The following is a 53,866-nucleotide window of genomic DNA, read 5'->3' as shown; positions in this document are numbered from 1 at the left end:
CGGCGAGTTCACCGCGGAGGTTCCCACCTCCGCCACGGGCCAGTTCCGTTTCTACGCCGCCGAGGGCACCTGGACCGTTCGTGCCCTCGTCCCCGGCGCCAGCGCCGACCGCACGGTCGTCGCCCAGCAGGGCGGCCTCGCCGAGGTCGCGATCGCGGTCTGAGAATCCTCAGCCCCGCCAGAAGGGCCGCACCCCCCGGGTTGGACGCCTGGGGTGCGGCCCTTCGGCCTGTCCGGACCTACCCTGGATACATGTACGCACGGCGTCGGCATCTGTACTTCGCCATGATGGGGACCTGCGTCTTCCTCTTCGTCCTGGCGTGGGCCGTCGTGCGCATCTGGTCGGTTCCGGCGGCGGTCGGACTGTGCGTGGTGGCCATGCTCATCCCGCCAGTGGCGGCGATGGTCGCCAACAGGCGAGGCCCCGAGGACCGATGGTGGGACGACCCCTCCGGCGACCCCCAGTCCGACGAGTGGTGGGACGAACTGGACGGCAAGAAGAAACCCCCTACGAGGTAGCGACCCCGGTCCCTCCAGGGCCGCCTGCTGTCAACTGCCCCATTCCGCCGATGAGTCGGCGCAGGCAGCGGACCGCGAGGTCGGTCGGGGAGCCCGGTCCCGTCACGTCGGCGTCGGTGGCGGCCCAGGTCTCCAGGGCGATCCGGATGGAGTCGGTGGCGGCTGCGGCGATGAGCCGGACCTCCAGGGCGTCGGCGCGGTCGCCCGCGAGGCGCGTGATCACCGGGACGAGCCGTTCCTCGGAGTCCTGGTTCACCCGGTACCAGACCGCGCGCAGCGCGACGTCACCGGCGATGGCCCGCAGCAGCCCGCGCGTGCGCAGCAGGGCCTCCACGGACTCCTCGTCCGGCGCGGCCAGCGCCTGCCGCACCGCGCTCTCCAGCGCCGGGCCCAGCGCGGTGCCCGGCTCCGTCGCCTCCAGCAGCGCGCGCCAGCGGTCGCCGCCGACCGTGAGCAGCGGGCTGATCGCGTCCTGCTTGGAGCGGAAGTACCGGTAGAAGGTGCGCAGCGCGATGCCCGCCCGCTGGGCGATCTCCTCGGCGGTCGTGCCGTCCGGGCCCCGCGTGGCGAACAGCTCGGCCGCCGCGTGCGCGATGTCGAGCTGAGTGGCCGCCTTGCGGCGCTCGGTCAGTGACGGGGTCGACGGCTCGGTGCTCACCTCAGAAGCGTACGGCCTGCGACCGGCATACGGCACGCCGTGACGGGGTGGCAAACCGTGCCACCCAGGCGTAACGTGAAATTACGTCGAGGCGCCTGACGTGAGAGAAACCGGCGCCATACGGGCCGGGTCGAACAGCGACAGGCCGGGTTGGAGAAACACATGAACCGCTACGAAGGCCGTCGCGTCCTGGTCACCGGCGCCGGTTCCGGCATCGGCCAGGCCACCGTGCTGCGCATGCTCGGCGAGGGCGGCTCGGTCGTCGCCGTGGACGTCAGCGAGAAGGGCCTCGCCGACACCGTCGAGAAGGCCGCCGCGCACGCGGACCGCCTCACCACCCTGGTGGTCGACATCGCCGACGAGACCTCGGTGCGCGCCGGCGTCGCCGCCGCCGTCCAGGCGCTCGGCGGCCTCGACGTGCTGGTCAACGCGGCCGGCATCCTCCGCTCCTCGCACACCCACGAGACCGGCCTCGACGAGTTCAACCGCATCCTCCAGGTGAACCTCGTCGGCACGTTCCTGATGATCCGCGAGTCGATCCCCGCGCTGCTCGAAGGCAACGGCGCGGCGGTCGTCAACTTCAGCTCGACCTCCGCGATGTTCGCGCACCCCTACATGGCGGCCTACGCGGCGAGCAAGGGCGGCATCCAGTCCATGACCCACGCGCTGGCGGCCGAGTACGCGAAGAGCGGCATCCGCTTCACCGCCGTCCAGCCCGGCTCCATCTCCTCCGGCATGACCGACGGCAGCGGTGCCAGCGGCCAGAGCGTCGGCCCCGGCCTGCCCGAGGACGCCGACATGAGCCTGTTCATGAAGCTCGCCCCCGCCCTCGGCCAGGGCTTCGCCGGCCCGGAGACGGTGGCGTCGGTCGTCGCGATGCTCGCCTCGGACGACGGCAGGTTCATCACCGGCACCGAGGTCCGCATCGACGGCGGCACCCACTTCTGAGTGACCCGAGCAGCCTCAGCAGTCTCAGCAGTCCCGGCAGGAGCAAGAGGAGCACAGACATGCACGACCTGAGCGGCAGGACCGTCATCATCACCGGCGGCGCCCGCGGCCTCGGCGCGGAGGCCGCCCGTCAGGCGGTCGCCGCCGGAGCGAACGTGGTGATCACCGACGTCCTGGACGAGGAGGGCGAGGCCACCGCCGCCGAACTCGGCACGGCCGCCCGCTTCCAGCACCACGACGTCACCTCGGAGCAGGACTGGCAGCGGGTCGCCGACTTCGCCGTCGCCGAGTTCGGCTCCCTGCACGGCCTGGTGAACAACGCCGGCATCTCCACCGGCCAGTTCCTGGAGGCCGAGTCCGTCGAGCACTTCCGCAAGGTGCTCGACATCAACCTCACGGGCGTCTTCATCGGCATGAAGACCGTGATCCCCGCGCTGAAGGAGAACGGCGGCGGCTCGATCGTCAACATCTCCTCCGCCGCCGGACTGATGGGCCTCGCCCTCACCGCCGGATACGGCGCCTCCAAGTGGGGCGTGCGCGGGCTCACGAAGATCGGTGCCGTGGAGCTGGGCACGTCCCGCATCCGCGTCAACTCCGTGCACCCGGGGATGACGTACACCCCGATGACGGCGTCCGTCGGCATCGAGCGGGGCGAGGGCAAGTACCCGAACACGCCCATGGGCCGGGTCGGCGAGCCGCACGAGATCGCGGGCGCGGTCGTCTTCCTGCTCTCCGACGCCGCGTCCTACGTCACCGGCGCGGAACTGGCCGTGGACGGCGGCTGGACCACGGGCCCGACGATCCGGTACGTCATGGGTCAGTAAGGAGCGCTGTCAGTAGACGAGCGCCTGGGTCTCGTCCGCCATGGCCTCCTGGACGAAGACCTGGGCGCCCGCGATCCGCACGCCCTCGATGACGTCCTTCTCCGTGATCTCGCGGCGGGCCGCACACTGCGTGCACAGGGTGATGCGGCCCGCGGCGAGGATCGACTCGATCAGGTCCGGCAGCGGTGCCGCGTGCGGCAGTTCGAACTCGGCGGCCCGGCCCGGCAGCGCGAACCAGGACGACTCCCCGGTCAGCCACAGGGAGACCTCGACCCCGCTGGCGACGGCCACCGCCGCCACCGTGAACGCCTGCGAGCAGCGCTCGGGGGCGTCCGCCCCGGCCGTCACCTTGATCACGAGCTTCTTCGCCATGACCGAATCGTAATCCGTCGGCTTACGGGATCACGCGGATGGAGCGGAGGACGGACGTGCCGGGCCTCGCCACCGCGTCCGACGGGCGCTGGGACTACCCGGAACTGGTGAAGCCGCCGCTGCCGGCCGGCAGCCCGGGTCCCTTCGCCGCCGCCAACAAGGCCGGGGCGCACTACGCCGACCTGCGCGCTCTGCTGCTGCCCGCACCCGAGGGCGCCACCGTGGACCGGTCGCTGCGCGGCACCGACGGCTGGCTTCCGACGAAGGACTTCCTGGCGCAGTACGGCGAGGACGACCGCCAGGAACTGGGACAGAAGCTCACCGACGACGGTCTGCGGCACATCGCGGCCCGAGGGTGGACGACGCGGGACGGCACCCGTACCTGGATCTACCCGCTGCAGTTCGAGACGGCCACCGTCCCGGACGACCAGCTGAACGGCGAACTCACCGCGTACACCACTCCCGTCTACCCGGTGCGCGGCGCCGGCTCCTACGAAGTGGACGACGGCTTCCCGGGCGCGGCGCAGGGCGACGACGTCAAGGTCGTGCCGTACGTCGAGGCCAAGCCGTACGGCCGTGAACAGATACGGCAGGCCTACCTGGCCGCCGGTGACACGCTGGCGGTGATCACGCAGTCCCGCAGGCACCGCGAAGGCCGTTCCGTTCCAGCAGACGGTGACCCTGCGGAGCGAGCTGCTCGACTGAGGCCGACCTCGTCAGGAGGGCCGGGGCCGGGCCGCGTAAGCTGGGGCCCGGCTCTGTCGTATGCCCACCCTCGCTCAAGGAGCACCCGTGGAGATCTTCTTCGAAACCCTGCTGGTCCTGGTCTGCGTCGGCGTCATCGCCTTCGCCGGACTGACCGTGAAGAAGCTGTACCAGGGCCAGCGCTGACCCCCTTGAACGAACACACCAGGAACGGCCGCTCATGATCGAGATCCCGTCAGACCTGCACAAGGACCTCGTGCCCCTCGCCTTTCTGCTGGGCAACTGGGCCGGCGCGGGCGTCCACGACTTCCCCGGCGCGCAGAAGTGCAACTTCGGGCAGGAGGTCTCCTTCTCCCACGACGGCCGGGACTTCCTGGAGTACCACTCCCACACCTGGGTCCTGGACGAGGACGGCAACAAGGTCCGCCCGCTGGAGTCGGAGTCCGGTTTCTGGCGGATCCGCCCCGACCGCAAGATCGAGGTCACGACGACCCGCGACGACGGCACGGTGGAGATCTGGTACGGCGAGATGGCCGACCAGAAGCCGCAGATCGACCTGGCCACGGAGACGATGGCGCGCCTGCCCGACTCCCTCCCCTACAGCGGCGGCAAGCGGCTGTACGGCTACGTCAAGGGCGACCTGATGTGGGTCGGCGAGAAGCAGACCCCCGAGGTCGAGCTGCGCCCCTACATGTCCGCCCAGCTGAAGAAGGTCGTCACCCCCGAGGACGTCGAACGCTGGGCCAAGGCCCTCCCGGACGACATGCCGGACGACGGCATCGCCTTCTTCAAGTAAGCCGGGTTCCGAGAGGGCCGGCCGCCGGCAGCGGGTCAGCCCGTCGGGTACGACGTGATCGAGATCGCCGTGCCCGATCCGACGGGGCTCACCTGCAGGGTCACCCCGTCGTGGCCCTTCTTGGCGACGATGTTGGCGCTGCGGTCGCCCAGGTACTTGGAGACCGTCTGCCATCCCTCCCTGGCCAGGGCGTCCGCGTAGAACGGTCCCACCTTGTCGGGCGGATCATCGGTGGTGAGGATCGTCGTCGCGCCGAAGTGGCTCTTCTTCATGGCACCCGGATAGGCGGGCAGCGGGCCCGCCCGCGCCGTGGGCGACGCCGTCTGTGCCGGTGAGGCCGGGGAGGCTGGTGAGGCCGGGCTGGGGCTCGTCGCGGGTGCGGAGCCCGAGGTCTCGTGGGTGCACCCGCCGGGTGTCATGACGGCCGCGGCCGCACCCGCCGCGGCGACGCTTGGAATCCGCCTTCTCACGGCGCCTCCTCTGGGTCCGCTGGACGGTCGTCGGTCCCGGAGCCGTGGTTCCATCATCCCCGTCCCCCACCGCACGGCAATCGGACCGGCTCTCGCTCTCGGCAGGGCGTGCGCGCGCTCTCGGTAGGGCGGGCGTGGTTCTAGACTCGTGCGTGTGGTGAGCACCGACTGGAAGAGCGACCTCAGGCAGCGCGGCTATCGGCTGACGCCGCAGCGTCAACTCGTGCTCGAAGCCGTGGACGCGCTGGAGCACGCGACGCCCGACGCCATCCTGGTGGAAGTGCGGAAGACGGCGTCCGGGGTCAACATCTCCACCGTCTACCGGACGCTGGAGCTGCTGGAGGAACTGGGCCTGGTCAGCCACGCCCACCTCGGGCACGGTGCGCCCACCTATCACCTCGCCGACCGCCATCACCATCTGCACCTGGTGTGCCGGGACTGCGAGAACGTGATCGAGGCGGACGTCGAGGTGGCCGAGGACTTCATGGCCCAGCTGCGGCAGCAGTTCGGGTTCGACACCGACATGAAGCACTTCGCGATCTTCGGCCGGTGCGGGGACTGTTCGCTGAAGGATTCAACTACCACGTCGTAGGCTTGCTCGTATGAAGAGTCCCCTGCTGTCCCTGCCCGGCGCCGTCCCCGCCGAGGGCGTGGACGAAGGTGTCGCCGCCCACTACGGCGATCTGTTCCGCGAGCAGCGTGCCCTCGCCGACGGCACCGGATTCGTCGACCTCTCGCACCGCGGTGTCATCACCGTGACCGGCGCGGACCGGCTCGCCTGGCTGCACCTGCTGCTCACCCAGCACGTCAGCGAGCTGCCGGTCGGCGAGGCCACCGAGGCGCTGATCCTCTCCGCCCACGGGCACATCGAGCACGCCCTGTACCTCGTGGACGACGGCACGACCGTCTGGGCCCATGTGGAGCCCGGCACCCAGGAGGCGCTGATCGCGTACCTGGAGTCGATGAAGTTCTTCTACCGCGTCGAAGTCACCGACCGTACGGCCGACTTCGCGGTCGTCAGCCTGCCGGCCGGCTCGATCGCCGAGGTGCCGGACGGTGTCGTCGTCCGCGAGACGGCGTACGGCCGTGATCTGTTCCTGCCGCGCGCGGACCTGGAGTCCTTCGCGGCGGGCGCCGGTCCGGCGGCCGGGCTGCTGGCCCACGAGGCGCTGCGCGTCGAGCACCACCGGCCCCGGCTCGGCTTCGAGACGGACCACCGTACGATCCCGCACGAGCTGGGCTGGATCGGTACGGCGGTGCATCTGCAGAAGGGGTGCTACCGCGGTCAGGAGACGGTGGCCCGCGTCCAGAACCTGGGCAAGCCGCCGCGGCGGCTGGTCTTCCTGCACCTGGACGGCAGTGATGTGCATCTGCCGGTGCACGGGACCGAGATCCGGGTCGCGGAGGAGGGGGCCGACGGCCGGAAGATCGGGTTCGTGACGACGTCGGTGCGTCACCATGAGCTGGGTCCGATCGCGCTTGCGCTGGTGAAGCGGAACGTGCCCCTCGATGCGAGGCTCCTGGCCGGAGAGACGGCTGCCGCCCAGGAGGCAGTGGTCGTGCCTTAGCCCCGTGGCTTCGTGGCTGTTGCGCTGCGCGGGTCTCGCCGTGGGGGTTGCGGTGCGGTCCCGGCTGGGGGCGTGGGGGGCTGTGCGGGTCTCGCCGTGGGGGTTGCGGTGCGGTCCCGGCCGCGGGGTCGTCGTGGCTTGTCGCGCAGTTCCCCGCGCCCCTGGGGAACTGCAGTGCCGTCGGTCGTATGGCGGCCGTAGCCGTCCAGCCCCGCCGTACCCGGTGGCTAGATCTCCAGGAGGACGGTGAAGGGGCCGTCGTTGGTCAGGGAGACTCGCATCTGGGCGCCGAAGCGGCCTGTGGCGACGGTGGCGCCGAGGGTGCGGAGTTGGGTGACGACCTCGTCGACCAGGGGTTCGGCGACATCGCCGGGGGCGGCCGCGTTCCAGGTCGGCCGGCGGCCCTTGCGGGCGTCGCCGTACAGCGTGAACTGGCTGATGACGAGCAGCGGGGCATCGATGTCGCTGCACGACTTCTCGTCCTGCAGCATCCGGATCGACCAGAGCTTGCGCGCCAGTTGGGCCGCCTTCTCCTTCGTGTCGTCGTGCGTCACCCCGACCAGGACGCACAACCCCTCGCCCGAGATCGCCCCCACGGTCTCGCCATCCACGACCACATCGGCCCCGTCGACCCTCTGCACCACCGCACGCATGCGCCCCATCATGCCGGTCGCCCCGTCCGCCGTCGCGGGCGGCCTCATTATTGATCCTTAACCGTCCATCTGGGGCTGTTCGGGGGCACTCGGTCACATAGCGGCCACTTGGGGTGGCACGATGCTGTCACACGCCGGTCGAGGGGACGGTCACAGCACATGAGCACACCGAGCACCAGCGGGCGGCCGATCACGCACCGGCCGCCCGCGCAGCGCGGCGACACCGCGTCCGGACCGTCGCTGCCCGCGGAGCCGGTCCAGCCCGACCTGGCCCGGCTGAGCCTGCCCGAACTGCGTGTCCTGCGCCGCGACGCCCAGCGCGACGAGGCGGACCTCAGCTATGTACGGCGCCTGCTGCAAGGTCGTATCGACATCCTGCGCGCGGAACTGGCCCGGCGCGGCCGGGCGTCCGTGCCCGCCCCGGCGGACGCCTCCGTGGTGGAGCGGCTCTCGGAGATCCTCACCGACGCCCCGGCCCGGCAGCGTTCCTCGGCCCGTCACGTCACGCTCGGCACGCCGCACAACGAGGAGTACGGGCAGCTGGCCGCGGAGATGCTCGCCGAGGTCGAGCTCTCGGACCTCACGGCCCGCACCGATCTCGAACTCAGCACGGCCATGGGCCGCCTGGTCCGCTACGAGCAGGAGATCTCCCGGCGCCGTCAGCATCTGCAGCGCACCGCCGACGACTGCAGCGGGGAGATCGCCCGCCGCTACCGGGTGGGCGAGGCGCAGGTGGACGACCTGCTGACCTGAGCGTCCCGGCCGTGGGCGCAGGCCGGGGAAATACGGGCGACATGGCTCGTGCCGCCCGCCTACGGTGGCCCCATGACCGACGTACGAGCTGTCGCCGAGGCCGAGTTCGAGGACTGGCAGCGGGCGCTGAACACCGGGTTCCTGCGCGAACCGGTGCTGGAGCCCGAGCAACTGGAGGCCCGCCGCCGGCAGTTCGTGCCGGGCCGGCTGCTCGGCGCCTTCGACGGCGGCCGGTGCGTGGCCACGTTCCGTTCGTTCGCGCAGGAGATCACCGCGGTGGGCGGCGCGCCGGTCGCCGCCGACGCCATCTCCAACGTCACCGTCAGCCCCACCCACCGCCGGCGCGGTCTGCTCACGGGCATGATGGGCCGGGACCTGGCGGCGGCGAAGGAGCGCGGTGACGTCGTCGCCACCCTGATCGCGGCCGAGTACCCGATCTACGGCCGCTACGGCTTCGGCCCGGCGACCTGGACGACCGAGTGGACCGTCGAGGTCCCGCGCGCCGGTCTCGACCCGCGCTGGTCCGGCCCGGAGGACGGCGGCAGGATCGACCTCGTGGACGGCGCCGACGTCCGCAAGCTCGGCCCCGAGCTGCACCAGCGGATGCGGCGCGCGACGCCCGGCGCGGTCGACCGCAGCGAGCTGTGGTGGCAGACGAACACCGGTGCCGTCCGCTTCCACAAGGAGTGGACCGAGCCGTTTTACGGCGTGTACCGAGGCGCCTCGGGCGAGGTCGAGGGCCTGGTGTCGTACAAGGCCGACGACGTCTGGCACGGCAAGCAGCCGGACGACACCGCCGACGCCAGGGGGCTGCTCGCCGTGACCCCGGCGGCCGAGCGCGCGCTGTGGCGCTATCTGTGCTCGATCGACTGGATCACGAAGGTCAGGAGCGGCCCGCGCGGCCCGGACGACCTGCTGCCGTTCTACCTCCCGGACCCGCGCGCGGCCCGGGTCACCACGCACGCGGACTGGCTGTGGGTGCGGATCCTGGACGTCGTACGGGCCCTGGAGGCGCGGACGTACGAGGGGTCGGGGGAGCTGGTGTTCGAGGTCGTGGACCGGGCGGGGCTTGCCGGGGGCCGGTTCCGTCTCGATGCCTCGCCGGACGGGGTGTCCTGCACGCCCGCGGCCGGTGCCGCGGTCGATCTCACGCTGCCGGTGGACGAGTTGGCCACGGTCTGGCTCGGGGACGGGTCGCTGGCGCGGCTCGCGGCGCTCGGGCGGGTCGAGGAAGCACGAGAGGGCGCCGCCCGGAAGGCCGACGCCCTGTTCCGTACCGCCGGGCGACCGTGGTGCCCGGACCTCTTCTGATCCTTCCTTCTTCCCTCTCCCTTCTCCCGGTGACACTGACCGTTCATCCGTAGCGAGCTGTTCAGTTGTGCTGTTCAGTCGTGCTGTTGAGTCGTGCTGTTCAGTCGTGCCCCGTGTTCAGTTGTGGCTGTGCGCTGCCGTGTTCAGTTGTGACGGTGCGATGCCGGTGTTCAGTTGTGGCTGTGCGGGCTGGTGCGTCGTGGCTGTTGCGCTTCGGTGGCCGCCCCCTGTCCGGGCTCCCGGCTCCCCTCCGGAAGGGAGCCCGGTCGGCCAACCACTGAAAAGCTCGACCATGTTGTGCGAAGTTGGCGACCAACTCCACAGTACTTATTCCGCTTGGGCCCGTCTTATAACCACCTTCCCGCGAACTGCCAGAAGATGGCGGGAAGTTGTAGTGTTTCTGTGTGGACCCGGAACACGCCCCCGTGGAAGGGCAACAGAGGTCACAGCGATCACAGCGGTCACGCGCGTCACACCGCGAGGTGGCCGACGCCCTGCGCACCCGGATCAGGTCCGGTGCGCTGCGGCCGGGCCAGCGCCTGCCGACCCAGGCCAGGCTCGCCGACGAGTTCGGCGTCGAGCGCGGAGCCGTACGCGAGGCGCTGCGCATCCTGCAGTCCGAGCATCTGCTCGCCAACGTGTCCAAGGGCAGCCCCGCCACCGTGGCCGTGCCGCCGCTCCCGGGCCGGTTCCCGGCCGGCCCCGCCGCCGCCCCGCAGCCCACCATGGTGGGCCTCGCGCCCCGCGTCGCCGCGGCCTTCGCCGCCCCGCACGTCGAGATAGACGCGCTGTGCCTCACCTCGGTCTCGCTCACCCTGGCGATCGGCGAGCCACTGCGGCAGATCCACGCAGGATGGCTGAAACCGGCCAAGATCGACGTACGGCTGCTGCTGCCCAGCCGGGACATCGACCTCGCCTTCCCGGCCCCGGCGGACGGCGCCGACGGCGCGCTGCTGCACCGGCGCTGGCTGGCCCAGCGCAACGCCCAGGGCCAGGTGCTGCGCAACAACCTCCTGGCCCTGCGCACCACGCACGGCATCGACGTACACGTCTCGTTCCGTGCGCTGCCGTTCACCCCGCCGGTCAAGCTGTACCTGATCAACGGGGCCGAGGCGCTGTTCGCCTTCTACACGCTGACGCGCCGCGAGCGGGAGATCGAGCAGGAGCACCTGCAGCTGTACGACGCCGAGGGCACCCGGTCCATGCTGTTCCCCTTCCAGCAGGGCGCGGGCGCGGGCCTGCGGGACACCACCTTCGTGGAGCAGTCCCACCTGTGGTTCAACGCGCTGTGGGAGACGATCAGTTCGGACCTGGTGCTGACGCCCTGAAGGCTCGGTCCCGGCGCACCTTCACAGGACCGGCCCGGCGAGGAGCACCGCGAGCAGGACGGCGCCGGCGGAGCTGACCGCCGGGCTCTTGGCCTTGATGCCGACGGAGAACAGGAGCAGGCCGACGATGCCGGCCGCGCCGAACCTCAGCTGGACGAGCTGCTCGAAGCCGACGACGAAGAGTGCGCTGGCGAGGGCGAGGACAGGCATGTTGGTTCCCCCTTCCGGTCTGCCAACTCGACCAAGTTGGCAACCAACTCTGATTTAGTTGTCCCCACTTGGCCCCTACTTACAAACAGCTTTGGAACAACTCCCCGTAGATGGATAGAGGTTGTAGCGTTTGGTCGTGACCCAGGAGAACGTGGCTGTGAACGGCAGAAGGCTCACGCCCCAGGAGATCGCCGACACCCTGCGCGAGCGGATCCGCAGCGGCGACCTCGTGGCGGGCGAGCGCCTGCCCACCCAGGCCGAGCTGGCCGACGAGTTCGGCGTGGAACGCGGTGCCGTCCGCCAGGCCCTGCGCGCACTGCACGAGGACGGCCTGCTCAGCGACGTCAGCAAGGGCAGCCCGCCGCGGATCGCCGAACGCGCCCCCGCGCTGGACGAGCCCCAGCCGACGATGGTGGCCCTCGCCCCCCGGCTGACCGAGGCGTTCTGCGCGCCGCACGTCCGTATCGACGCCGTGTGCCTGACCGCGCAGAGCCTGATCCCCGCGCTCGGCGAACCGCTGCGCATGATCCACGAGGGCCGCATCCGCCCCGAGCGGATCGACGCCCGCATCCTGCTGCCGTCCCGGGACATCAACCTCGCCTTCCCGGTCTCGGTCGACTCCCGGCACGAGGACGACGACCTCGTGCACCAGCGCTGGCTGGCGATGCGCAACGCCCAGGGCCAGGTCCTGCAGTACAACCTCCAGGCCCTGCGCTCCACCCACGACATCGACGTACAGGTCACCTTCCGGGCCCTGCCGTTCACCCCGCCCGCCAAGCTGTACCTGCTCAACGGCGTGGAGGCGCTGTACGCGTACTACCTGGTCAGCCGGCGCGAGGAACCGACGGACGGCGGAACGCTGGAGATGTTCGACACCCTCGGCTCCGAATCCATGCTGTTCTCCTTCGAGATGCGGGCCGGGCGACGGGACGCGGCGTTCGTGCAGCAGTCCCAGAAGTGGTTCGACGCCCTCTGGGAAACCATCACCACGGACCTGACACTCTCCTAGTGACTTCTGAGACGACGAAGACGGGACCGGCGGGGGCCGGCGGCGCGCACGCGAGCGAGAGCCTCCTGGAACTGATCAGTCACGTCCGCGTGGTCCTGTGGGACTTCGACGGGCCGATCTGCCGTCTGTTCGCAGGACATTCGGCGGAACGGGTGGCGAACGAGCTGGTGGACTGGCTCGAAGGCCGAGGGCTGCACGGACTGCTCAGCGAGGAGGAACGGGAGTCGCTCGACCCGCACGTCGTGCTGCGCGCCGTCGACCGCAGACACCCCGGCAGCGACCTCGTGGCCGAGCTGGAGGAGCGCCTCACCCACGAGGAGCTGCGCGCCGCGACCTCCGCGATGCCCACCGCCTGGGCCGACCCCCTGATACGCACCTGGACGGCGGTCGGCTCCCGGCTCGCCATCGCCACCAACAACTCCCCGCGCGTGGTCCGCGCCTACCTCGAAGACCGCGGCCTGACGGGGTGCTTCACCCCCCACATCTACGGCCGCACCCAGGACCTGCACCACCTCAAACCGCACCCGCACTGCCTCAACCGCGCCCTCAACGCGATGGGCGCCGCCCCTACGGCCGCCCTGATGATCGGCGACACTCCCTCGGACCTCGAAGCCGCACGTGAGGCCCGCGTCCCCTTCCTCGGCTACGCGCGCAACGAACGCAAGGCCAAGCCCTTGCACGATGCCGGAGCCGAACACGTCGTACCGACCCTCGAACCACTGCTGCGGGCACTGCGCGGTCGGTGAGGCTGGTGTCGGCGGCATGTGGGTAGGTACGCCGTGTGACGGACAACCGGAAGGACGAGTCAGGCGGCGTCGAGTTCCGGCGGATCGCGGAGGAGTTGCGGGTGCGGATCGCCGACGGCGGCTATCCGCTCGGCACCTTCCTGCCGTCCCAGAACGAGCTCGCCACGGAGTTCGGCGTCTCCCGGGACACCGTCCAGCGGGTACTGCGGGAACTGCGCGGAGAAGGGTGGATCGAGTCCCGCCAGGGCCAGGGCTCACGCGTCGTCAAGAGCCGGCACATCCACTCCTCCACCCCGCGCGCCTCGCGCTCCCGTCATCCCATGACCCTGGGACCACTGATCGGGGAGGCGTTCGAGCAGAGCGAGGTGACGCTGGACATCTACACACTGACCTCCGAGAGTCTGGACATCCACATCCATGCCCAGGCGGAGCGGATCCGGGCCGGCGCCATCGCGCCGCAGCGGATCGCCCTGCGCATGGTGCTCCCGTCCGAGACCGGCTTCCTGCCCTATCCCCGGGGCGTGGACTCCAAGGACGACGAGGTCCTGCAGGAGCGGCTGCGGGAGATCACCGAGCGCCACACCGCCTCCCTCCACAAGGTCCTCGGCGAACTGCGCACCGAGAAGCTGGTGCCCTCCGTGGAGTACGAGTTCCGCCGCGCCCCGCTCACCCCGGCGTTCAAGCTGTACGTCATCAACGGCGCCGAGGTGCTGCACGGCCCCTACATACCGATCAGGCGCCCGGTGGTGCTGGACAGCGGCGAGGTGGTCGAGGCGGTGGACGTCCTGGGACTCGGTGCCACGCTCACCCACCACGTGCGCGACACCGGCCGCCCGGACTCGCCCGGCTCGACGTTCGTCGCGAGCATGACGGCGTGGTTCGAGGCGGTCTGGGAACTTCTCAGCGATGAGACGTAGCCCACAGGGGGTCCGTGATGACCGGGTACTCAGGCTTGATGTCGGCCAGTTTCTCCCAGAGATTGCGGTGGCATTCCATGTGATGTTCGGCTATCTGCCTGGTCGAAAGTGCCGTGGAACGCAGGTCCCAGCCGACGTAGCGGGCTCGACCGTAGAGCGGGGCATAGCCCTCGGCGTCCAGGATCTGGTGGGTTTTTTCCTTCCACTCGATTTCTCTGTGCTTGATGCCGTACGGCGTGGAGAAGACGGTCTCCTGGTTGAGGATGTAAAGCTTCCGCTCGGGTATTTGTGGTGACTCCCGGATCTCGCAGGAAATGATGATCCGTGGATTTCTTCGATGTACGGCTTCCAGCCACTCCCTCAACGTGTTCCAGTTCTCCGTGGTGAAGCGGTCCCGCATGCGCTCCCGGTTCTCCGGGCCGTCGCGGAAGTAATACATTCTGTGCCCGGACTCACTGCTTCCGGGGACCTCGGCGAGGCCGCCCGGAAGGCCCATCGGCAGGTTCGTATGAGCGATGATGATGTACAACTTCAGCTCGACGGTGTGCACTTCGTTGTCGGCCATCGTCTCCAGCGGTGCCCGGAGCGCGGCGAGCAGTGTCTGCATGGTGAAGCCGGAGAAGTCGATCCGCACGACGCGCGACGTGAACGCCTCACGGAACGCGGCATGCAGCTCGTCCTCCTTTGCGAAGACATGGACGCCCGACACCTCCTTGGGCTCGGACTCGCCGATGGCGTCGAAGAGGATGAGTGCCATCAGTGCGGCGAACGAGCCACCTAGTAGTTGCTGCCCCTTCAAGGCGTCGCCCAGCGGATCGATGACCTCGGCGGCGACGCCGAGCAGCGCGACCAGGCCGAGCAGCCACCGCACGATGCGCGGCTTCCACCCGCTCAGCGTGGTCCGGAGGAGTTCGAGTCTGTTGGGACCGTTGTCGCCCGGACTGCGAAATGACACACAAACCCCCGTGCGCGCCGTGGTGTGAGGGGGATGATGATGCCCCGCACGGGTCAGGTGCACACCAACAGGGGTGTGGAACTGGTCAGTTGAGGTTGTGCAGGGTCTGGGCGGCCTGGCGGAGCGGAGTGTGGGAGTCCACGACCCCGTCCGCGCCGCGGCGTGTCATCTCCTGGGCGTGGAGCACCGAGGGAGTGTGTCCGAGGAAGAGGGTCCCGGCCTCTCGGGCCGCTTGGAGGTCGGTGAGCTGGTCGCCGATGAGCAGGGTACGTTCGGCCGGCAGTTCCAGGTGTCGCAGGGCGCAGTGCACGGAGTACGGGTCCGGCTTCAGGTGCCGCAGTTCCTCTGGATCGCGCCCCACCACATGGTCGAACTTGGACGGCATCTGCCAGTTCTTGAGGAACTCCCAGACCGGACCGTCCGAGTTGTTGCTGACGATCACCAGCCGCAAGTCGAGTCGGAGCAGGGCGTCGATGAGGGGTACGAGGCCATGGACCGGCTTGGCGGCTTCGACGGCCTTGTACTCGTAACGGGTGACGATGGCCTCGGCCGTGCTGAGACCGCGGAGGTCGCGGTGGGCGATGGAGGGCCGGTCGAACATGTCTCTCAGGCGGCGGAGGACGCCGTGGGAGTCGTCGCACTCCTCGACGTCGGGGTCCAGCGGGCCCCATATCCTTCGGACAGCATCCTTGATCTCCTGGGCGACGGGTGCGGTCGACTCGTCCCGGAACAGATCGGTGACCGGCCCGTCGAAGTCGAACAGCACGGCATCCACTCCGCGCAGCAGGCGCTGGAGCATCGTGTGTTGGTCGTGGGCGCCACCCATGGGCCTCCTCCTGCCGTCACGAGTCAGTGTGGACCACAGCGGGCCGCGCTGCCAGCATCGCGGGCAAGGGCACGAGCCGACGCGGTCGCACGCGTGCGGGCACACGTGTGCGTTGGATCGCCGCCGGGAGCGACCGGCTTCGAGGAACCGGCGGCTCAGGTACGTCACACGCCTGTAAGGGGAGTACCGTGCTGCCACTTCAGTACCCCTCGCAAGGGTCCAAGGCGAGAGAAACGGGCAATGTCCCCCGAAGCATCTTCGATTGCTCGACTGTATGCGGTCGAGATGAGCGGCGACGAGAGTGCCGTCGAGGGCCCGCTCCACGGGTATCACCATGAGACGTACGTTTTTCCGCTGCCCGGTGAGGTGGGCCGGCGGCGCCCCGGACGGTGGAAGTGCCGCGAGCCGCGAGCCGATCTGCTGTGGTTCGACCGGCGCTGCTTCGAGTCGGAAGAGCACTTGCTGCGGGTTCTGGACGGCAGGATCCGCGGCATTCCGGAGATCGTCGAAGTCGACGGCCTGGGGCTGCAGCGTTTCATCGAGGGGCAGACGCTGGGGGACCTCCACAAGGCTGGCGAGGCCGTTCCGGAGGTGTTTTGCGACCAGATCATCGATGTGTTCAGGCAGTTGCTCGCCGTCGCTCCCGCCACGCTCACGGTCAAACGAAGGTGCGAGAGGCGGGACCGTCCGGATGACGGCGACACCGAGGGATTCCTGGAGAGGCTTGTTCATTTCACCGAGCACCGGGTGTACGAACACAACAGGGAGAGATTCGAGCGGTTCTTCCTCGAACTCGGAGTTGACCGAGGTTCGTTTGAGTACTTGCGCAAGCACCTCTCCGGGCTGAGCGAACGACCGTTCTGCCTCCTCCATGCGGATTTGCATCGCGAGAACTTCATCATCGACGCCGAACAGCGCCTGTGGACCATCGACTGGGAACTCGCGATGGTCGGCGACCCGTTGTATGACCTGGCCACTCATATCCACCTCATGCGTTACCCGGACCGGCAGGCCCGCATCATGGCTGAACGGTGGGGCAGGGCCGTCGAGAAGATCCGTCCCGGCAGCTCCCACGGCTGGCGACACGATCTGGGCCGGCTCATGGCCTACAAGAAGGCACAGTCCGTCTTCACCGATGGGATCCGGACCGCACTGCTGCTGGACACGGTTTCCGGCGCCGGACCCGAACAACTGGATTCGGCCGCGTTCAGGCTCCACGGGATCCTGTCCGACGCCGCGGTACCGCTGGGCCTCGGTCTTGTCCCCGGCCCGGACCGGATCGCGGCGGCACTGACGCGCTGGTGTCATGAGTACGGCACCGGACCGGGGGAATCGGACTGCTGATGAACGGGGCTCTGGTACACCTGTTGTAGCGGTCGGGGGCTCTCGTGTGGCGGCCGTATGGTGTCCGCCCGTCCTCAACGTGACACTGGAGCGGCCGATGGCTGCACTCTCTGTTCCACGCCCCCGGGGCGGGGACCGCAGTAGCAGCGCGCCGGGCGACGTCTGCCGCACATGGCCGTACGCCGTGTGGCGGGAGTTTGTTGAGCAGGCCACTCGGACAGGGGAGGCGAGCGGGGGTTTCCACAATCAGAACCACGTGCTCCCGCTGACCGAGCCGGTGGCCCGGCTGCTCGGGCTGGAGGCGGGCACTTCCGTGACCGTGCGGGTGCCGCGCCGTGGCGTGCTGCCCGTGGTGATCCGCACCTGGCAGAACGAGGCCGCCATCCTGCGGGCCCTCAAGGCGTCCTGTCGTATGTGCCCGAATGCCTGGCCGAGGGCGACGGGTTCGCCATCCACAGCTATGTGGAAGGCGTGCCGCTCTCCAGCGTCTGCGGCGACGGCAAACCCGTGGACGGCCTGCTGATAAGAGAACTCGCGGGCCTGCTCGCGGAGAGCGCCCAGGTGCGCGGTGACGCCGCGCTGCCGCCCCTGCCGTCCCTGTGGCCCCAGAACTACACCGACAGCCAGGGCTTCCTGCAGGCCCTCGCCCACATGGCCGACCTGCAGATCCGCAGGGCCAACCGGGCGTGCTTCGGCGGCCTGTTCGCCGCGCTCGGCATCCCCGAGGACGCCTTGGTCCGGCTGGCCGAACGGGTGCCGCCGATGTCCCGGCGCCCGTACAGCCTGCTCCACGGCGACCTGCACCGCGACAACCTGATCATGTCGTACGGCGGCGCCCCTCCCCTGATCTGCGTCGACTGGGAGCTGGCCACCTACGGCGACCCGCTGCACGACCTCGCCACCCACCTCGTGCGGATGCACTACCCGGACCACCAGTGGGACGAGGTCGTCGAGGCCTGGGTGCGCGCCATGCGCGAGGTCCGGCCCGCGGCCGTCAACGGCGTGGCCCGGGATCTGCGGCACTACGTCGCCTTCGAGCGGGCCCAGTCCGTGTACCCCGACGTGATGCGGGCCGCGCAGTCCCTGGAGGAGTACGTCGACGACGAGAGCCTGGGCGAGGCGACGGCCCGGGTCCGCGGTGCCCTGGAGGCGGGCGCGGAGCCACTGCGGCTCCCGCATGTGCCGGGGGAGCGGGAGATCGAGCGGATCCTGCTCCGCTGGGTCTCCGCACGGCCGGGTGCTCCGGAGCGGCACGGCGGCGGTGACCGGGGCGGTGCCGTGGATCGGTGCGGCAGCGGTGATTCGCGCGGTGGCGGTGACCGGCACGGCAGCGACGACCGGAGCGGCAGCGGTGACCAGCGCGGCAGCGGTGACAGGCGCGGCGGCGGCCGGCGTGTCCCGGGCGCCCGGGTGATCGACTGGAAGCCGGACGGACGCGTCCCGGAGCACCCCGAGTTCCCGCACGCCGCCGTCCGGGACGCGCTGCTGCTGGAGGGCGCGGCACCGGCCGACCGGGTGTTCAAGGGCACCGTGCACCTGAACTCGGTGCTCCAGGTGCCCGGTGTCGCCTTCCCCGTGGTGATCCGCCGCAAGGTCGCGGCGGTCCCCCGGCGCGAGCGCAGCTTCCTCAGCGAGCACGCCGTCCTCGCCGCGATCGAGCGGTCCGGTGCGGACGTGGCCGCGCCCCGGGTGCTGGCGCTCGGCGAGAGCCATTGACCCGCCTGGACGAGCCGGCCGAACTGGCCAGATGAGCCGGGCGGGTTGTCGTGGGGCTGTCGTGCGGTGCCCTGGCGGGGGTGGGGGCTACTTCCCGCTGTCCTCTGCCAGGGTGTGCGCGACGAGGGCGTTGGCGTGGCCGTGGCCCAGCCCGTGTTCGGCCTTGAGCCAGGCCACGAGCTCCATGTGCTTGGTCAGTTCCGAGGCGCGGACGAGGTCCTTCCACTCCGCGACGGGACGGCCGTACTTCTTCTCGATCGCGGGGAAGTAGCTGGCGGGGCCCTTCACGGGTGAGGTCATGCGGCGGTCTCCTGTGATCGCGGGAACTGATGGTGTGACGTCGGACTGGAACCAGACAGTACTCACGCCGCGCAGATGCCGGCGACCGTATCGGCGAAGGTCCGGGCGAGCGGAGCGAGGGCGTCCCAGCGGCGTACGGCCCAGCCGACCGGGAGCGGTGGCAGGTCGGGGACGGGGATGAGGCGGAGCGGGCTGTCGTCGCCGGGTACCGGCCGGCCGGGCAGGGCGGGGACGACGGCGTGGCCGAGGCCGAGTTCGGCCAGCAGGACGGCGGTGTCCCAGTCGGCCACGCTGGTGTCGGAGCTGCTGCGGACGCCCAGCCCGGCGAGGGCCGTGTCGAGGAGGGCGCCCGAGGTGGAGTTCTGCGGCAGCCGGATGAGGCTGATGCCGGCGAGGTCGGCCACGCCGACGCGGGTCCGGGCGGCGAGCGGGTCGTCGGCGCGGACGGCCAGCACCCAGGGCAGGTCGACGACGGTGCGCTGCTCGATGCCGCGCACGGGGCTGCCGATGGTGACCCAGGCGAGGTCCAGGTTGCCGGCGACGAGGGCGTCGAAGCAGCTCCGGCTGGAGGTCTCGGTCTGGAACTCCAGGTTCACCTTCGGATAGCGCTGCCGGAAGGCGACGACGCCCTCGGCCATGAAGTGCCGTACGGTCGTCCCGCCCGTGGTCACGCGCACCGAGCCGCTGTCGCCGCTGACCAGGTCTCCCAGGCGCCGCAGGGCCAGATCCAGACCGGCGATGCCGTCGGCGGCGGCGTCCCTGAGGACACGTCCCGCGTGGGTGGGTACGACGCCTCGGGCCCGGCGTTCCAGGAGGCTCACCCCGGTCTCCCGTTCCAGCCGCTTCACGTGCTGGCTGACCGCGGACTGGGTGCAGGCCAGCTCGCGGGCGACGGCGCTGAGGCTGCCGGCCCGGCACACGGCCACGAAGACACGGAGGTCGTCCAACGTCATAACTCCAAGCTATAGCTTGGGTGTTCCTAGGAATCCATAGGATTGACCGGGGTAGTCGCTCCTGGGGATGATCAGCGCAGGGCCCAGGGCGGCAACCCGTCCGGCGCCTCCGCGGGGTCCGGACCCGGGCGGAGGGACGGACGGGTGCCGACCCGAGCGACGGAAGGAACCGCCTTGTGTCCGCTCCCCCTCCCGCTGCTTCCCCTCCCGCTGCTTCCCGTCCCCCTGCTTCCCGTCCTCCGGCTTCCCCTCCCGCCGCCGGCCAGGCTGTCGCCCTCCTGCGCGAACTCGGCGCCGCGGACATCGCTCACCCGGGCGGCACCCTTCTCGTGCACCTCCAGCGCGTCCGGGAACAACTCGCCGCATGGGGCGCCCGCCCCACCCTCCAGCTCGCGGGCCTGTGCCACGCGGCCTACGGCACCGACGGCTTTCCCACCGCCCTGCTGCCCCTGGACCGCCACCCCGAACTCGCGGCGGTGATCGGCGCCGAGGCCGAAGCGATCGTGTACCTCTACGCCTCGTGCGACCGGAAGGCCACCTACCCGGCCCTCGCGGACCCTGCCGCGCCCTTCCACGACCGCTTCACCGCCCGCGCTCACGTCCCCGACCCGCACCTGCGCCGCGACTTCGCCGAACTCTCCGCCGCCAACGAACTCGACCTCGCCCGCGTCGACCCCGCCTTCCGCGCGACCTGGGGACCCGAACTCCTCACCCTCTTCACCCGCCTCCGCCCCCTGCTGAGCCCCCCGGCCTGGTCGGACTGCCGTACGGTGCTCACCCACGCACCGAGGAGCCGAGAGGAGACGAGTTGATCACGGAGCACCAGCAGAAGCTGCGGGAGCGCTACCTCGCCGCCACCGTCATACCGGCCCCCGAGCCCTGGCAGCCGGTGCTGGATCGCAGGCCCATCGGGGGCCTCCTCGGTATCGGATTCGCCGCCCACCCGGGCGACGGCCACGACCTCGTCATGGTCGTGTCCAGCGACGGCCACGGACTCTTCGACGCGGTCACCGGCGAGAAGATCGCCCGCGACCGGGACCCGGACCCCGACACGAGCACCCCCGACGCCCACCCGGACCTCACCTGCCCCGGCCTCGGCCCGATCGGGGGCACCCCGGTACGCATAGCGGGGCTCTTCGGCGGCGGCCTGCACAGCACCACACCGGACGGCTGGACCCTGGACGTCGTCACCCCCGAGTGGCCCCACGACCGCGTCATCCTCTCCACCGACGGCGGCTCCCACAAAGGCCCGGCGGGAGGGACGTGGTGGCACATCCTCCACTCCGAGCACTCAGAACTCCGCACAGCCGGCTTCTCCCCCTCCGGCCTGACCCTGGCCATCGCCACCAGCAGCGACCTCACCCTCTGGACCCGGCCTGAGCTCCACTTCACCGACTGAGCGGACGGCGGGACGTCGCACGAGAGGACGCGGGTTCCCCGCGGGATGACGCACTTTTGCAAGCGGGGTGCTTGCAATTGTTAGCAAGGGTGAGGCATGGTGGAGGCATGGCATCGCTCAACGTCGGCAATCTCGGTGAGTACCTGCGCGAGCAGCGGCGCAACGCACAGCTGTCGCTGCGGCAGCTCGCCGATGCCGCCGGGGTGTCCAATCCGTACCTGAGCCAGATCGAGCGCGGGCTGCGCAAGCCGAGCGCGGAGGTGCTCCAGCAGGTCGCCAAGGCGCTGCGCATCTCCGCCGAGACGCTGTACGTCCGCGCCGGCATCCTCGACGCCGAACGCGACGGCGAGGACCGCGTCCGCGAAGGCGCGACCCGTGCCGTCATCCTCGCCGATCCCTCGCTGAACGAGCGGCAGAAGCAGGTGCTGCTCCAGATCTACGAGTCCTTCCGCAAGGAGAACGGGTTCGGGACCGGCGAGCCGCAGCACGCGAGCGGCGGCGGTACGGGGGGCGGTACGGGGGACGCGGAGGGGACGCCCGGCGGCAGTGGCGCACCGGGTGACCTCGACGGTCCGGGCACGGACACCGGGAGCGATCCGAGCGACACCGAAGACCACGGCGACACCGCCGTACGCGGGAGCCGTAAGGCCGGCGGTGACGCCGGTCCGCGGCGGGCGACGGGTTGAGGCGGGCCCTCGACAAGTCAGCCACCGGTCGCCGTACCGCGGACCACACGAACCTCAGCCGAACGCGAATCCGGGAGGACCACCACCATGGCCATCAGCGACGACCTGCGCAAGACCTTCAGCGACCCGACCCCGTTCTACTTCGCCGCCGGCACCGCCGACCTCGCCCTCCAGCAGGCCAAGAAGGTGCCCGCCCTGGTCGAGCAGCTGCGCACCGAGGCCCCGGCCCGGATCGAGAAGGTGCGCACCACCGACCCGAAGGCCGTGCAGGAGAAGGCCGCCGCCCGCGCCAAGGAGGCGCAGGAGGTCCTGCAGACCAAGGTCAACGAGTTCATCGGGACCCTCGACGTCGACCTGAAGAAGTTCGGCGAGACGGCTCAGGACCTCGCGCTGCGGGGTGTCGGCGTCGCCGCCGAGTACGCCGTCAAGGCCCGTGAGACGTACGAGAAGGTCGCCGAGCACGGCGAGCAGGCCGTGAAGCAGTGGCGCGGCGACGCCGCCGAGGACATCGAGGACTTCGCGATCGTCGTCGAGGGCAAGCCCGAGCCGGCCGTCGTCAAGCCGGTCGTCGTCAAGGAGGAGCCGAAGCCGGCCGTGGCCGAGGCGTCCGCCGGGACGGAGTCCGCGGCGGCGAAGAAGCCCGTGGCGAAGAAGGCCCCGGCCGCCCGCAAGGCCACCCCCGTGAAGAAGACGACCCCGCCGGCCAAGTGAGCGTGGGCGACGAGGTGTGAACGGGCCGGGCACCCTTGGGGTGCCCGGCCCGTTGTACGGGTAACGGGTACGGTGACGGCGTACGGTCGGTCGGGAGACAGCGGGCGGTGGGCAGCATGCTGATGTTGGGCTTCGCGGGGTTCATGGGGATCTTGAAGATCGTCCTCATGGCGCTGGCCGCGTTCGGGCTCGTCGACGCCGCGTTCCGGCGCGAGGACGCCTTCCGGGCGGCCGACAAGCAGAACAAGGTGTTCTGGCTGATCATCCTCGGGCTCGCGCTCGTGGTGAGTGCGATGTTCTCGATCCTCGGCATCCTGCCGATCGCGGGCCTGATCGCGAGCATCGTCTACATCGTGGACGTGCGTCCCGCGGTCAAGCAGGCCTCCGGGGGCGGCAACGGCTGGGGCCGCCGCCGCGGCGGAAGCAGCAGCGACGGTCCGTACGGTCCGTACAACGGCCGCCGCTGAGCCCCTGGCCCCTGCGAAGCCCTCAGCTTCGGGGGTCCGGATCCGTCCCCCTCGGGGGTCCCTCAGTCTCGGGGGTCTCTTGGCCTCGGGGCCCCTCAGCCCTGTGGATCCCCCCGGGCGGAGCCCCCAGCCTCGGGAAGTCCCCGGCCTCGGGAAGTCCTCAGCCTCGCGGAACCCTCAGCCCTGCGTAACCCCAGTCCCATGGCCCCCCGGGCGGATTCCTACGGCGTTCTGTCCAGCAGGACCACCGCGAGGTCGTCCGTCAGCTCGCCGCCGTTGAGGTCGCGGACCTCGTGCACGGCGGCGCGCAGCAGATGCTCGCCGCGCAGGCCCTCGCCCAGCTGGCGGCGGATCATCGCGACCATGCCGTCCTGGCCCAGGCGCTCCTTGCCCGCGCCGACGCGGCCCTCGATCAGGCCGTCGGTGTAGAGCATCAGGCTCCACTCGGACCCCAGTTCCACCTGCATCCGCGGCCAGCGGGCGCCGGGGAGCAGACCGAGGGCGGGGCCGTTCTTGTCGTACGGCAGCAGCTCCGCCTCCCGGCCGGGACGGGCGATCAGCGGCGCCGGGTGGCCGGCCAGGCACAGGCCGGCGCGGCGGCCGTCGGGGGCGATGTCCACCGTGCACAGCGTCGCGAAGATCTCCTCGTCCGAGCGCTCGTGCTCCAGCACCTCCTGGAGCGTGCTCAGCAGCTCGTCCCCGCACAGTCCGGCCAGCGTCAGCGCCCGCCAGGCGATGCGCAGCTCCACGCCGAGCGCGGCCTCGTCCGGGCCGTGGCCGCAGACGTCGCCGATCATGGCGTGCACGGTGCCGTCGGGGGTGCGCACCGCGTCGTAGAAGTCGCCGCCGAGCAGGGCGCGCGAGCGGCCGGGGCGGTAGCGCGCGGCGAATCGCAGCGAGGAGCCCTCCAGCAGCGGGGTCGGCAGCAGACCGCGCTCCAGGCGGCGGTTCTCCTGCGCGCGCAGCCTGCTCTCGGTCAGCCGTCGCTCGGCGGTGTCGGAACGTTTCCGCTCCACCGCGTAGCGGATCGCGCGGCTCAGCAGCCGGCTGTCCAGCTCGTCGCGGAACAGGTAGTCCTGGGCGCCCACGCGCACGGCCTCGGCGCCGCGCTCGGCGTCGCCGGAGGCGGTCAGGGCGAGCACGGCGTGCCGGGGCGCGAGCTTGAGCACGTGCCGGAGCATGGCCAGCTCGTCGGCGTCCGGGCCGTCGGCCTCGGCGGGCCGGCCGGAGGCCGGAAGGGCGAGGTCCAGCAGGATGCAGTGGACGTCGTCGGTGAGCAGCCGCCCGGCCTCGGTGAGGTTGCGGGCGGTACGGACGCGGATGGGGCGGCCGGCCGAGTCCTGCAGATCGGGCACGAGCTGGCCGGCCGGGTCGTCCTCTATCAGCAGCAGGGTGAGAGGGGCGCCGGTCGTGGCGTTGGTCGCGGCGCCTCGGTGTGCCTCTTCCTTGAGGGGGCCGCCACTCATGGAGGCGGCCTGCGCCTGACCACTCTCCACGGCCGGGATCGCTCTCTGCCGCGGTACGGGTACGGGCATTTCCTGGTTCCTTCCCTCCCCCCGAGGGCACGGCGGCGTCGAGGGACCTCGGGCCACCGACGGGTGACCATAGCGGTACCTGCCGCCCCGATGGAATGGTGTGAGCCGCGTCGCTCGTGCGCAGGCCGCTGTCATATGCCGCTTTCCGTACCGCAGTTGGACAGGACGCCGTGGGGCTGGGGATGACGAAGCTCACTACCCGTCCGGGTTTCGGCGGGTGTTGTGGTGGAGTGGGTCACATGGCGTGCGTCACGTGTGGGGCGCGTCCGCGGTGTGGGGCCGGTGTGTCGTGGGGCCGGTGTGTTGTGAGGTCTGTGTGGCGTGAGGTCTGTGTGTTGTCGGGGCCCGCGTCGTGAGGCCCCCGTGTCGTGAGGCCCCCGCGTTGTCGGGCCCCCGTGTCGTGAGGCCCCCGCGTGGTGAGGCCTACGCGTCCGGTCGTACGACTCCCAGGATCGGCATCGAGCCCGCGCCCGCGACGGTCACCCACCGTCCGGGGCGCGGGGCGTGGATGATCGCGCCGTCGCCGACGTACATGGCGACGTGGCTGGCGTCGCCGAAGTAGATGATGAGGTCGCCGGGGCGCATGTCCTTGACGGCGACGTGCTTGAGCTGCTTCCACTGCTCCTGCGAGGTGCGCGGGACGGGGTGGCCGGCGCTGGCCCACGCCTGGGAGGTGAGGCCGGAACAGTCGAAGGAGCCGGGGCCCTCGGCGCCCCACACGTAGGGCTTGCCGAGCTGGGCCGTGGCGAACGCGACCGCCTTCTTCCCCGGTGCCGAGGCCTTGCTCTTGATCTCCTTGAGCACGCCCGTGTCCAGCCAGGCGGTCTGCGCCTCGTAGGCGGACTGCTGCTCCAGCGCGGCGAGCCGCTCCCGCTGCTTCTTCTCCAGCCGGGACTCGAGCTTCTCGGCGGCGGTGATCTGCTTCTTGATCTTCTTCTTGGCGGCGGCCTTCTGCTTGCGGTTGGCCTCCAACTTCTCCCACTGCGCCGAGGCGTCGTCCGCGTATCGCCGCAACTGCTCTTGGAGGCGGGTCCGTTCGGTGAGCAGCTTCTTGGCCGCCCGCTCGCCGTTGAGTACCGTCCCGGCCCCGTCGGCGAACTGCTGCGGATCGCCGCTGAGCAGGAACTGGGCCGTGGGCGGCAGGCCTCCGTTGCGGTACTGGGCGCGGGCGGCGGCGCCGGCCTGGTCCTTCAGCTCGTCCAGCTTCTTCTGGCCTGCGACGATCTTCCGGGCCAGTTCGACGATCTGCGCGGACTGCTTCTCGGTCTGCTCCTCGGCCGCGTTGTAGGCGTCGGTGGCCACGGCGGCGTCGTGGTAGAGCTTGTCGAGCTTCTCGCGGACCTTCTCCAGATCCTTGTCCGGCAGGGGAGTCGGGGTGGTGCCGCGTGTCGCGCGCGTGTGCGGTGTGGGGGCGGGGGTTGAGGTCGGGGTCGGGGTGGGCGCGGCGACCGCCGTGCCCGGGGCCGCCAGCACGGTCGCCGCGCAGACCGCGGTCACGGCGGCGGCGAGCAGGCCACGCTTGCCTGTACCCATTCCTGAGCCCCCAAGCTGATTTACCGTCAGTAACTTACGGATGCCCGGGGGATCGTGCCACGATGCGGCGCAAAGTGACAGAGGTCGGCGGAAGTCGGATTTTCCGCGCCCCCCTTCACCCCCACTTCCGTGCATGTCCCCCCGCGCCCCTGCGAGTACGGCTATTTCCCCGCCGATGTGACGAACGACGCACGGAGATCGTTCCGCCCTCGCATCACCCACACGGGGTCACTCCGTTCGGCTGGGCGGGGTCATGCAGTTCGCCCGGGAGGGGCCGCGCAGTTCACCTGGGCGGAGCCGTGCGGTTCGCCCAAGCGGTCTCCCATGGGCCTTCCCTGGGTCCTCCCTGGGTCCTCCCTGGGTCCTCCCTGGGTCCTCCTTGGGTCACCTGTGGGGCTTCCGTGGGGCCCCGTGGGTCACTTGGAGGGGTTCCGTTGGTCCTCCGTGGGCTCCGAGGGTCGCCCGAGGAGTCCCTGTGGGGTACTTGAGAGGTCTCCACGGTTCTCTGCGGTCACCCGTGGGTCCTCTTGCGGGTCACTCGCGGGTTCTCCGTGGTGCTCTGAGGGCCGTCCGCGGGTTCTCTGTGGGGCACTTGAGCGGTCTCCGTGGGCCCTCTGCGGGGCACTCGTGGGCCTCTGCGGGGCTCCGCGGGTCGTCCGAGGGGCTTCATCGGTCGCCTGAGTGGGCTTCGTGGCTCCCTCCGCGTGTCCTCTTCGGGGCCTCTGCGGGGCTCCGCAGGTCGCCCGACGGGACTCCGTGGGGCGCCCAAGGCGACTCCCACAGATCCTCCGTGACCCCTTCGGGTTCCCCCGAGGTGCTACCGCGGGTCCTCTCTAAGGGCCTCCGCGGGCCTCCGCGGGCCTCCGAACGCCTCCGCGAGCCCTCCGCAGGCTCTCCGATGGGCTCCTTGGAGCCTCTGCGGGTCTCCATGAGCCTTCCGTGGCCCCTCCGTGGTTCCCCCCCGAGGTGCTACCGCGGGTTCTCCGCGGGCCTCCGCGGGCCCTCCCCGGGTTTCCATGGAGCCTTCGCGGGTCCGCCGGAGCCTTCGCGGGCCCTCCCCGAGCCGCCCGCCCTCCGAGGGGAACCGCTGGTCACCCGCGTGGTGCCAACGCCCCCCACCTCACCGTCACTTCTCCCTGGCGCCAGCGCGACGGGCCGTCTGTGATCGGCCAGTCGGTGCGCAGGTTCCGGGCCGTGCGGATCCAGCGTTGGCGGGCGCCGTAGGAGGCATAGGGGGCGTTGGCGGCCCAGGCGCGGTCGAAGTCGCGCAGGAAGGCGTGCACGGGCTCGCCGGGCACGTTGCGGTGGATCAGCGCCTTCGGCAGCCGTTCGGCCAGGTCCGAGGGCCGTTCCAGGGAGCCGAGCCGGGTCGCGAAGGTGACCGTGCGCGGGCCGGCCGGACCGAGCGCCACCCACACGTGCCGCCGCCCGATCTCGTCGCACGTCCCCTCGACCAGCAGCCCGCCGCGCGAGCCGCCGTCCGCCGGGGCGAGCCGTGCGCACAGTCGCTCCCACACGGCCGCGACCTGGTCCTCGTCGTACTGGCGCAGCACGTTGGCCGCGCGCACGAGCAGCGGGCGCCCGGGGACGGGGATCTCGAAGCCGCCGTGCCGGAAGGCCAGGCCCTCGCGCGCGTACGGCCGGGCCGCGGCGACCCGCTCCGGTTCGATCTCGACGCCGACCACGCGCGCGTGCGGCGCGACGGACCGCAGCCGGCCGAGCAGCTCGACGGCGGTCCAGGGGGCGGCGCCGTACCCGAGGTCGACGGCGACCGGGTCGCCCGCGCGGCGCAGCTCGGCGCCGTGCGTGGCGGCGATCCAGCGGTCCATGCGGCGCAGCCGGTTGGGGTTGGTGGTCCCGCGCGTCACCGTTCCCACGACGCGGGTCCCCCTGACCGGGGTCCCTCCGTCCGGGGTCCCTGCGGCCGGGCGAGGCCGGGCGCGGGGGAGGGGCGTCGTGCGGGCTGTCATGCCTACGAGGGTAAGCGGGCGCCACGCGGCGAGGCGTCGAACGGTTGAGCGATCAAAGGTCATGGTTGGGTAAAGTCGCTTGTTCGGGAAATGGCGGGACACCCGTCCGCTGTTGGACCCCCTTGGAGGGCGACGTCGGTCCTCCGGCAGGCATGCCCGCAGCGAGGAGGAACGCCACGTGAGCCAGTACGTCAGCAGGCTCGGGCGTCGTTCCCCGGCGGCCCCCGCGCGGCTGAGGCTGCACCGCAGGCCCCGCCGCGTCGCCATGCTCTCCGTGCACACCTCACCGCTCCACCAGCCCGGCACCGGCGACGCCGGCGGTATGAACGTCTACATCGTGGAGCTGGCCCAGCGGCTGGCCGCGATCAACATCGAGGTCGAGATCTTCACCCGGGCCACCGCCGGCGACCTCCCGCCCACGGTCCAGCTCGCCCCCGGCGTCCTGGTCCGGCACGTCGACGCCGGCCCCTACGAGGGCCTCGCCAAGGAGGACCTCCCGGCCCAGCTGTGCGCCTTCACGCACGGCGTCATGCAGGCGTGGGCCGGCCACCGCCCCGGGTACTACGACCTCGTCCACTCCCACTACTGGCTCTCCGGCCACGTCGGCTGGCTCGCCGCCCAGCGCTGGGGCGTCCCCCTGGTGCACGCCATGCACACCATGGCCAAGGTCAAGAACGCCAGCCTGGCCGACGGCGACACCCCCGAGCCCGCCGCCCGCGTCATCGGCGAGACCCAGATCGTCGCCGCCGCGGACCGGCTCATCGCCAACACCGCCGAGGAGGCCGACGAACTCGTCCGGCACTACGCCGCCGACCTCGGCAAGGTCGCCGTGGTCCACCCCGGCGTGAACCTCGACCGCTTCCGGCCCTTCCCGCAGGGCACACCCGCCACGCACTACGGCATACCGGGGCCGGATGGCATACCGGGGCTGGACGGCACACCCGCCGCGCACCTCGGCACACCAGGCCCCGAGGGGACACCGGGTCCGGACGGCACCGCCAGGGCCCGCGCCGCCGCCCGCGCCCGCCTCGGCCTGCCCCAGGACGCCCTGATCCCGCTCTTCGCGGGCCGCATACAGCCCCTCAAGGCCCCCGACGTCCTGCTGCGCGCCGTCGCCGTCCTGCTGGACGAGCGTCCCGAGCTGCGCCACAACATCGTCGTACCGGTCGTCGGCGGCCCGAGCGGCAGCGGCCTCGCCAAGCCGGAAGGGCTCCAGAAGCTCGCCGCGCGGCTCGGTATCGCGGACGTCGTACGGTTCCGGCCGCCGGTCGGGCAGGAGCAGCTCGCCGACTGGTTCCGGGCCGCGTCCGTGCTGGTCATGCCCTCCTACAGCGAGTCCTTCGGGCTGGTCGCGATAGAGGCGCAGGCGGCCGGGACCCCGGTGCTCGCCGCCTCGGTCGGCGGTCTGCCGGTGGCCGTGCGCGACGGCGTCACCGGCTTCCTCGTCCAGGGCCACGACCCGGCCGACTACGCGCGCGTGCTGCGCCGGTTCGCCGACGAGGCGCCCCTCTCGGCGCACATGGGCGCCGCCGCCGCCCGGCACGCGCAGTCCTTCGGCTGGGACACCGCGGCTGCCGCCACGGCCGACGTGTACACGGCCGCGACCCAGTCCCACCGCCGTCGCGTACGCTCCCAGCATGGGTGATGTCGAGAAGGCCGCGCAGGTCGTCGAGGGCGCGCTGAAGGACGCCGAACTGGATTGGGAGAGCCCGGAGCCCGGAAACTTCGTCGTCAAGCTCCCCGGCACCCACAAGCTCTCCACCACCGTCTCGCTGCTGGTGGGCCGGCACACCCTCTCCCTCAACGCCTTCGTCGTCCGCCACCCCGACGAGAACGAGGCGGGCGTCCACCGCTGGCTGCTGGAGCGCAACCTCAAGCTGTACGGCGTCAGTTACGCCGTCGACCGGCTCGGCGACGTCTACGTCACCGCCCGGCTGCCCCTGACCGCCATCACCCCCGAGGAGATCGACCGCCTCCTCGGCCAGGTCCTGGAGGCGGCCGACGGCGCCTTCAACACCCTTCTGGAGCTGGGCTTCGCCTCCGCGATCCGCAAGGAGTACGCGTGGCGGGTGTCCCGCGGGGAGCCGACGCGGAACCTGGACGCGTTCAAGCATCTGATCGAGCGCACCTCCAACTGACGTACACCTGAAGGTCGTACGCCCCCTTCCCTTCCTCCGTGGGCCAGTGGCATGCTCACCGCCAACGCATTCCTGAACGCCGTTCATATTCATGAATTCGAAGGTTCATGAACACGAAGGGGTGGCTGGACATGAGCAACGGGCACGTCAGCAGACGCACACTCCTCACCGGCGCGACCGCCGTCGCCCTCACCGCGACGACGGGCCTCGCACGCGCCGCTACGCCGGGCATCGCACGCGCCGCGACCGCCGCACCGCCGTCGGCCTCCCCCGGTGAAGTCCCCGCCCTCTGGCGGGAGTTCACCCGCACCCCCTTCACCCACCCGCAGATCCCCTACATCGGCCGGGCGGGCTGCCGTACCCGCACCCGGAGCCGCGGCCGGTTCGTCGCCGCCGTCACCGACTACGGCGCCGTCCCCGACGGCACGACGGACTGCGCCCCCGCGATCAACCGTGCCATCGCCGCAGCCGGACGGGCCGGCGGTGGCACGGTCACCATCCCGCCCGGCACCTTCCGCATCGACGACCTGATCCTCATCGGCGACTCCGGTGTCGTCCTGCGCGGCGCCGGCAGCGGCCGTACGACGCTCTACGCGACGAAGAACCTCACCGAGCTGATCGGCGTCTACGGCTCCCGCTACGGCGGCGACAAGTCGTCCTGGTCCTGGGCCGGAGGGCTCATCTGGCTGGCGCCGAGGGCCCGTTGGGACTCCCTCGTGGCCGCGATCCGGAACCGGGCCTGGCCCTTCGAGGGCTGGACCGGCAACAAGAGGGACGAGTGGACGACCCTCACCACGGTCGAACCGGCCCGCCAGGGCGCCTGGACGGTGACCGTGGCCGACGCGGGCGGCCTGCGGCCCGGCCGGCTGGTCCTCCTCCGCCTCGCCGACGACCCCGCCCACACCCTCCTCCAGCACATGGCGGGCGGCGGCCCCGGCCCGGCCGCGTACTACTGGGACGACAAGACCAAGCTGACCTCCTACGTCCCCTACGAGTGGCCCGTACGCGTCACCCGTGTCCACGGCCGCCGCGTCACACTCGAACGCCCCCTCCCGCTCGACCTGCGCCCGGAGTGGGACCCCCGACTGACCACCCACGTCGAGGAGTTGACCGGCTCCGGAGTCGAGGGCCTGACCCTGGAGGCGATGCAGACCCCGCAGTCGCCGCACCTCCTCGACAAGGGCTACAACGGGGTCGTCCTGCAGTGCGCCTACGACTGCTGGGTGGACGACGTCACGGTCCGCCACGTCGACAACGGCTTCGGCCTGGTCGCCGCCTCCGCCTGCACCCTGCGCCGCACCCGTGTCGCCGGCCGCGGCTCGCACCACCCCTACTTCTGCCGCGAGGGCTCCCACGACAACCTGATCGACGACTTCACGGTCGAACAGCGCACGGTCCCCGCGCCGCCGAACACCCAGCTGCACGGCATCAACGTGGAAGGCCTCTCCTCCCACAACGTCTGGTCGCGCGGCGACATGCGGATGGGCACCTTCGACAGCCACCGGGGCCTGCCCTTCGCGAACGTCCGCACCGACATCACGGTGAACAACGACGGCCGCCACGGCGGCGACGCCAGCGCGGGCCCCCTCTTCGGCGCCCGCTTCACCCACTGGAACATCGGGGTCACCAACGGCCGCGCCGGCCTGATGAAGATCGACGGCCTGGCACCGTACTCCGCCACCGTCGGCCTCAACACGGTCACCGAGTTCGACCAGATCGACGTACCCGACTTCACGGGCGACCCGCACTCCCGCCTGGAGCTGTACGGCACGACGGACGCGGTGCGCCCGCGCAATCTGTACGAGGCGCAGCGAGACCTGTGAGGTCTGCGAGAACTGTGAGGTCTGCGAGACCTGTGAGGTCTGCGAGAACTGTGGGGCACGGGTGCTGACCTCTGCGCGAAGGGCGAGGCGCGCTCACCGCGACCGGCCGCCGCCGGCCCGGTAGCGCCCCGGAGTCACGCCCACCAGCTTCTTGAAGTGCCGGGTGAGATGGGCCTGGTCGAAGAACCCGGTCGCCGTCGCCACCTCACCCGGCGCCAGCCCGTCCAGCAGCAGCCGGCGCGCCCGCCCGACCCGGCGGGACGTCAGGTACTGGTGCGGGGCGATGCCGTAGGCGGTGCTGAACGCCCGTACCAGATGGGCGGGATGGGCGTGCAGCAGCTCGGCGGCCTCGGTCAGGGCGAGCCCGTCCGCGACCCGCTCGTCGAGCAGTTCGCGCAGGGCGCGCGCGAGGGCGGGATCGGGGCGGGCGGCCCCCGGCTCCCGGTGCCGCAGATGGTCCCGCAACCGCGCGCCGACCAGCGCGAGCCGGCTCTCCGCCTCCAGTTCGTCCCCGGGCCGCCCGAGCGCGGTGTGCACCTGCCCGACCCGCAGCCGCAGCAGGGGGTCCCGCAGGTCGGGCCCGTCGACGGCCGGTCCGATCAGTTCGTCGCCGAGCCGGCTGCCGTCGAGGTACAGCACGCGCTTGCGGAAGCCGTGCGGGGTGGCGGGGGAGCCGTTGTGCGGGACGTGCGGGGGCAGCAGGGTGACGGTGTCGTGCGGGGTGCCGTGCTCGTGCCGGTCCAGGTCGTAGCGCACGGCCCCGTCGTCCACGATCAGCAGCGTCCAGTGGTCGTGGACGTGCATCGGGTACGCGTACTCGGTGAAATGGGCGTGGAAGACCTCCACGACGCCCGGGACACGCGGGCGCCAGGCGGAGACGTCCGGCTGAACTGCGGCCACGCAAAGAACGTACAAGACCGTGCGCCGGGCGGCGCGGCAGTCTCACCGCATGAACACCGAACCGATCCGCCCCCACGCTCGACCCCGTTCGGGCGAGGCGACCCCCGTCGACACCAAGATCGCCGTGCTGGTGCGTGAGGACCTGGAGCCGTGGCAGCGCCTCAACGTGACGGCCTTCCTGGTCAGCGGCCTGGGCACCGGGATCCCCGAGGTGATCGGGGAGCCGTACGAGGACGCGGACGGGGTCACCTACCTGCCGATGTTCCGCCAGCCCGTGCTGGTCTTCGAGGGCACGAAGGAGACCCTGAAGGCGGCCCACGCCCGAGCCCTGTCCCGCGCGCTGCCCCGCGCCGTCTTCACCGCCGACCTGTTCGCCACGGGCAACGACCGCGACAACCGCGCGGCCGTTCGCGCCGTTTCGACGGCGGACCTGGACGTGGTCGGACTCGCGGTCCACGGCCCGCGCAACGGGGTGGACAAGGTGCTGAAGGGGGCGCGGATGCATCCGTGAGCGCCGGCGCGCGGTCAGGCCGCTCAGGCCGTACGCGCCTCGACCCCGTCGATGCCCTCGGTCTTTTCGCCCCTGTCGGTGCTGGTGTCGGCCGCCGGGGACCCGACCGCCGCCGCCTCCTCCTTCTCCCTCCCCGATCCCGGCTTCTCCCTCCCCGATCCCGGCAGGCGCCGCATGAGGACGCCGTACCCGAGCCCGGCCGCGGTCCCCACGACCGCGCACGTCCCCCACAGCCACTGCGCGCCGAAGCGGTCGATGACGGCGCCGGACATCAGCGGGGCGACCAGGGCGGCGACGGACCAGGAGAGGGTGTAGACGCCCTGGTAACGGCCGCGTCCGTGGACGGGGGAGAGCTGGACGACGAGCCCGGTCTGGGTCGGCGCGTTGACGATCTCGGCGAGCGTCCACACGCACACGGTGAGCGCGAAGACGCCGACCGACCCGGCGAAGGCGGTGAGCCCGAAGCCGTAACCGGCGAGGAGCGAGGAGATGACCAGCAGCGTGCGCGGGTCGCGGTGCTCGATGAAGCGGGTGACCGGGATCTGCAGGGCGACGATCAGGATGCCGTTGACGGCGATGGCGAAGCCGTAGTCGGCGGGGGAGAACCCGGCGCGGCCCATGGCGATCGGCAGGCCGACCGAGCCCTGCTGGAAGACGAGGGCGACGAGGAAGGACAGGCCGACGACGGCCATGTACCGCCCGTCGCGCAGCACGGTGAGCAGGCTGACCTCGGCCTCGGCCCCGGCCTGCCGGTCCGTGGCCGCGGGCCGGGACTCGGGCACCTTCAGGAAGACGACGACCGCGCAGGCGAGGGTCATCCCGGCCTCGATGAGGAAGCCGGCGAGGTAGCTGTACTGGGCGATGAAACCGGCGCCCATGGAGGAGACGGCGAAGCCGAGGTTGATGGCCCAGTAGTTGAGCGAGAAGGCCCGCACCCGGTCCTCGGGCCGGACGATGTCGGCCATCATCGCCTGCACGGCCGGCCGGGAGGCGTTGGAGGTCATGCCGACGAGGAAGGCGACGGCCGCGATGGAGACGGGGTCGCTCATGAAGCCGAGCAGTGCGACGGACCCGGCGGTCGCGCTCTGCGCGATCAGCAGGGTCGGCCGTCTGCCGAGCCGGTCGGCCATCACACCGCCGCCCAGCGAGGAGACGACTCCGCCGAGCCCGTGCAGCGAGGCGACGAGACCGGCGTACGAGGCCGAGTAGCCGCGGTCCAGTGTCAGGTAGAGCGCCATGAACGTGGCGACGAAGCCGCCGAGCCGGTTGACGAGGGTGCTGGTCCACAGCCACCAGAAGGCTTGGGGCAGCCCGGATATGGACTCCCGGGCGGCTCGTCCGAGCCGAGAGGCGGACGCGACGGACATGGACAGGACCCCCCGTACGGCACGGCACCGGCCCCGGCGCCGCACCACTGAGTAAGCGGCTCAAGCGGTAGACGCAACTTACGGGCACCGGGTCGGCGGCGGCCACTCGATTAACAGATGCCGTCAAACGTCCGCCCATCGGGCGGGCCGGACACGGCCGCGAACGCGTCGATTACGCTCTGGGGCATGGCCGACGCACCGTACAAGCTGATCCTCCTCCGCCACGGCGAGAGCGAGTGGAACGCGAAGAACCTGTTCACCGGCTGGGTGGACGTCAACCTCAACGAGAAGGGCGAGAAGGAGGCAGTCCGCGGTGGCGAACTCCTGAAGGACGCCGACCTCCTCCCCGACGTGGTCCACACGTCCCTCCAGAAGCGCGCGATCCGCACGGCCCAGCTGGCCCTGGAGGCCGCGGACCGCCACTGGATCCCGGTCCACCGCAGCTGGCGCCTGAACGAGCGCCACTACGGCGCCCTGCAGGGCAAGGACAAGGCGGCGACACTGGCCGAGTTCGGCGAGGAGCAGTTCATGCTCTGGCGCCGCTCCTACGACACCCCGCCGCCCGCGCTGCCCCGCGACTCCGAGTACTCCCAGTTCGACGACGCGCGCTACGCCTCCCTCCCGCCGGAGCTGCGCCCGCAGACGGAGTGCCTGAAGGACGTCGTCACCCGCATGCTCCCCTACTGGTACGACGACATCGTCCCGGACCTCCTCGACGGCCACACGGTCCTCGTCGCCGCCCACGGCAACAGCCTGCGCGCCCTGGTCAAGCACCTGGACGGCATCTCCGACGCCGATATCGCCGGCCTCAACATCCCCACCGGCATCCCGCTCGCCTACGAGCTCGACGCCGACTTCCACCCCCTCACCCCCGGCGGCCGCTACCTCGACCCGGACGCGGCCGCGGCCGCGATCGAGGCGGTCAAGAATCAGGGCAAGAAGAAGTAAGCCCTACCGATCAAGCGCTAAGCCCTCTACCTGCGGGTTGTCCGCGGGCGGAGGGCTTGATGCTGTCCTGGGACCGTCCCTGGGCCGCGAGCCGCGCGACTGGGCCGTCAGGCGACTGGGCCGGGGGAGTGCTGTTCCGGCTGTGGCCTCATCTCTACTTGTCCTCCCGCATCGCGCAGGGCCGCGACCGCGATCTCGGCGGTCTCTTCTGGAATGCCGTCGAGAACCACGACAGGGGCTTGATCCACCAGCACCTTGCTGCGCCAGAGGCTCAGTCCGGTCAGCCGGCGCACGGCCTGGGCCACGTCGAGTGGAGAGGTACCCGGGTGGATGAGCGTCGCGCCACACGAAGACAGCGGCCACGGCCTTGCGGGTGCGTTCCTGGCTGGACGGCATGAGGTGCGCGTACACGCGAAGCGTCAGGCCTGTGCCGGAGTGGCCGAAGTACTCGGCGAGGGCCCGCTTGCACACCTCCTCGTCGAGCGACGTACGCCAGACGTGCGCCCAACGCGTTGCGCCCCAGGTCGTTGAGGAGTTGGCGCGCCAGATCTCTGGGGCAGTTGCCGGGCCGTCAGGATCTGCTAAAGGGCGTCGCGCTCGATGAGTGAGCCGTCAGGGCCCAGAGAGAAGATGCGCGGTGGGCTCATGCCTTCCACGGCTCTTTGCAGCGCCGCTTCCCGCTCCGCGGGATCAGGGCCGTGCGGGTCCCGGACCCGGAAGCCGTGCAGTCGGATGCTGTCCGTGTCGATGTCGTCCGGCTCGGGGAGGCCCTCCAGTACGAAGCCGCAGAGCGCGCGCAGTGCGTCTTCGCCCAGTTCCAAGGGATGGAACGGCAGTGAGTACGGCTCTTCGTCCTCGTCCGGCCAGGGGATGACGTCGGCCGGGCGGTCTCCGGCCCAGTAGGGCAGCTCGAAGGGGAGCGGTTCGCCGATGTTCTCGATGATGCCGCTGTCCGGGGACAGGCTCAGAGAGCGGACGAGTCGGCCGTCCTCCCACACGGCGAATGCGAGCCAGTCCACGACGCTGTGCATGGCGTGCAGCACGATCCGCCGGCCGGCGCCCGCCGCCACGAGGTGTTCCGGAAGCTGGGAAGGAAAATCGATCATCACCCTCTGGTCGCCGATGACCTCGACGCCGGGCCAACTCGCCGCGTACGCCGTTCCCTCCGGGGGGTATACGCCGTCCCAGAGAGTCGAGCCCGCGCTCTCCTCCATCTCCCAGCCCGGGTAGAGCAGCCGCATCATGCCGGCCGTGGGTGCGAGGTCCGCTGTGCCCGCGTCTCGCAGCAGCGCTGGTACGTCGCCGTCGGCGTACACCAGAAAGCCTGTCTTGACTCCCAAAGACCCTCCCCAGGGTGTGGCCCTCGTTGGCGGGTGCACAGTAGCCGCCTCCACCGACAACGCGAGAGGACGAAGCCCGAGGGTCCCCGGCGAAGCCCGAGGGTCCCCGGCCGGGCCGTCTCGGGGCCGTCCGAGGCCGCTCGGCACCGGCCCGCCGTGGAGGGGTCACTTCTCGGCCCGCTGGGTGATGGCCGCCTCTGTGCGGTCGCCGAGGAACTCGTACCAGCGGCGTTCGAGGCAGACGTAGCGCACGTCCGCTTCGACCAGGCTGAGGAAACCCGACACGGTCTCGGTGAGACGTTCCTGCATGCCCGGGTCGGCCAGGGTGCCGTCCTCGGCGAAGGCCTGGTAGCTGTTGGCCACGCTGAACATGTCCGGGTAGACGCGGGTGCCCAGGTGTTCCAGGGGGATCCGCAGAGCCCACAGCCCGCGGTTGCCGCCGACCAGTGACGGTGAGGCGGAGACGAGCAGCGCGTGCTTGGTCTTGAACGGCTGCGGCCGGACCCGCGAGACCCAGTCGATCGCGTTCTTCAGCACGCCCGGCACGGAGGCGTTGTACTCCGGCGAGGAAATGACGAAGGCGTCGCACCGTTCGAGCCGGTCGCGCAGGGCGAGGGCGCCGTCCGGCAGCCCCTCGGCGGCCTCCATGTCGCCGTCGTACAACGGCATGTCGAAGTCACGCATCCCGGCGAGATCGACCTTGGCCCCGGTGTCGGCGATGAGCCGGGCCACGAGGGAGGCGAGGCGGGCGTTGGCCGAATCGGCGCGCAGCGCCGCGCCGAAGACCAGGAATCGCAGCGGGCCGGGAAGCGTGTCGTCCGTGGGCATGCGTCCGTCCTTCCGTCGCGGGCAAGCGCCTCCGAGGGCGCCCCACCACCAGTGTGGTTCCCCGGGGGACGCCCCGCGACAGGGCCGGGACCGGCAGCCCCGAGCCGGCTCAGACCTGGAGGGGGACCGGGTGGATCTCGTCCGCGCGGTGGCCCGCGCGTTCGTGGACGCGCTGGACCGCCTCGGCCGAGGGGGCCTCGGAGAGGCAGTAGACGAGGCCGGACTGCGGGTCCGCCCAGGAGTGCTCGAAGTGCACGCCCTCGTCCTTCTCGATGGCGAGGTCGGCCTCGTGAGCCTTCAGCAGCTGGTCGGCCGTGATGCCCCGCATGTCGTGATGGACATCCATGAACCTGGCCATGGCCACATCTCCTTGCGGTGTTGCGGTGTTGCGGTGTTGCGGTGTTGCGGTCGTGCGGTTTGCGGTGTGCGGTCTTGCGGTGCTCGTCACTCCATGCTGCGCACGGCCGTCGCGGTACGGCACCTTGTGGCGCGGCTCGTACGAACGAAGGGCCCGGAGCCACGGCTCCGGGCCCTTCGCGGGTTCTACGACGGCAGTCGCCGCGCCGGCGTCAGCCGCACTGGCGTCAGCCGCACTGGCAGGGAGCGCCCGACTGGCACCCGCAACCGCAGCCGGAGCCGCAGCCGCACGCGGCCACCAGCGGCAGGCTCCTGGTCTCGGCGGGCTGGTCGGTCTCGCGCTCCTGGGTGGGGTCGGGCGTGGTGCTGAGAGATTCGGCCATGGGTCCCTCCTCGGCTGGGGCCTGGTGCCCTCGCCCATTCCATGCCCGTTTTGCCGGGCGCATCAACGGCGCACAGAGGCGTCCTGGCACCGTGGCCAAATCCCACGAGCCCCCTGCCTCAGGCCCCCTCGACCCCTGTCGACGGCTGGATGTCCGGCTGCAGTTCGTCGGCGTGCTCGCCCGTGACCAGGAAGACGACGCGCTTGGCGACGGCGACGGCGTGGTCGGCGTAGCGCTCGTAGTAGCGGCCGAGGAGGGTGACGTCGACGGCCGTCTCGATGCCGTGCTGCCAGCGGTCGTCGATCAGGTGCTGGAAGAGGGCACGGTGCAGGAGGTCCATCTCGTCGTCGTCCTGCTCCAGCTGGAGCGCGAGGTCGACGTCCTTGGTGATGATGACCTCGGCGGCCTTGGCCATCAGGCGCTGCGCGAGCTGGCCCATCTCCAGGATGGTGGCGTGCAGGTCCAGCGGGACCGCGCGCGCGGGGAAGCGCAGCCGGGCCAGCTTCGCCACGTGCTGGGCGAGGTCGCCCGAGCGCTCCAGGTCGGCGGACATGCGCAGCGCCGTGACGACGATACGGAGGTCGGTGGCGACCGGCTGCTGCCGGGCCAGCAGGGCTATCGCTCGCGCCTCCAGGTCGTGCTGGAGTTCGTCGACCTTCTGGTCGGCCTCGATCACGCTCTCGGCCAGCTTCAGGTCGGCGTCGAGGATGGCGGTGGTGGCGCGTCCGATCGCCGACCCGACGAGCCGGGTCATCTCCACCAGACCGTCACCGATCGAGTCCAGTTCCTCGTGGTACGCGTCCCGCATCAGGGGCTCCCTACTCGTACGTGTGCTTCGGGGTTCCGGGGGCAGTGAGTACACGCGCTCCGTGGCCCGAGGACATCACGTACCCCGTGGCGAAAACCAGCGGTGCGAACCCCACGCTCTTACGTTCCGCCCCGTACGCGACTGTTTCCGCCATCCCAAGTGAATCAGTACTGGCTCCAAGGTGAACTCTGGGCGACGAGTGTTCGAGGTCGCACCCGGACGGCTGTGGGTATGTCGCACCCCATGCCTAACCTGGATGCATGGACGTGAACGCGGCGGTCGCCGCAGCGGCTGCGATCGCCGGGGTGCTCACCGGTGTCATCGCCATGCTGGCGTTCCGCTGGAGCGAGCGCGACCAGAAGCGACCGAGCAGGACTTCTTTGCATACCGATCCCGTACTCCCACCCGGAGTGGACACCGTGCTCTCGGTGCTCCGCTCCTCGGCCGTCGTCCTCGACGAGGCCGACGCCGTCGTCAAGGCGAGTTCCGCCGCGTACGCCCTCGGGCTGGTCCGCGGCGGCAAACTCGCCATCGAGCCCATGCTGCAGATGGCCCGGGACACCAGACGCGACGGCGAGATACGCCAGGTCGAGCTGGACCTGCCCCGGCGCGGCACCGGTCGGGGCGAGGCCCTGGCCGTCTCCGCCCGGGTGGCCCCACTCGGCTCCCGCCTGGTTCTGCTGCTGGTCGAGGACCTCACCGAGGCCCGCCGGATCGAAGCCGTACGGCGTGACTTCGTGGCCAATGTGAGCCACGAGCTGAAGACGCCCGTCGGCGCCCTCTCCCTGCTGTCCGAGGCCGTCATGGACGCCTCGGACGACCCCGAGGCCGTACAGCGCTTCGCGGGCCGGATGCAGATCGAGGCGACCCGGCTGACCAACCTGGTCCAGGAACTGATCGACCTCTCGCGGGTGCAGAACGACGACCCGCTGGAGGACGCCGAGCCCGTCCGGGTGGACGAGCTGGTCGCGGAGGCCGTCGACCGCTGCCGCCACCAGGCCGGCACGAAGCAGATCACCATGGCCGCAGGCGGCACCGCCGACCTGCACGTCTGGGGCAACCGCGGCCAGCTCGCCGCCGCCCTCGGCAACCTGGTCGAGAACGCCGTGAACTACTCCCCGGCCCGTACCCGCGTCGGCATAGCGGCCCGCAGGGTGTCCGCGAGCGGCGGCGACATGATCGAGCTCGCCGTGACCGACCAGGGCATCGGCATCTCCGACAAGGACAAGGAGCGCATCTTCGAGCGCTTCTACCGCGTCGACCCGGCCCGCTCGCGGGCGACCGGAGGAACCGGTCTGGGTCTCGCGATCGTCAAGCACGTGGTCGCCTCGCACGGCGGGGAGGTCACGGTGTGGAGTGCCGAGAACCAGGGCTCCACGTTCACCCTGAGGCTGCCCGAGGCAGGCGTCGCCCGCGACCGTGCACAGCAGCACCCCGACCTCGACGACGAGGCCGGCAGTCCCACCGAAACATCCCCGTACGAACCGCTTCCCGCCCCGGAGGTCCTTCCGTGACCCGAGTGCTTGTCGTCGAGGACGAGGAGTCCTTCTCCGACGCCCTGTCGTACATGCTCCGCAAGGAGGGCTTCGAGGTCGCAGTGGCGGCCACGGGCCCCGACGGACTCGACGAGTTCGAGCGCAACGGCGCCGACCTCGTCCTCCTCGACCTGATGCTGCCGGGGCTGCCCGGCACCGAGGTGTGCCGCCAGCTGCGCGGCCGCTCGAACGTCCCCGTGATCATGGTGACCGCCAAGGACAGTGAGATCGACAAGGTCGTCGGCCTGGAGATAGGAGCCGACGACTACGTCACCAAGCCGTTCTCCTCGCGCGAGCTGGTCGCCCGTATCCGGGCCGTCCTGCGCCGCCGCGGCGAGCCGGAGGAGGTCACGCCGGCCGCGCTGGAGGCGGGCCCGGTCCGGATGGACGTCGACCGCCACGTGGTCACCGTCTCCGGCTCGAAGGTCGACCTGCCCCTCAAGGAGTTCGACCTCCTGGAGATGCTGCTGCGCAACGCCGGCCGTGTGCTGACCCGTATGCAGCTCATCGACCGTGTCTGGGGCGCCGACTACGTGGGCGACACCAAGACCCTCGACGTCCACGTGAAGCGGCTCCGCGCCAAGATCGAGCCGGACCCGGGCGCGCCCCGGTACCTGGTCACGGTCCGTGGCCTCGGCTACAAGTTCGAGCCGTAGACCGACCGGCCCGACGGCCCCGACGGCTCGATCGCCTGACGGGTCCGACGGCCCGGCAGGCGCATGACGAAGGGCGGCACCCCCGGTGGGGGTGCCGCCCTCGTGCGTGTGTACGACCGCTCGGTCCGTGTGGACGACCGCTCGGTCGCCGGCTCAGTCGCCGACCTGGTCGTCGGCTCAGTTGCCGGCGGCCGACTGGGAGGCCGAGTCGCTCGGGGTGGTGCCGGTGGCGGTCGCCGAGGGGCTGGCCTTGTCGCCCGCGGCCGGCGTGCCGCTGGCGGACGAGGTCGCGCCCGCGGTGGCCGTGGCGGTGCCCGTCGCGGGGGTGGCCGGGGCGGTGGGCGCGGCCGGGATCTCGCTCGGGCCCCACGTGCTGAAGTAGCTGGTGGCCGGGACGACGAACGCCGGCAGGCTCACGGCGCCGGTCTCGCTGAGGGTGAAGGTGACCTTCTGCGCGTTGCCGTTCTTGATCGCCTCGCTGCCGTTCGTGACGAGGGCGGAGGCGTTGTCCTTGCCGCCGATGACCAGCGAGCCGTGCGACGGGACGGTCAGGCTCTGGCCCTTGGCGGGCTTCAGCTGGGCGTTGCCGGCGCCCGGCACGCTGATGGACTGCAGCGTCTGGTCGGTGTTGCCGGTGTTGAACAGCGTCGCGGCGATCGCGACCGGGCCCGGCGCCTTCGCGTCGGGCTGGGTGATGAGCAGAGCGTTCTGGACCTTGATGTTCCCGACGCTGGTCGCCGCGTTGTCCGGCTTGATCTCCAGGGTCTGGGCGTCGTTGCCGGCACCACAGGCGGCGAGCGAGGCGATCGAGAAGACGATGGCGGAAGCGGCGAGGGCGCCGCGTCGAAGGCTGCTGCTCACGGCGGCGGCAACTCCTTGAACGCAGGGGCGGCTTCCTGATAAAGCCGCCCTAAGTGTCTGTCAGCGGGCTTAGGCTACCGAGCCGTCCTCGCGGCGCCGCACCCGACCCTCCCCCAAGCACCCCGCGTCCCTCCGGGTGGGGGTACCGCGCACACCGCAAGGGGACCTCCGGCCACTTTGCCGGGACACCCGTCCCATCATTCACATAACGCGTTCGCAAGACTGCCGAGCGCATCCGCGTAACCCCTTCAGAGAATTTTCCGTGAAGGAATGCAGATGAGGCCGGATATTGATCATCCGCGGCATCCGGATACCTTCGGACGAAACCTTCTGCGGCCTCTTCCTGACCTCTTCCCGGGGCCTTCCCGACCACTTCCTGACCCCTCCGTCAGCCACTTCTCCGGTGGCTTGATCTGCTCCCTTCACCACCCCCTTCAGTACCCCCATCGCCACTACCTTCACCGGCCGCTTCATCGCCCGCTTCACCCGCCTCGTCCGGCTCCGTGATCAATTCCGGAAACGTCTCGTACCCCACTCCGGCCACCGAACGGAGTAGCGTAAGTCGCACGCTTGGAAGCGGACAAACCGGGATGTTCAGCCTCTTGGGGGTGGCCTTCGGGACGTGTAACGTACGCGTTTCACCCCGCCCGCAGAGCCGCTCCCACCTGCGAATTCCCGCTTCCGCGGGGCCCTCGCAGCACGTTCCTGTCGCTGTTGTCAAGCCCCGAGATATGCTCTGACCTGCGAAAACGCCATTCAGAAGACGCCGTATCCGTGTTACCCTTGATAGCCACGGAAGGGGTACCTGTCACATGACGTTCAAGGTTGGCGACACCGTGGTCTATCCCCATCACGGGGCCGCGCTGATCGAGGCTATCGAAACTCGTCAGATCAAAGGCGTGGACAAGACCTACTTGGTGCTGAAGGTCGCCCAGGGTGACCTGACGGTGCGTGTGCCAGCGGACAATGCGGAGTTCGTCGGCGTACGTGATGTGGTCGGTCAGGACGGGCTGGACCGGGTCTTCGAGGTGCTGCGCGCGCCGTATGCCGAGGAGCCCACGAACTGGTCGCGTCGTTACAAGGCAAATCTGGAGAAGCTCGCCTCCGGCGATGTCATCAAGGTCGCGGAAGTCGTGCGTGACCTGTGGCGTCGTGAGCGTGAGCGCGGTCTCTCCGCCGGTGAGAAGCGCATGCTCGCCAAGGCCCGCCAGATCCTGGTGAGCGAGCTCGCTCTCGCGGAGAACACGAACGAGGACAAGGCCGAGGCGCTGCTCGACGAGGTTCTCGCCTCCTGACGCCTGGCAGGCAGCAGCATCCCCTGCTCAGGGAGCATTCCCTGCTTGCGCAGCTCGCTCAGCACACAGCGCGACGTGCATATGCCGCGGTGCCCGATGACACTGACCCTGTCGCCGGGCGCTGCGGCATGTTCGTACCCGGAAAAGGCCGTACCCGGGAAGGTCGGCACAGGTGGCCGGATCCGGCTCGCTGTGACGTGCCCGCCCCCCACGCCTGCCGTACACCTCGGAGGAAGCCCCCCGATACTTGGTGTGCCGGGCCCGGGCAGATGGCTCGACCAGGGTCACGGAAGGGTCTGGTCAGGCGTCGCGCCCGGCACTCCTCCAGGCCATACCCACCCAGGCCGAGCACACAAACCTTGACAGGAACCGATGTCTGACGATTCGCGCCCTTCACCCGCACCGGCCCGTCCGGACAGCCGTGTGGCCGCGGTGATCCCGGCCGCCGGCCGGGGCGTACGCCTCGGTCCGGGCGCCCCCAAGGCGCTCCGCACGCTGAACGGCACGCCCATGCTGATCCACGCGGTCCGCGCCCTGGCCGCGTCCCGCCATGTCTCCCTGGTGATCGTCGTCGCTCCGGCCGACGGCGCCGCCGAGGTCAAGTCCCTGCTCGACGCGCACGCGTTGCCCGAACGGACCGACTTCCTGGTCGTTCCCGGCGGCGACAGCCGTCAGGAATCGGTCAGACTCGGCCTCGACGCCCTGCCGCCCGAGTACGACGTCGTCCTCGTCCATGACGCGGCCCGGCCGCTCGTCCCGGTCGACACGGTCGACGCGGTCATCGAGGCCGTACGCGCCGGCGCCCCCGCCGTGGTTCCCGCGCTGCCGCTCGCCGACACCGTCAAGGAGGTCGAGCCCGCGGAGGTGCCCGGCGAGCCCGAGCCGGTTCTGGCCACGCCCGAGCGGGCGCGGCTGCGCGCGGTGCAGACGCCCCAGGGGTTCGACCGGCAGACCCTGGTCCGTGCGCACGAGACCGTCACCGGGGACGTCACCGACGACGCGAGCATGGTCGAGCGGCTCGGCCTGACCGTCGTGACCGTGCCCGGCCACGAGGAGGCCTTCAAGGTCACCCGCCCCCTCGACCTCGTCCTCGCCGAGGCGGTCCTGGCCCGCAGGAGGCTGAACGATGGCTTCTGAGCCCGCGCCGCTCCTGCCCCAGGTGGGCATCGGCACCGACATCCACGCCTTCGAGGAAGGCCGCGACCTGTGGTGCGCCGGCCTGAAGTGGGACGGCGAGGGCCCCGGCCTGGCCGGACACTCCGACGCCGACGTCGTCGCGCACGCCGCCTGCAACGCGCTCTTCTCCGCGGCCGGCCTCGGCGACCTCGGGCAGCACTTCGGCACCGGGCGCCCCGAGTGGTCCGGCGCCTCCGGCGTCACGCTGCTGACGGAGGCGGCCCGTATCGTGCGCGCGGCCGGCTTCCGGATCGGCAACGTCGCCGTGCAGGTCGTCGGGCCCCGCCCCAAGATCGGCAAGCGCCGTGACGAGGCCCAGAAGATCCTCTCCGAGGCGGCCGGCGCCCCGGTCTCCGTCTCCGGCGCCACCACCGACGGCCTGGGCTTCCCCGGCCGCGACGAGGGCCTGATGGCCATCGCGACGGCACTCGTGGCGAAGGCGGACTGAGGCCGCGCGGGGTCCTGGCCCGGCGGGCCGGTGTGCGGGCACGCGAGGACGCGGCCTGCTGGACCGAGGGTGCCCGAGGTCCGGTCCGGCGGTTGGTCCGAGCGTGCGCGAGGTCCGGTCCGGCGGGTTGGCCCGAGGGCGCACGAGGGTCCTGATCCGGCGCCTCGGCCCCGCAGGCGCCTGAGGATCCGTCCCGGCGGTTGGTCTGACGGCGCCTGAGGGTCCGTTCCGGCGGTCGGTCCGAGGGCGCGCGAGATCCCGGTCGGGCGGTCGGCCCGCGGGCGCCGGAAGCTCTCGGCCCGACGGTTGGTCCGAGGGGTGCCCGAGGATCCCGGTCCGGCGGTCGCTCCGAGGGCGCCCCAGGGCTCCGTTCCGATGGTCGGTCCGAGGATGCCCCGGGGGTCCCGTTCCGGCGGCCAGGGCGAGCGCGCCCCAAAGGCCCGTTCCAGCGGCCAGGCCGAGGCCGCCCAAGGGGCCTCTGTTCCGGCGGTCGGTCCGAGGGTGCCCGAGGGGATCGGTCCGGCGGCTGGGGCGAGCGTGCTCAAGGGGTCCTCTCCGGTGGTCGGGCCGAGGCCGTCCGAGGGGCCCGGACCGGTCCCCGGGTGTAAGGATCATGGCGGGTGGCGCTTGCGGCACTCCGCCGTCGATCCTTCGTCGTGGGAAGGGGCATGGCACTGCCGTGCGCCCACTACCCTGGTGTCGTGACTATTCGCCTGTACGACACCGACGCCCGGCAGATCCGTGACTTCACCCCGGTCAAGCCGGGCTGTGTCTCGATCTACCTGTGTGGTGCCACCGTGCAGGCCGCACCGCACATCGGGCACGTCCGCTCGGGCCTCAACTTCGACATCATGCGCCGCTGGTTCGAGTACCGCGGCTACGACGTGACGTTCATCAGGAACGTCACCGACATCGACGACAAGATCATCAGGAAGTCGCATGAACAGGGCCGCCCCTGGTGGTCCATCGGGTACGAGAACGAGCGCGCCTTCAACGACGGCTACACCGCCCTCGGCTGCCTCCCGCCCACCTACGAGCCCCGCGCCACCGGCCACATCACCGAGATGGTCGAGATGATGCAGGGCCTCATCGAGCGCGGCCACGCCTACGCCGCGGACGGCAACGTCTACTTCGACGTGCGGTCCTTCCCGCGGTACCTGGAGCTGTCCCGGCAGGAGCTGGACAACCTGCTCCAGCCCTCCGGCGAGGGCGAGACCGGCAAGCGGGACCCGCGCGACTTCGCCATGTGGAAGGCCGTCAAGCCCGGCGAGCCCAGCTGGCCCACCCCCTGGGGGCGCGGCCGCCCCGGCTGGCACCTGGAGTGCTCGGCCATGGCCCACAAGTACCTGGGCGCCGCCTTCGACATCCACGGCGGCGGTCTCGACCTGATCTTCCCGCACCACGAGAACGAGATCGCCCAGGCCAAGGCCTACGGCGACGAGTTCGCCAAGTACTGGGTGCACAACGCCTGGGTCACCATGGCCGGCGACAAGATGTCCAAGTCGCTCGGCAACAGCGTCCTGGTCTCCGAGATGGTCAAGCAGTGGCGCCCCGTCGTCCTGCGCTACTACCTCGGCACCCCGCACTACCGCTCGATGATCGAGTACAGCGAGGAGGCGCTGCGCGAGGCCGACGCCGCGTTCTCGCGGATCGAGGGCTTCGTCCAGCGCGTGACCGAGATGGCCGGCCGCGTCGTCGAACCGGCCGCCGAGGTCCCGCTCTCCTTCGCCGAGGCGATGGACGACGACCTGGGCGTCCCGCAGGCGCTCGCCGTCGTGCACACCACCGTCCGGCAGGGCAACAGCGCACTGGCCGCCGACGACAAGGACGCCGCCGTCGCCCGCCTCGCCGAGGTACGGGCCATGCTCGGCATTCTCGGCCTCGACCCGCTCGACCCGCTCGACCCGCACTGGGCCGGCGGCGGCGCGGACCGGGGCCAGGACCTGCACGGTGTGGTCGACCACCTCGTGCGCCTCGTCCTCGACCAGCGCGAGTCCGCCCGCGCCCGCAAGGACTGGGCCACCGCGGACGCGATCCGCGACCGGCTGGGCCAGTCCGGACTCGTCATCGAGGACGGCCCGCAGGGCCCGCGCTGGAGCCTCGGCGCGCGCTAGCCCCGAATGATCGACTGTGCCGCCCGGCCTCCCGGGCGGCACACTGCATAAGACGTACGTACGAAGAAGCTCACGGAGACGGGTAACTCATGGCCGCGAACAACCGCCGCATGTCCGGCAAGAAGGGCGCGCAGGTCGGCAGTGGCGGCCAGCGGCGCAAGGGCCTGGAGGGCAAGGGTCCGACCCCGCCCGCCGAGATGCGCAAGGGCCACAAGAAGAACCGCGTCGCCAACGCCAAGGCCAAGCAGGCCGTGCGCCGGCCGGTGGCCAGGGGCCGGGGCGGCAGGTCGTCCTCCGAGCTGGTCGTCGGCCGCAACCCGGTGGTCGAGGCGCTGCGCGAGGGCGTGCCCGCGAACACCCTCTACGTCCAGCAGTTCATCGACAACGACGAGCGGGTCCGCGAGGCCCTCCAGCTCGCCGGTGAGCGCGGCGGCATCCACCTGATGGAGGCCCCCCGCCCCGAGCTGGACCGCATGACGAACGGCCTGAACCACCAGGGCCTGGTCCTCCAGGTCCCGCCGTACGAGTACGCGCACCCCGAGGACCTCACCGCCGCCGCGTACGACGAGGGCGCCGACCCGCTGATCGTCGCGCTGGACGGGGTCACCGACCCGCGCAACCTCGGTGCCGTCGTCCGTTCCGTCTCCGCCTTCGGCGGTCACGGCGTCGTCGTCCCCGAGCGCCGTTCGGCGGGCATGACCGCCGGTGCCTGGAAGACCTCCGCCGGTACGGCCGCGCGCACCCCGGTCGCCCGCGCCACCAACCTGACCCGCACGCTGGAGGCCTACAAGAAGGCCGGCATCACGGTCGTCGGCCTGGCCGCCGACGGCGAGGTCGAACTCGGCGAGCTGGGGGCCCTGGGCGGCCCGGTCGTCATCGTGGTCGGCAGCGAGGGCAAGGGCCTGTCCCGGCTGGTCGGCGAGACCTGCGACTACCGTGTCCGCATCCCGATGCCGGGTGGCGCGGAGTCCCTCAACGCCGGTGTGGCGGCGGGGATCGTGCTGTACGAGGCGGCACGCCGGAGGTCCTGAACCGACCCCCGGAACAACGCCCCGAACACCTCCTGAGCACCTCCTGAACACGCGTCCGGAAGTTCACCCATAAGCGGTAATTCCGGAGTTCACCCGGCGTTCGGGGCGACCTTGACGCGGTCCGGACACATCCGGCCGTTCGAGACAGTGTCCTCACACCCCGTCACTCGGTTAGATGAGTGTGGACACCAGAACACCCCGCACACCCACGGGGGACCGCTCGTCGGGATTCCAGTCAGGTCTCGACGACGCTCCCGCGCTGAGCATGGTGAAGGTGCCGAGCGATCCGGCGCAGGTCATCGTCAATCACGCCAGCTTCCGCGTGCAGCTGGGCGCGACGACGGGACACCCGTCCCAGGGACACGCCTCCCAGCGGATCGCCCGGCACCTGAGCGCCACCCAGGAAACCGCCCGCATGCCGGTCGTGGGCACGACGGGCCGGGCCGGCACGGCGGCCGGCCGCCGCCGGGCCGTCGTCTGGAGCGGCAGGTCCGCCCCCGACGACACCGGCGCCCACCGGCTGCTCCAGGCCGTGCGGGGCAGCAGCGTCCGCCACTCCGACGAGCCCACCGCCGAGGGCGGCGCGACCCAGGTCCTGCCCCGCGTCGGGACCGGATACGGCGACACCCACGACGCGTTCGACCAGACCGTCCAGACCCCGGTCCTCGGCCACCAGCGCACCGCCCCCGACGCCGGCACCCGCCTGCTGCCGCACATGCGCACGGTCGGCAGCGCCTACGACGAGCCCGGCTACGACGAGTCCCCGTACGGCGAGCCCGGACACGGCCAACCGCCCTACGAGGACGACGAGTTCGGCGACTACGACGACCACGACGACTACGACGACTACGAACGCTCCACCGACCCGACGGACGCGACCGGCACGCGCTCCGCCCGGCGCACCGGCGACGACCCCGCGCGGCACGCCTACTACCCGGGCCGCCGGATGAACCTCGGCGTCGTCCTGCTGCCCCTGCGCGTCTTCCTCGGCTTCATCTCCATCTACGCCGGCATGGGCAAGCTCTGCGACCCCGTCTACTTCGACGGCGGCGAACGCGGCTCCATGGTCAAGTGGCTCAACACCCTGCACCCGTGGGAAGTCGCCGAGCCGCTGCGCCAGTTCGCGCTGCACCACCCCGTCGGCTCCGGCCTGGTCATCGCCTTCCTGCAGGTCGTCGTCGGCGTCCTGACCATCCTCGGCTGCTGGCAGCGCGTCGCCGCGGTCGTCGGCGCCCTGCTCTCCGCCGCCCTGATCGTCACCGTCAGCTGGAAGACGGTCCCCGTCTACGACGCCCCCGACATCATCTGTCTGGCGGCCTGGTCCCCGCTGATCATCGCGGGCGCCCCCGTCTACTCCGTCGACGGCCGGCTCGCGGGCAGCGCCTGGCGCACCCTCGGCCCCCGCGCCGACATCTGGGACCTGCGTCGCTACGTCCTGCGCCGCGGCGCGCTGATCACCGTCGTCACCGTCGGCCTCACCCTGCTCATCGGCTCCCTGCTCGGCGGCGCCGTACGCGACTCCAGCCGTGTGGTCGTCCCCGGCCCCGGCGAGGCCCCGCGCAACAACCTCCCCGGCGCGCCGCTGCCGACGGACCCCGCCCGCCGTCACCCGACCTCCCCGTCCGCCTCCACGGCACCCACGTCCGGCGCGACGTCCGGCGCGAGCCCGTCCGGCGCGGCCACGACCCCGGGCGCCGGCCGCACCAGCGCCGGTACGACGACGACCACGCCCACCCAGACCCAGGGCACCACGGGCCAGGTCCCGCCCCGCCAGTCCGCCCCCACCGGCGGCGCCCCCAGCACCAGCGCGGGCCCGACCAACACCGGCGGCACCTCCACCGGCGGCCCGACCTCCTCGGGCGGCACGGGCGGCACGGGCACCTCCGGCGGCTCGTCCTCCTCCGGCCAGCCGGGCCTGGTGGGCGGCCTGCTGGGCTGACCGGGCACACGCACCGGGCAGCACGGCAACGGCTGACAAGGCAAGGAACGACAAGGGCCCCGTACCGGACAGGTACGGGGCCCTTGTCGTCGTCTGTCGCCCTCTGCCGGGCGGTTCACCGTCCGAGCGTCGCCAGTTCCTTCGCCGCCTCGGTCAGGTCCTTCGCCGTGTCGATGGCCCGCCAGTAGGCGCCCTGCGGAAGGGGGAACCCGGCGAGCTGCCGCTCCCGGGCGAGCCGCGGGAACGTGGTCCGCTCGTGGTCGCCGCGCTCGGGGAGCATCCCGGCGAACTCGGGCGAGAACACGTACACACCCGCGTTGATCTCGAACGTCGACGGCGGGGACTCGATGAAGTCGGTGATGTGCCCGAACCCGTCGGTCTGCACCGCGCCCCAGGGAATCCGCGGCCGGGCCAGCGCCACCGTCGCGACGGCGTCCCGCTCGGTGTGGAAGTCGGCCATGTCCCGCAGGGAGAAGCGGGTCCAGATGTCGCCGTTGGTGGCGTACCAGGGCCGGTCGGGGTGGGGGAGGTGCCCGGCGGCGTACTTGAGGCCGCCGCCGCGGCCGAGGGGCTCCGTCTCCACGACGGTGGTGACGGACACCGGCAGATCGGCCGAGTCCAGCCACTTCTGCAGGACCTCGGCGAGGTGGCCGCAGGAGATCACCACGTCCGTCACGCCTTCCTCGGCGAGCCAGGCCAGTTGGTGGCCGATGATCGGAGTGCCCGTGCCGGGGATCTCGACCATCGGCTTGGGCCGGTCGTCGGTGTAGGGACGCAGCCGTGAGCCCTGGCCACCGGCCAGGATGACGGCTTGAGTGGGGCGCGACGCGGCAGTCGGATGGGTCATGTCCCGAACTGTACGTGGCGCCCGGACCGGACTTCCGGGCCGCAACGGTCTCCTTGTGGAGCCGTTACCCACTTCCCACCTGCTGTTAGCTATGGGCGGCCAGCACGCCGGAGGCGAAGGCGGTGTCGCAGACCGGGCGGGCGTACGACTGCGCGCGCGAGGCGCCGTAGATGCGCACCGCGGCCCGGCCCAGGGCGCGGGCGATGGAGGCGCAGTGCCCGGCCAGCGCGGGGTGGCCGTTGACGGCCTGCTGGAGGTGGGTGAGGACCACCCCCGGGTCCTTGTCCTGCAGCTCGGTCATCAGCTGGTCGCGGAGCACCTCCTGCGGGGTGCGGGAGACCGTCCGGGAGGGCGCCTGCGCCGAGGAGACGTCCGAGGCGGTCAGCACCGAGCCGGAGGCGCTGCCCGTCCAGTTGACCCGGGTGACCGCGAGGGTTCCCGAGAGCACCAGGAAGACGGGAAGGACGAGGGCGAGGGTGCGGCCGATCCGGCGGGCAGGGCCGCCCCGGTGGCCGCGTCGCGTCTGAGGGGTGGTGGAGTGCTTCACGCGTGTGAGGGTAGCGCCCGGTAGTGATTTGGCGACATTTAGTCACCCTAATGGGGGATGATGTGCGGCCTCGATCTGGGTAAGGGGTTGACCCGGCGGCCGAAAGGGCCCCGCGGCAGTGCGCCGCAGGGCCCTTCGTATCCGTCTTATCTGGCTTGTCCCGCTTGTCCTGGGGTCAGTCGGAGAGACGCTCGCCCGTGGAGGTCGAGAACACGTGGGTCTCGCCCGGCCGCGGTACGACGTGCAGGGTGGAGCCCTTCTCCGGCACCTGGCGGCCGTTGACGCGGACGACCAGGTCCTTGAGCTCGCCGCTGACCTCGGCGCTGCCGTAGACGTAGCCGTCCGCGCCCAGCTCCTCGACGACGTTCACGGAGACCGCGAGACCGGCCGGGGCGTCCTCCGTGTGCTTGGACAGGGAGGTGGCGGCCTCGCCGCCGTGCTCGACCACGTCGAAGTGCTCCGGGCGGACGCCGACGGTCACGGTGCGGTCGCCCTTGTCGGCGGCGGCCTTGAGCGCCTCCCGGTTGACCGGCACCACGCTGTTGCCGAACTTCACACCGCCGTCGGTGATCGGGACCTCGACCAGGTTCATGGCCGGGGAGCCGATGAAGCCGGCGACGAAGAGGTTCGCGGGCCTGTCGTACATGTTGCGCGGCGAGTCGACCTGCTGGAGCTGCCCCTTGTTGAGTACGGCCACCCGGTCGCCCATCGTCATGGCCTCGACCTGGTCGTGGGTGACGTAGACGGTGGTGATGCCGAGGCGGCGCTGCAGCGAGGCGATCTGCGTACGGGTCGACACGCGGAGCTTGGCGTCCAGGTTGGACAGCGGCTCGTCCATGAGGAAGACCTGCGGCTCACGCACGATCGCGCGGCCCATGGCGACACGCTGGCGCTGACCGCCGGAGAGCGCCTTCGGCTTGCGGTCCAGGTACTCGGTGAGGTCGAGGATCTTCGCGGCCTCCTCGACCTTCTTGCGGATCTCCGACTTGTGCACGCCGGCGATCTTGAGGGCGAAGCCCATGTTGTCGGCGACCGACATGTGCGGGTAGAGCGCGTAGTTCTGGAACACCATCGCGATGTCCCGGTCCTTGGGCGGCAGGTGGGTGACGTCGCGGTCACCGATGCGGATGGCGCCGCCGTTGACGTCCTCGAGCCCCGCGAGCATCCGGAGCGAGGTGGACTTTCCGCAGCCCGAAGGGCCGACCAGGACGAGGAACTCGCCGTCCTCGATCGCGATCTCGAGAGCGTCGACCGCGGGCTTGGTGGAACCCGGGTAGATCCGGGTCGCCTTGTCGAACGTGACAGTGGCCATGGTGAATGGGCCCCCTTCTACCGGCAGGAACGTGCCGGACGATCCGTTGTGGAAGGTGGTGCAGCCGGTCCATGTCAATGGACCGGCTAGGGAGGCTACCTCTCGTTCAGCCGTTCTGTCAGTACTTGCGGGCCTGTGAATTTCACGGAAATTCTCGCCGGGGCCGCGCCGGGTCGTGGGTACACTGCACAGGCACGTACGCCGAAGGCGCGCGTGTGTGCCTCCTTAGCTCAGCTGGCCAGAGCAGCTCACTTGTAATGAGCAGGTCGTCGGTTCGAATCCGACAGGGGGCTCCCCGCAGGTTCACACAACAGCTGTGTCAGCAGCTGTGTACGGCTTTGCACAGAAGGCCCCGCGCACGGTGCTTGAGTTCTAGCGATCGTCGCAACACCCCAGCTCAAGGGGTGCGATGTTCGAGATCCGCGAGACCCGGACGGTGGCTCAGGGCCGTAGAAAGCCGACCCGTGAGCGGGAGGAATACTTCCGGCTCGTGCAGCAAGGCGTGAGTTACGCGGAGGCA

Annotated in this window: 56 protein-coding genes, 1 tRNA gene and 3 pseudogenes (1 of these 60 cut by a window edge); 35 read left to right on the top strand and 25 right to left on the bottom strand. The window is 71.0% G+C overall.

The genetic code is table 11. The annotated features are described in order from the left end of the window. Together ACGFYV_RS30675 and ACGFYV_RS30670 are read left to right on the top strand one after the other, a co-directional pair. Nucleotides 1-163, top strand: the 3' portion of a protein-coding gene (locus ACGFYV_RS30675; protein WP_100569102.1) for a DUF1416 domain-containing protein. Its footprint begins 125 nt before the window's first position; 163 of the gene's 288 nt are visible here — the last part of the coding sequence; its start codon lies off the left edge, out of view; it ends in the stop codon at nt 161-163. Between the two features lie 89 nt (nt 164-252). Further along, nucleotides 253-519: a DUF3099 domain-containing protein gene (locus ACGFYV_RS30670; RefSeq protein WP_393881768.1), complete on the top strand. Its 267-nt coding sequence runs from the start codon at nt 253-255 to the stop codon at nt 517-519. On the opposite strand, the gene ACGFYV_RS30665 is transcribed toward ACGFYV_RS30670, so the two are convergent. After that, entirely contained in the window at nt 509-1,177 is a 669-nt protein-coding gene (locus ACGFYV_RS30665) for a TetR family transcriptional regulator (protein WP_393881767.1), read from the bottom strand. The genes ACGFYV_RS30670 and ACGFYV_RS30665 overlap by 11 nt on opposite strands. 162 nt (nt 1,178-1,339) lie before the next feature. Between ACGFYV_RS30665 and ACGFYV_RS30660 the strand changes: the two genes are divergently transcribed. Further along, nucleotides 1,340-2,125 (top strand): SDR family NAD(P)-dependent oxidoreductase, encoded by a 786-nt coding sequence (locus ACGFYV_RS30660; protein ID WP_393881766.1) that lies wholly within the window; start codon nt 1,340-1,342, stop codon nt 2,123-2,125. A gap of 59 nt (nt 2,126-2,184) precedes the next feature. Next, on the top strand, nt 2,185-2,949 hold the full coding sequence (locus ACGFYV_RS30655) for a glucose 1-dehydrogenase (RefSeq protein ID WP_393881765.1): 765 nt from the start codon (nt 2,185-2,187) through the stop codon (nt 2,947-2,949). A 9-nt stretch (nt 2,950-2,958) separates the two neighbouring features. Here the strand turns inward: ACGFYV_RS30655 and ACGFYV_RS30650 are convergent, their stop codons facing one another. Further along, nucleotides 2,959-3,321: a DsrE family protein gene (locus ACGFYV_RS30650; RefSeq protein ID WP_393881764.1), complete on the bottom strand. Its 363-nt coding sequence runs from the start codon at nt 3,319-3,321 to the stop codon at nt 2,959-2,961. A 17-nt stretch (nt 3,322-3,338) separates the two neighbouring features. Between ACGFYV_RS30650 and ACGFYV_RS30645 the strand changes: the two are divergent. Together ACGFYV_RS30645 and ACGFYV_RS30640 are read left to right on the top strand one after the other, a co-directional pair. Next, nucleotides 3,339-4,026, top strand: a pseudogene (locus ACGFYV_RS30645) (hypothetical protein); the annotation flags it as partial. 220 nt (nt 4,027-4,246) lie between these two features. Next, nucleotides 4,247-4,822 (top strand): FABP family protein, encoded by a 576-nt coding sequence (locus tag ACGFYV_RS30640; protein ID WP_393881763.1) that lies wholly within the window; start codon nt 4,247-4,249, stop codon nt 4,820-4,822. Nucleotides 4,823-4,857: 35 nt separating this feature from the next. On the opposite strand, the gene ACGFYV_RS30635 is transcribed toward ACGFYV_RS30640, so the two are convergent. Next, on the bottom strand, nt 4,858-5,094 hold the full coding sequence (locus ACGFYV_RS30635) for a hypothetical protein (RefSeq protein WP_393881762.1): 237 nt from the start codon (nt 5,092-5,094) through the stop codon (nt 4,858-4,860). Nucleotides 5,095-5,446: 352 nt separating this feature from the next. Here ACGFYV_RS30635 and ACGFYV_RS30630 point away from each other — a divergent pair, with 352 nt between their 5' ends. Together ACGFYV_RS30630 and ACGFYV_RS30625 are read left to right on the top strand one after the other, a co-directional pair. After that, complete coding sequence (locus ACGFYV_RS30630; RefSeq protein WP_393881761.1) at nt 5,447-5,884, top strand: Fur family transcriptional regulator; 438 nt, start codon at nt 5,447-5,449, stop codon at nt 5,882-5,884. Between the two features lie 10 nt (nt 5,885-5,894). Then, nucleotides 5,895-6,860 (top strand): YgfZ/GcvT domain-containing protein, encoded by a 966-nt coding sequence (locus tag ACGFYV_RS30625; protein WP_393881760.1) that lies wholly within the window; start codon nt 5,895-5,897, stop codon nt 6,858-6,860. 227 nt (nt 6,861-7,087) lie between these two features. On the opposite strand, the gene dtd is transcribed toward ACGFYV_RS30625, so the two are convergent. Further along, entirely contained in the window at nt 7,088-7,513 is a 426-nt protein-coding gene (dtd, locus tag ACGFYV_RS30620; protein ID WP_393881809.1) for a D-aminoacyl-tRNA deacylase, read from the bottom strand. A 159-nt stretch (nt 7,514-7,672) separates the two neighbouring features. Here dtd and ACGFYV_RS30615 point away from each other — a divergent pair, with 159 nt between their 5' ends. The 3 genes from ACGFYV_RS30615 (at nt 7,673) to ACGFYV_RS30605 (ending at nt 10,905) form a co-directional block, all read left to right on the top strand. Further along, nucleotides 7,673-8,266: an aerial mycelium formation protein gene (locus tag ACGFYV_RS30615; RefSeq protein WP_393881759.1), complete on the top strand. Its 594-nt coding sequence runs from the start codon at nt 7,673-7,675 to the stop codon at nt 8,264-8,266. A gap of 72 nt (nt 8,267-8,338) precedes the next feature. Continuing rightward, complete coding sequence (locus tag ACGFYV_RS30610) at nt 8,339-9,577, top strand: GNAT family N-acetyltransferase (RefSeq protein ID WP_393881758.1); 1,239 nt, start codon at nt 8,339-8,341, stop codon at nt 9,575-9,577. A 404-nt stretch (nt 9,578-9,981) separates the two neighbouring features. Further along, nucleotides 9,982-10,905, top strand: a complete 924-nt coding sequence (locus ACGFYV_RS30605; protein ID WP_393881757.1) for a winged helix-turn-helix domain-containing protein — start codon at nt 9,982-9,984, stop codon at nt 10,903-10,905. A gap of 21 nt (nt 10,906-10,926) precedes the next feature. On the opposite strand, the gene ACGFYV_RS30600 is transcribed toward ACGFYV_RS30605, so the two are convergent. Beyond that, the gene (locus ACGFYV_RS30600) at nt 10,927-11,115 is read right to left on the bottom strand and encodes a hypothetical protein (RefSeq protein WP_393881756.1); all 189 of its coding nucleotides are present in this window, start codon (nt 11,113-11,115) and stop codon (nt 10,927-10,929) included. Between the two features lie 130 nt (nt 11,116-11,245). Between ACGFYV_RS30600 and ACGFYV_RS30595 the strand changes: the two genes are divergently transcribed. From ACGFYV_RS30595 to ACGFYV_RS30585, 3 genes are read left to right on the top strand one after another with little or no spacing between them, the layout of a single operon-like run. Then, nucleotides 11,246-12,124, top strand: coding sequence for a winged helix-turn-helix domain-containing protein (locus ACGFYV_RS30595; RefSeq protein ID WP_393881755.1), 879 nt, complete (start codon nt 11,246-11,248; stop codon nt 12,122-12,124). Next, nucleotides 12,124-12,870 carry an HAD family hydrolase gene (locus ACGFYV_RS30590; protein WP_393881754.1) on the top strand — a complete coding sequence of 249 codons (747 nt, stop codon included), beginning with the start codon at nt 12,124-12,126 and terminating at the stop codon, nt 12,868-12,870. The genes ACGFYV_RS30595 and ACGFYV_RS30590 overlap by 1 nt, the downstream gene beginning before the upstream one ends. A 35-nt stretch (nt 12,871-12,905) precedes the next feature. After that, the gene (locus ACGFYV_RS30585; protein WP_393881753.1) at nt 12,906-13,787 is read left to right on the top strand and encodes a winged helix-turn-helix domain-containing protein; all 882 of its coding nucleotides are present in this window, start codon (nt 12,906-12,908) and stop codon (nt 13,785-13,787) included. Here ACGFYV_RS30585 and ACGFYV_RS30580 read toward each other — a convergent pair. Then, the gene (locus ACGFYV_RS30580) at nt 13,771-14,805 is read right to left on the bottom strand and encodes a hypothetical protein (protein WP_393881752.1); all 1,035 of its coding nucleotides are present in this window, start codon (nt 14,803-14,805) and stop codon (nt 13,771-13,773) included. The genes ACGFYV_RS30585 and ACGFYV_RS30580 overlap by 17 nt on opposite strands. A 22-nt stretch (nt 14,806-14,827) precedes the next feature. Then, a complete protein-coding gene (locus ACGFYV_RS30575) occupies nt 14,828-15,568 on the bottom strand; it encodes an HAD family hydrolase (RefSeq protein ID WP_393881751.1) in 741 nt (246 codons plus the stop codon). A gap of 285 nt (nt 15,569-15,853) precedes the next feature. Here ACGFYV_RS30575 and ACGFYV_RS30570 point away from each other — a divergent pair, with 285 nt between their 5' ends. Together ACGFYV_RS30570 and ACGFYV_RS30565 are read left to right on the top strand one after the other, a co-directional pair. Beyond that, complete coding sequence (locus tag ACGFYV_RS30570; protein ID WP_393881750.1) at nt 15,854-16,912, top strand: phosphotransferase; 1,059 nt, start codon at nt 15,854-15,856, stop codon at nt 16,910-16,912. A gap of 97 nt (nt 16,913-17,009) precedes the next feature. Then, nucleotides 17,010-18,622 (top strand): annotated as a pseudogene (locus ACGFYV_RS30565) (phosphotransferase family protein); the annotation flags it as partial. A 93-nt stretch (nt 18,623-18,715) separates the two neighbouring features. Here the strand turns inward: ACGFYV_RS30565 and ACGFYV_RS30560 are convergent. Further along, on the bottom strand, nt 18,716-18,928 hold the full coding sequence (locus tag ACGFYV_RS30560) for a DUF4287 domain-containing protein (protein WP_393881749.1): 213 nt from the start codon (nt 18,926-18,928) through the stop codon (nt 18,716-18,718). A 62-nt stretch (nt 18,929-18,990) separates the two neighbouring features. Beyond that, the gene (locus ACGFYV_RS30555) at nt 18,991-19,881 is read right to left on the bottom strand and encodes a LysR family transcriptional regulator (RefSeq protein WP_393881748.1); all 891 of its coding nucleotides are present in this window, start codon (nt 19,879-19,881) and stop codon (nt 18,991-18,993) included. A gap of 278 nt (nt 19,882-20,159) precedes the next feature. Here ACGFYV_RS30555 and ACGFYV_RS30550 point away from each other — a divergent pair, with 278 nt between their 5' ends. The 5 genes from ACGFYV_RS30550 (at nt 20,160) to ACGFYV_RS30530 (ending at nt 23,144) form a co-directional block, all read left to right on the top strand. Then, complete coding sequence (locus tag ACGFYV_RS30550) at nt 20,160-20,693, top strand: DUF6817 domain-containing protein (RefSeq protein WP_393881808.1); 534 nt, start codon at nt 20,160-20,162, stop codon at nt 20,691-20,693. Beyond that, entirely contained in the window at nt 20,690-21,280 is a 591-nt protein-coding gene (locus ACGFYV_RS30545; RefSeq protein WP_393881747.1) for a hypothetical protein, read from the top strand. The genes ACGFYV_RS30550 and ACGFYV_RS30545 overlap by 4 nt, the downstream gene beginning before the upstream one ends. Nucleotides 21,281-21,387: 107 nt before the next feature. Next, entirely contained in the window at nt 21,388-21,966 is a 579-nt protein-coding gene (locus ACGFYV_RS30540) for a helix-turn-helix domain-containing protein (RefSeq protein ID WP_393881746.1), read from the top strand. A gap of 87 nt (nt 21,967-22,053) precedes the next feature. Then, nucleotides 22,054-22,677 (top strand): hypothetical protein, encoded by a 624-nt coding sequence (locus ACGFYV_RS30535; protein ID WP_393881745.1) that lies wholly within the window; start codon nt 22,054-22,056, stop codon nt 22,675-22,677. A gap of 116 nt (nt 22,678-22,793) precedes the next feature. Then, nucleotides 22,794-23,144 carry a DUF2516 family protein gene (locus ACGFYV_RS30530; protein ID WP_393881744.1) on the top strand — a complete coding sequence of 117 codons (351 nt, stop codon included), beginning with the start codon at nt 22,794-22,796 and terminating at the stop codon, nt 23,142-23,144. Nucleotides 23,145-23,365: 221 nt separating this feature from the next. On the opposite strand, the gene ACGFYV_RS30525 is transcribed toward ACGFYV_RS30530, so the two are convergent. The 3 genes from ACGFYV_RS30525 to ACGFYV_RS30515 form a co-directional block, all read right to left on the bottom strand. Further along, a complete protein-coding gene (locus ACGFYV_RS30525) occupies nt 23,366-24,679 on the bottom strand; it encodes a PP2C family protein-serine/threonine phosphatase (RefSeq protein WP_393881743.1) in 1,314 nt (437 codons plus the stop codon). A gap of 423 nt (nt 24,680-25,102) precedes the next feature. Beyond that, nucleotides 25,103-26,212, bottom strand: coding sequence for an NlpC/P60 family protein (locus tag ACGFYV_RS30520; RefSeq protein ID WP_393881742.1), 1,110 nt, complete (start codon nt 26,210-26,212; stop codon nt 25,103-25,105). Nucleotides 26,213-27,303: 1,091 nt separating this feature from the next. After that, nucleotides 27,304-28,089, bottom strand: coding sequence for a class I SAM-dependent methyltransferase (locus ACGFYV_RS30515; protein WP_393881741.1), 786 nt, complete (start codon nt 28,087-28,089; stop codon nt 27,304-27,306). 271 nt (nt 28,090-28,360) lie between these two features. Here ACGFYV_RS30515 and ACGFYV_RS30510 point away from each other — a divergent pair, with 271 nt between their 5' ends. The 3 genes from ACGFYV_RS30510 (at nt 28,361) to ACGFYV_RS30500 (ending at nt 32,143) form a co-directional block, all read left to right on the top strand. Next, on the top strand, nt 28,361-29,827 hold the full coding sequence (locus ACGFYV_RS30510; protein WP_393881740.1) for a glycosyltransferase: 1,467 nt from the start codon (nt 28,361-28,363) through the stop codon (nt 29,825-29,827). Then, nucleotides 29,820-30,320: a YbjN domain-containing protein gene (locus ACGFYV_RS30505; protein WP_393881739.1), complete on the top strand. Its 501-nt coding sequence runs from the start codon at nt 29,820-29,822 to the stop codon at nt 30,318-30,320. Before ACGFYV_RS30510 ends, ACGFYV_RS30505 begins: the two co-directional genes overlap by 8 nt. A 131-nt stretch (nt 30,321-30,451) precedes the next feature. After that, complete coding sequence (locus ACGFYV_RS30500) at nt 30,452-32,143, top strand: glycosyl hydrolase family 28-related protein (RefSeq protein WP_393881807.1); 1,692 nt, start codon at nt 30,452-30,454, stop codon at nt 32,141-32,143. Nucleotides 32,144-32,236: 93 nt separating this feature from the next. Here the strand turns inward: ACGFYV_RS30500 and ACGFYV_RS30495 are convergent, their stop codons facing one another. Continuing rightward, on the bottom strand, nt 32,237-33,043 hold the full coding sequence (locus ACGFYV_RS30495) for an AraC family transcriptional regulator (RefSeq protein ID WP_393881738.1): 807 nt from the start codon (nt 33,041-33,043) through the stop codon (nt 32,237-32,239). Nucleotides 33,044-33,092: 49 nt separating this feature from the next. Between ACGFYV_RS30495 and ACGFYV_RS30490 the strand changes: the two genes are divergently transcribed. Then, on the top strand, nt 33,093-33,554 hold the full coding sequence (locus ACGFYV_RS30490) for a DUF2000 family protein (RefSeq protein ID WP_393881737.1): 462 nt from the start codon (nt 33,093-33,095) through the stop codon (nt 33,552-33,554). Nucleotides 33,555-33,577: 23 nt separating this feature from the next. Here ACGFYV_RS30490 and ACGFYV_RS30485 read toward each other — a convergent pair whose 3' ends face one another. After that, a complete protein-coding gene (locus tag ACGFYV_RS30485; protein WP_393881736.1) occupies nt 33,578-34,921 on the bottom strand; it encodes an MDR family MFS transporter in 1,344 nt (447 codons plus the stop codon). 186 nt (nt 34,922-35,107) lie between these two features. Between ACGFYV_RS30485 and ACGFYV_RS30480 the strand changes: the two genes are divergently transcribed. Then, nucleotides 35,108-35,869 (top strand): phosphoglyceromutase, encoded by a 762-nt coding sequence (locus ACGFYV_RS30480; protein ID WP_393881735.1) that lies wholly within the window; start codon nt 35,108-35,110, stop codon nt 35,867-35,869. A gap of 107 nt (nt 35,870-35,976) precedes the next feature. Here the strand turns inward: ACGFYV_RS30480 and ACGFYV_RS30475 are convergent, their stop codons facing one another. From ACGFYV_RS30475 to phoU, 7 genes and pseudogenes are all read right to left on the bottom strand, one after another. Then, nucleotides 35,977-36,174, bottom strand: coding sequence for a ribosomal protein L7/L12 (locus ACGFYV_RS30475; protein WP_393881734.1), 198 nt, complete (start codon nt 36,172-36,174; stop codon nt 35,977-35,979). Nucleotides 36,175-36,217: 43 nt separating this feature from the next. Continuing rightward, nucleotides 36,218-36,379: pseudogene (locus ACGFYV_RS30470) on the bottom strand (site-specific integrase); the annotation flags it as partial. A 71-nt stretch (nt 36,380-36,450) separates the two neighbouring features. After that, entirely contained in the window at nt 36,451-37,209 is a 759-nt protein-coding gene (locus tag ACGFYV_RS30465; protein WP_393881733.1) for a DUF6928 family protein, read from the bottom strand. A 165-nt stretch (nt 37,210-37,374) separates the two neighbouring features. Continuing rightward, entirely contained in the window at nt 37,375-38,037 is a 663-nt protein-coding gene (locus ACGFYV_RS30460) for an NADPH-dependent FMN reductase (RefSeq protein WP_393881732.1), read from the bottom strand. A gap of 109 nt (nt 38,038-38,146) precedes the next feature. Next, nucleotides 38,147-38,395 carry an SCO4226 family nickel-binding protein gene (locus tag ACGFYV_RS30455; RefSeq protein WP_393881731.1) on the bottom strand — a complete coding sequence of 83 codons (249 nt, stop codon included), beginning with the start codon at nt 38,393-38,395 and terminating at the stop codon, nt 38,147-38,149. A gap of 226 nt (nt 38,396-38,621) precedes the next feature. Then, nucleotides 38,622-38,777: a hypothetical protein gene (locus ACGFYV_RS30450; protein ID WP_393881730.1), complete on the bottom strand. Its 156-nt coding sequence runs from the start codon at nt 38,775-38,777 to the stop codon at nt 38,622-38,624. A gap of 118 nt (nt 38,778-38,895) precedes the next feature. Beyond that, nucleotides 38,896-39,585, bottom strand: coding sequence for a phosphate signaling complex protein PhoU (gene phoU / locus ACGFYV_RS30445; RefSeq protein WP_393881729.1), 690 nt, complete (start codon nt 39,583-39,585; stop codon nt 38,896-38,898). 260 nt (nt 39,586-39,845) lie between these two features. On the opposite strand from phoU, the gene ACGFYV_RS30440 reads away from it, so the two are divergent. Continuing rightward, nucleotides 39,846-41,099: a sensor histidine kinase gene (locus ACGFYV_RS30440; RefSeq protein ID WP_393881728.1), complete on the top strand. Its 1,254-nt coding sequence runs from the start codon at nt 39,846-39,848 to the stop codon at nt 41,097-41,099. After that, on the top strand, nt 41,096-41,776 hold the full coding sequence (locus ACGFYV_RS30435) for a response regulator transcription factor (protein ID WP_010358452.1): 681 nt from the start codon (nt 41,096-41,098) through the stop codon (nt 41,774-41,776). The genes ACGFYV_RS30440 and ACGFYV_RS30435 overlap by 4 nt, the downstream gene beginning before the upstream one ends. 177 nt (nt 41,777-41,953) lie before the next feature. Here ACGFYV_RS30435 and ACGFYV_RS30430 read toward each other — a convergent pair whose 3' ends face one another. Further along, complete coding sequence (locus ACGFYV_RS30430) at nt 41,954-42,637, bottom strand: DUF461 domain-containing protein (protein ID WP_393881727.1); 684 nt, start codon at nt 42,635-42,637, stop codon at nt 41,954-41,956. A gap of 812 nt (nt 42,638-43,449) precedes the next feature. Between ACGFYV_RS30430 and ACGFYV_RS30425 the strand changes: the two genes are divergently transcribed. The 6 genes from ACGFYV_RS30425 to ACGFYV_RS30400 all read left to right on the top strand — a co-directional run bounded on the left by ACGFYV_RS30425 (nt 43,450) and on the right by ACGFYV_RS30400 (nt 50,640). Next, nucleotides 43,450-43,932 carry a CarD family transcriptional regulator gene (locus ACGFYV_RS30425; RefSeq protein ID WP_003953493.1) on the top strand — a complete coding sequence of 161 codons (483 nt, stop codon included), beginning with the start codon at nt 43,450-43,452 and terminating at the stop codon, nt 43,930-43,932. A 372-nt stretch (nt 43,933-44,304) separates the two neighbouring features. Beyond that, the gene (ispD, locus tag ACGFYV_RS30420) at nt 44,305-45,069 is read left to right on the top strand and encodes a 2-C-methyl-D-erythritol 4-phosphate cytidylyltransferase (RefSeq protein ID WP_393881726.1); all 765 of its coding nucleotides are present in this window, start codon (nt 44,305-44,307) and stop codon (nt 45,067-45,069) included. Continuing rightward, a complete protein-coding gene (ispF, locus tag ACGFYV_RS30415) occupies nt 45,059-45,556 on the top strand; it encodes a 2-C-methyl-D-erythritol 2,4-cyclodiphosphate synthase (RefSeq protein WP_393881725.1) in 498 nt (165 codons plus the stop codon). The genes ispD and ispF overlap by 11 nt, the downstream gene beginning before the upstream one ends. 701 nt (nt 45,557-46,257) lie before the next feature. After that, on the top strand, nt 46,258-47,670 hold the full coding sequence (cysS, locus tag ACGFYV_RS30410; RefSeq protein ID WP_393881724.1) for a cysteine--tRNA ligase: 1,413 nt from the start codon (nt 46,258-46,260) through the stop codon (nt 47,668-47,670). Between the two features lie 89 nt (nt 47,671-47,759). Then, nucleotides 47,760-48,701, top strand: a complete 942-nt coding sequence (gene rlmB / locus ACGFYV_RS30405; protein WP_393881723.1) for a 23S rRNA (guanosine(2251)-2'-O)-methyltransferase RlmB — start codon at nt 47,760-47,762, stop codon at nt 48,699-48,701. A gap of 175 nt (nt 48,702-48,876) precedes the next feature. Beyond that, nucleotides 48,877-50,640 (top strand): DoxX family protein, encoded by a 1,764-nt coding sequence (locus ACGFYV_RS30400; protein WP_393881722.1) that lies wholly within the window; start codon nt 48,877-48,879, stop codon nt 50,638-50,640. Nucleotides 50,641-50,755: 115 nt separating this feature from the next. Here the strand turns inward: ACGFYV_RS30400 and ACGFYV_RS30395 are convergent, their stop codons facing one another. The 3 genes from ACGFYV_RS30395 to ACGFYV_RS30385 form a co-directional block, all read right to left on the bottom strand. Continuing rightward, the gene (locus ACGFYV_RS30395; protein WP_393881721.1) at nt 50,756-51,487 is read right to left on the bottom strand and encodes an NDP-sugar synthase; all 732 of its coding nucleotides are present in this window, start codon (nt 51,485-51,487) and stop codon (nt 50,756-50,758) included. A gap of 85 nt (nt 51,488-51,572) precedes the next feature. Then, nucleotides 51,573-52,034 carry a hypothetical protein gene (locus tag ACGFYV_RS30390; RefSeq protein ID WP_393881720.1) on the bottom strand — a complete coding sequence of 154 codons (462 nt, stop codon included), beginning with the start codon at nt 52,032-52,034 and terminating at the stop codon, nt 51,573-51,575. A gap of 175 nt (nt 52,035-52,209) precedes the next feature. Next, nucleotides 52,210-53,346 (bottom strand): ABC transporter ATP-binding protein, encoded by a 1,137-nt coding sequence (locus tag ACGFYV_RS30385; protein ID WP_393881719.1) that lies wholly within the window; start codon nt 53,344-53,346, stop codon nt 52,210-52,212. A gap of 219 nt (nt 53,347-53,565) precedes the next feature. Here ACGFYV_RS30385 and ACGFYV_RS30380 point away from each other — a divergent pair. Next, a tRNA-Thr gene (locus ACGFYV_RS30380) sits at nt 53,566-53,639 on the top strand. The last annotated feature ends 227 nt before the right edge of the window (nt 53,640-53,866 follow it).

The sequence above is a fragment of the Streptomyces sp. NPDC048297 genome (genome assembly GCF_043201585.1).
Lineage (GTDB): Bacteria > Actinomycetota > Actinomycetes > Streptomycetales > Streptomycetaceae > Streptomyces.
This window is presented reverse-complemented; position numbering and strand designations above follow the sequence as displayed.

What these genes read in the sequence shown, in the direction of transcription:
- ACGFYV_RS30670 (WP_393881768.1), top strand. Translation starts at nt 253, where the DNA reads ATGTACGCACGGCGTCGGCATCTGTACTTCGCCATGATGGGGACCTGC.
- ACGFYV_RS30660 (WP_393881766.1), top strand. Translation starts at nt 1,340, where the DNA reads ATGAACCGCTACGAAGGCCGTCGCGTCCTGGTCACCGGCGCCGGTTCC.
- ACGFYV_RS30655 (WP_393881765.1), top strand. Translation starts at nt 2,185, where the DNA reads ATGCACGACCTGAGCGGCAGGACCGTCATCATCACCGGCGGCGCCCGC.
- ACGFYV_RS30650 (WP_393881764.1), bottom strand. Translation starts at nt 3,321, where the DNA reads ATGGCGAAGAAGCTCGTGATCAAGGTGACGGCCGGGGCGGACGCCCCC.
- ACGFYV_RS30640 (WP_393881763.1), top strand. Translation starts at nt 4,247, where the DNA reads ATGATCGAGATCCCGTCAGACCTGCACAAGGACCTCGTGCCCCTCGCC.
- ACGFYV_RS30635 (WP_393881762.1), bottom strand. Translation starts at nt 5,094, where the DNA reads ATGAAGAAGAGCCACTTCGGCGCGACGACGATCCTCACCACCGATGAT.
- ACGFYV_RS30625 (WP_393881760.1), top strand. Translation starts at nt 5,895, where the DNA reads ATGAAGAGTCCCCTGCTGTCCCTGCCCGGCGCCGTCCCCGCCGAGGGC.
- dtd (WP_393881809.1), bottom strand. Translation starts at nt 7,513, where the DNA reads ATGCGTGCGGTGGTGCAGAGGGTCGACGGGGCCGATGTGGTCGTGGAT.
- ACGFYV_RS30615 (WP_393881759.1), top strand. Translation starts at nt 7,673, where the DNA reads ATGAGCACACCGAGCACCAGCGGGCGGCCGATCACGCACCGGCCGCCC.
- ACGFYV_RS30610 (WP_393881758.1), top strand. Translation starts at nt 8,339, where the DNA reads ATGACCGACGTACGAGCTGTCGCCGAGGCCGAGTTCGAGGACTGGCAG.
- ACGFYV_RS30600 (WP_393881756.1), bottom strand. Translation starts at nt 11,115, where the DNA reads ATGCCTGTCCTCGCCCTCGCCAGCGCACTCTTCGTCGTCGGCTTCGAG.
- ACGFYV_RS30575 (WP_393881751.1), bottom strand. Translation starts at nt 15,568, where the DNA reads ATGGGTGGCGCCCACGACCAACACACGATGCTCCAGCGCCTGCTGCGC.
- ACGFYV_RS30570 (WP_393881750.1), top strand. Translation starts at nt 15,854, where the DNA reads ATGAGCGGCGACGAGAGTGCCGTCGAGGGCCCGCTCCACGGGTATCAC.
- ACGFYV_RS30560 (WP_393881749.1), bottom strand. Translation starts at nt 18,928, where the DNA reads ATGACCTCACCCGTGAAGGGCCCCGCCAGCTACTTCCCCGCGATCGAG.
- ACGFYV_RS30555 (WP_393881748.1), bottom strand. Translation starts at nt 19,881, where the DNA reads ATGACGTTGGACGACCTCCGTGTCTTCGTGGCCGTGTGCCGGGCCGGC.
- ACGFYV_RS30540 (WP_393881746.1), top strand. Translation starts at nt 21,388, where the DNA reads ATGGCATCGCTCAACGTCGGCAATCTCGGTGAGTACCTGCGCGAGCAG.
- ACGFYV_RS30535 (WP_393881745.1), top strand. Translation starts at nt 22,054, where the DNA reads ATGGCCATCAGCGACGACCTGCGCAAGACCTTCAGCGACCCGACCCCG.
- ACGFYV_RS30530 (WP_393881744.1), top strand. Translation starts at nt 22,794, where the DNA reads ATGCTGATGTTGGGCTTCGCGGGGTTCATGGGGATCTTGAAGATCGTC.
- ACGFYV_RS30525 (WP_393881743.1), bottom strand. Translation starts at nt 24,679, where the DNA reads ATGCCCGTACCCGTACCGCGGCAGAGAGCGATCCCGGCCGTGGAGAGT.
- ACGFYV_RS30520 (WP_393881742.1), bottom strand. Translation starts at nt 26,212, where the DNA reads ATGGGTACAGGCAAGCGTGGCCTGCTCGCCGCCGCCGTGACCGCGGTC.
- ACGFYV_RS30505 (WP_393881739.1), top strand. Translation starts at nt 29,820, where the DNA reads ATGGGTGATGTCGAGAAGGCCGCGCAGGTCGTCGAGGGCGCGCTGAAG.
- ACGFYV_RS30500 (WP_393881807.1), top strand. Translation starts at nt 30,452, where the DNA reads ATGAGCAACGGGCACGTCAGCAGACGCACACTCCTCACCGGCGCGACC.
- ACGFYV_RS30490 (WP_393881737.1), top strand. Translation starts at nt 33,093, where the DNA reads ATGAACACCGAACCGATCCGCCCCCACGCTCGACCCCGTTCGGGCGAG.
- ACGFYV_RS30485 (WP_393881736.1), bottom strand. Translation starts at nt 34,921, where the DNA reads ATGTCCGTCGCGTCCGCCTCTCGGCTCGGACGAGCCGCCCGGGAGTCC.
- ACGFYV_RS30480 (WP_393881735.1), top strand. Translation starts at nt 35,108, where the DNA reads ATGGCCGACGCACCGTACAAGCTGATCCTCCTCCGCCACGGCGAGAGC.
- ACGFYV_RS30460 (WP_393881732.1), bottom strand. Translation starts at nt 38,037, where the DNA reads ATGCCCACGGACGACACGCTTCCCGGCCCGCTGCGATTCCTGGTCTTC.
- ACGFYV_RS30455 (WP_393881731.1), bottom strand. Translation starts at nt 38,395, where the DNA reads ATGGCCAGGTTCATGGATGTCCATCACGACATGCGGGGCATCACGGCC.
- ACGFYV_RS30450 (WP_393881730.1), bottom strand. Translation starts at nt 38,777, where the DNA reads ATGGCCGAATCTCTCAGCACCACGCCCGACCCCACCCAGGAGCGCGAG.
- phoU (WP_393881729.1), bottom strand. Translation starts at nt 39,585, where the DNA reads ATGCGGGACGCGTACCACGAGGAACTGGACTCGATCGGTGACGGTCTG.
- ACGFYV_RS30440 (WP_393881728.1), top strand. Translation starts at nt 39,846, where the DNA reads ATGGACGTGAACGCGGCGGTCGCCGCAGCGGCTGCGATCGCCGGGGTG.
- ACGFYV_RS30425 (WP_003953493.1), top strand. Translation starts at nt 43,450, where the DNA reads ATGACGTTCAAGGTTGGCGACACCGTGGTCTATCCCCATCACGGGGCC.
- ispD (WP_393881726.1), top strand. Translation starts at nt 44,305, where the DNA reads ATGTCTGACGATTCGCGCCCTTCACCCGCACCGGCCCGTCCGGACAGC.
- ispF (WP_393881725.1), top strand. Translation starts at nt 45,059, where the DNA reads ATGGCTTCTGAGCCCGCGCCGCTCCTGCCCCAGGTGGGCATCGGCACC.
- rlmB (WP_393881723.1), top strand. Translation starts at nt 47,760, where the DNA reads ATGGCCGCGAACAACCGCCGCATGTCCGGCAAGAAGGGCGCGCAGGTC.
- ACGFYV_RS30400 (WP_393881722.1), top strand. Translation starts at nt 48,877, where the DNA reads ATGAGTGTGGACACCAGAACACCCCGCACACCCACGGGGGACCGCTCG.
- ACGFYV_RS30395 (WP_393881721.1), bottom strand. Translation starts at nt 51,487, where the DNA reads ATGACCCATCCGACTGCCGCGTCGCGCCCCACTCAAGCCGTCATCCTG.
- ACGFYV_RS30385 (WP_393881719.1), bottom strand. Translation starts at nt 53,346, where the DNA reads ATGGCCACTGTCACGTTCGACAAGGCGACCCGGATCTACCCGGGTTCC.